The 55,335-nt window shown below is 64.7% G+C and carries 55 protein-coding genes (2 of these 55 only partly in view); 16 read left to right on the forward strand and 39 right to left on the reverse strand.

The window, feature by feature from the left end; translation table 11 throughout:
- Together ACOIX3_RS22935 and ACOIX3_RS22940 are read left to right on the forward strand one after the other, a co-directional pair.
- Positions 1-145, forward strand: the 3' portion of a protein-coding gene (locus ACOIX3_RS22935; protein ID WP_420964390.1) for an MFS transporter. 1,277 nt of this gene lie to the left of the window's left edge; 145 of the gene's 1,422 nt are visible here — the last part of the coding sequence; its start codon lies off the left edge, out of view; it ends in the stop codon at positions 143-145.
- Between the two features lie 112 nt (positions 146-257).
- Complete coding sequence (locus ACOIX3_RS22940) at positions 258-695, forward strand: hypothetical protein (RefSeq protein WP_420964391.1); 438 nt, start codon at positions 258-260, stop codon at positions 693-695.
- A 121-nt stretch (positions 696-816) separates the two neighbouring features.
- Here ACOIX3_RS22940 and clpA read toward each other — a convergent pair whose 3' ends face one another.
- Together clpA and clpS are read right to left on the reverse strand one after the other, a co-directional pair.
- Positions 817-3,225: an ATP-dependent Clp protease ATP-binding subunit ClpA gene (gene clpA / locus ACOIX3_RS22945; protein WP_420964392.1), complete on the reverse strand. Its 2,409-nt coding sequence runs from the start codon at positions 3,223-3,225 to the stop codon at positions 817-819.
- Between the two features lie 260 nt (positions 3,226-3,485).
- Positions 3,486-3,818, reverse strand: a complete 333-nt coding sequence (clpS, locus tag ACOIX3_RS22950; RefSeq protein ID WP_106318898.1) for an ATP-dependent Clp protease adapter ClpS — start codon at positions 3,816-3,818, stop codon at positions 3,486-3,488.
- Between the two features lie 499 nt (positions 3,819-4,317).
- Here clpS and ACOIX3_RS22955 point away from each other — a divergent pair, with 499 nt between their 5' ends.
- On the forward strand, positions 4,318-6,294 hold the full coding sequence (locus ACOIX3_RS22955; RefSeq protein ID WP_420964393.1) for a pilus assembly protein TadG-related protein: 1,977 nt from the start codon (positions 4,318-4,320) through the stop codon (positions 6,292-6,294).
- A gap of 73 nt (positions 6,295-6,367) precedes the next feature.
- Here ACOIX3_RS22955 and ACOIX3_RS22960 read toward each other — a convergent pair whose 3' ends face one another.
- Positions 6,368-6,703 (reverse strand): phasin family protein, encoded by a 336-nt coding sequence (locus ACOIX3_RS22960; RefSeq protein ID WP_092114837.1) that lies wholly within the window; start codon positions 6,701-6,703, stop codon positions 6,368-6,370.
- A 424-nt stretch (positions 6,704-7,127) separates the two neighbouring features.
- On the opposite strand from ACOIX3_RS22960, the gene ACOIX3_RS22965 reads away from it, so the two are divergent.
- On the forward strand, positions 7,128-8,921 hold the full coding sequence (locus ACOIX3_RS22965; RefSeq protein ID WP_420964394.1) for a serine hydrolase: 1,794 nt from the start codon (positions 7,128-7,130) through the stop codon (positions 8,919-8,921).
- Between the two features lie 244 nt (positions 8,922-9,165).
- Here the strand turns inward: ACOIX3_RS22965 and ACOIX3_RS22970 are convergent, their stop codons facing one another.
- Positions 9,166-9,885: a DnaJ domain-containing protein gene (locus ACOIX3_RS22970; protein WP_342728623.1), complete on the reverse strand. Its 720-nt coding sequence runs from the start codon at positions 9,883-9,885 to the stop codon at positions 9,166-9,168.
- A 230-nt stretch (positions 9,886-10,115) separates the two neighbouring features.
- Here ACOIX3_RS22970 and ACOIX3_RS22975 point away from each other — a divergent pair, with 230 nt between their 5' ends.
- On the forward strand, positions 10,116-10,523 hold the full coding sequence (locus tag ACOIX3_RS22975) for a DUF302 domain-containing protein (protein ID WP_420964395.1): 408 nt from the start codon (positions 10,116-10,118) through the stop codon (positions 10,521-10,523).
- 13 nt (positions 10,524-10,536) lie between these two features.
- On the opposite strand, the gene ACOIX3_RS22980 is transcribed toward ACOIX3_RS22975, so the two are convergent.
- From ACOIX3_RS22980 to ACOIX3_RS22990, 3 genes are all read right to left on the reverse strand, one after another.
- Positions 10,537-11,277, reverse strand: a complete 741-nt coding sequence (locus ACOIX3_RS22980) for a VWA domain-containing protein (protein WP_420964396.1) — start codon at positions 11,275-11,277, stop codon at positions 10,537-10,539.
- 99 nt (positions 11,278-11,376) lie between these two features.
- Positions 11,377-12,318: an alpha/beta hydrolase family protein gene (locus ACOIX3_RS22985; protein WP_420964397.1), complete on the reverse strand. Its 942-nt coding sequence runs from the start codon at positions 12,316-12,318 to the stop codon at positions 11,377-11,379.
- Positions 12,319-12,659: 341 nt separating this feature from the next.
- Entirely contained in the window at positions 12,660-13,436 is a 777-nt protein-coding gene (locus ACOIX3_RS22990) for a helix-turn-helix transcriptional regulator (RefSeq protein ID WP_420964398.1), read from the reverse strand.
- A 105-nt stretch (positions 13,437-13,541) separates the two neighbouring features.
- Between ACOIX3_RS22990 and ACOIX3_RS22995 the strand changes: the two genes are divergently transcribed.
- Positions 13,542-14,624 carry an alcohol dehydrogenase catalytic domain-containing protein gene (locus ACOIX3_RS22995; protein ID WP_420964399.1) on the forward strand — a complete coding sequence of 361 codons (1,083 nt, stop codon included), beginning with the start codon at positions 13,542-13,544 and terminating at the stop codon, positions 14,622-14,624.
- A 195-nt stretch (positions 14,625-14,819) separates the two neighbouring features.
- On the opposite strand, the gene ACOIX3_RS23000 is transcribed toward ACOIX3_RS22995, so the two are convergent.
- The gene (locus ACOIX3_RS23000) at positions 14,820-15,743 is read right to left on the reverse strand and encodes a division plane positioning ATPase MipZ (RefSeq protein ID WP_420964400.1); all 924 of its coding nucleotides are present in this window, start codon (positions 15,741-15,743) and stop codon (positions 14,820-14,822) included.
- A gap of 288 nt (positions 15,744-16,031) precedes the next feature.
- Between ACOIX3_RS23000 and panC the strand changes: the two genes are divergently transcribed.
- Complete coding sequence (panC, locus tag ACOIX3_RS23005; protein WP_420964401.1) at positions 16,032-16,883, forward strand: pantoate--beta-alanine ligase; 852 nt, start codon at positions 16,032-16,034, stop codon at positions 16,881-16,883.
- Positions 16,884-17,028: 145 nt separating this feature from the next.
- Positions 17,029-17,775 carry a hypothetical protein gene (locus ACOIX3_RS23010; RefSeq protein WP_420964402.1) on the forward strand — a complete coding sequence of 249 codons (747 nt, stop codon included), beginning with the start codon at positions 17,029-17,031 and terminating at the stop codon, positions 17,773-17,775.
- A 43-nt stretch (positions 17,776-17,818) separates the two neighbouring features.
- Here the strand turns inward: ACOIX3_RS23010 and ACOIX3_RS23015 are convergent, their stop codons facing one another.
- The 5 genes from ACOIX3_RS23015 to ACOIX3_RS23035 form a co-directional block, all read right to left on the reverse strand.
- Positions 17,819-18,259 carry a DUF1489 family protein gene (locus ACOIX3_RS23015; RefSeq protein ID WP_420964403.1) on the reverse strand — a complete coding sequence of 147 codons (441 nt, stop codon included), beginning with the start codon at positions 18,257-18,259 and terminating at the stop codon, positions 17,819-17,821.
- A gap of 119 nt (positions 18,260-18,378) precedes the next feature.
- Positions 18,379-19,329, reverse strand: a complete 951-nt coding sequence (locus tag ACOIX3_RS23020) for a hypothetical protein (protein WP_420964404.1) — start codon at positions 19,327-19,329, stop codon at positions 18,379-18,381.
- A gap of 153 nt (positions 19,330-19,482) precedes the next feature.
- On the reverse strand, positions 19,483-19,686 hold the full coding sequence (locus tag ACOIX3_RS23025; protein WP_092114848.1) for a hypothetical protein: 204 nt from the start codon (positions 19,684-19,686) through the stop codon (positions 19,483-19,485).
- A gap of 216 nt (positions 19,687-19,902) precedes the next feature.
- Complete coding sequence (locus ACOIX3_RS23030) at positions 19,903-20,271, reverse strand: YidB family protein (protein ID WP_420964405.1); 369 nt, start codon at positions 20,269-20,271, stop codon at positions 19,903-19,905.
- 117 nt (positions 20,272-20,388) lie between these two features.
- Entirely contained in the window at positions 20,389-21,042 is a 654-nt protein-coding gene (locus ACOIX3_RS23035) for a glutathione S-transferase family protein (protein ID WP_420964406.1), read from the reverse strand.
- A gap of 121 nt (positions 21,043-21,163) precedes the next feature.
- Between ACOIX3_RS23035 and ACOIX3_RS23040 the strand changes: the two genes are divergently transcribed.
- Positions 21,164-21,841 (forward strand): DUF599 domain-containing protein, encoded by a 678-nt coding sequence (locus ACOIX3_RS23040; RefSeq protein WP_092114851.1) that lies wholly within the window; start codon positions 21,164-21,166, stop codon positions 21,839-21,841.
- 133 nt (positions 21,842-21,974) lie between these two features.
- On the opposite strand, the gene ACOIX3_RS23045 is transcribed toward ACOIX3_RS23040, so the two are convergent.
- The 5 genes from ACOIX3_RS23045 to ACOIX3_RS23065 all read right to left on the reverse strand — a co-directional run bounded on the left by ACOIX3_RS23045 (position 21,975) and on the right by ACOIX3_RS23065 (position 28,090).
- On the reverse strand, positions 21,975-22,895 hold the full coding sequence (locus ACOIX3_RS23045; protein WP_420964407.1) for a hypothetical protein: 921 nt from the start codon (positions 22,893-22,895) through the stop codon (positions 21,975-21,977).
- A 193-nt stretch (positions 22,896-23,088) separates the two neighbouring features.
- Positions 23,089-23,874: an aldo/keto reductase gene (locus tag ACOIX3_RS23050; protein WP_420964408.1), complete on the reverse strand. Its 786-nt coding sequence runs from the start codon at positions 23,872-23,874 to the stop codon at positions 23,089-23,091.
- Positions 23,875-23,946: 72 nt separating this feature from the next.
- Positions 23,947-25,266 carry a cytochrome-c peroxidase gene (locus ACOIX3_RS23055; protein WP_420964409.1) on the reverse strand — a complete coding sequence of 440 codons (1,320 nt, stop codon included), beginning with the start codon at positions 25,264-25,266 and terminating at the stop codon, positions 23,947-23,949.
- 36 nt (positions 25,267-25,302) lie between these two features.
- A complete protein-coding gene (locus ACOIX3_RS23060) occupies positions 25,303-27,003 on the reverse strand; it encodes a phospholipase C (RefSeq protein WP_420964410.1) in 1,701 nt (566 codons plus the stop codon).
- A gap of 181 nt (positions 27,004-27,184) precedes the next feature.
- Positions 27,185-28,090, reverse strand: coding sequence for an AraC family transcriptional regulator (locus ACOIX3_RS23065; RefSeq protein ID WP_420964411.1), 906 nt, complete (start codon positions 28,088-28,090; stop codon positions 27,185-27,187).
- Between the two features lie 98 nt (positions 28,091-28,188).
- Between ACOIX3_RS23065 and ACOIX3_RS23070 the strand changes: the two genes are divergently transcribed.
- Together ACOIX3_RS23070 and ACOIX3_RS23075 are read left to right on the forward strand one after the other, a co-directional pair.
- Positions 28,189-28,938, forward strand: a complete 750-nt coding sequence (locus tag ACOIX3_RS23070; RefSeq protein WP_420964412.1) for an SDR family oxidoreductase — start codon at positions 28,189-28,191, stop codon at positions 28,936-28,938.
- 14 nt (positions 28,939-28,952) lie between these two features.
- Positions 28,953-29,711 carry an SDR family NAD(P)-dependent oxidoreductase gene (locus ACOIX3_RS23075; protein WP_420964413.1) on the forward strand — a complete coding sequence of 253 codons (759 nt, stop codon included), beginning with the start codon at positions 28,953-28,955 and terminating at the stop codon, positions 29,709-29,711.
- Between the two features lie 21 nt (positions 29,712-29,732).
- Here the strand turns inward: ACOIX3_RS23075 and ACOIX3_RS23080 are convergent, their stop codons facing one another.
- The 10 genes from ACOIX3_RS23080 to psrA all read right to left on the reverse strand — a co-directional run bounded on the left by ACOIX3_RS23080 (position 29,733) and on the right by psrA (position 41,463).
- Complete coding sequence (locus ACOIX3_RS23080; RefSeq protein WP_420964414.1) at positions 29,733-30,617, reverse strand: alpha/beta fold hydrolase; 885 nt, start codon at positions 30,615-30,617, stop codon at positions 29,733-29,735.
- Between the two features lie 43 nt (positions 30,618-30,660).
- Entirely contained in the window at positions 30,661-32,073 is a 1,413-nt protein-coding gene (gene hydA / locus ACOIX3_RS23085; RefSeq protein WP_420964415.1) for a dihydropyrimidinase, read from the reverse strand.
- Positions 32,073-32,837, reverse strand: a complete 765-nt coding sequence (locus ACOIX3_RS23090; RefSeq protein ID WP_420964416.1) for an aspartate/glutamate racemase family protein — start codon at positions 32,835-32,837, stop codon at positions 32,073-32,075. Before ACOIX3_RS23090 ends, hydA begins: the two co-directional genes overlap by 1 nt.
- Positions 32,834-33,667 (reverse strand): GntR family transcriptional regulator, encoded by an 834-nt coding sequence (locus ACOIX3_RS23095; RefSeq protein ID WP_420964417.1) that lies wholly within the window; start codon positions 33,665-33,667, stop codon positions 32,834-32,836. Before ACOIX3_RS23095 ends, ACOIX3_RS23090 begins: the two co-directional genes overlap by 4 nt.
- Positions 33,664-34,440: a maleate cis-trans isomerase family protein gene (locus tag ACOIX3_RS23100; RefSeq protein ID WP_420964418.1), complete on the reverse strand. Its 777-nt coding sequence runs from the start codon at positions 34,438-34,440 to the stop codon at positions 33,664-33,666. The genes ACOIX3_RS23095 and ACOIX3_RS23100 overlap by 4 nt, the downstream gene beginning before the upstream one ends.
- Positions 34,441-34,495: 55 nt before the next feature.
- Positions 34,496-35,800, reverse strand: a complete 1,305-nt coding sequence (locus ACOIX3_RS23105; protein WP_420964419.1) for an MFS transporter — start codon at positions 35,798-35,800, stop codon at positions 34,496-34,498.
- A gap of 371 nt (positions 35,801-36,171) precedes the next feature.
- Complete coding sequence (locus tag ACOIX3_RS23110; protein WP_420964420.1) at positions 36,172-37,488, reverse strand: MFS transporter; 1,317 nt, start codon at positions 37,486-37,488, stop codon at positions 36,172-36,174.
- Between the two features lie 98 nt (positions 37,489-37,586).
- Entirely contained in the window at positions 37,587-39,035 is a 1,449-nt protein-coding gene (gene phnY / locus ACOIX3_RS23115; protein ID WP_420964421.1) for a phosphonoacetaldehyde dehydrogenase, read from the reverse strand.
- Between the two features lie 24 nt (positions 39,036-39,059).
- A complete protein-coding gene (gene phnA, locus ACOIX3_RS23120) occupies positions 39,060-40,307 on the reverse strand; it encodes a phosphonoacetate hydrolase (RefSeq protein ID WP_420971781.1) in 1,248 nt (415 codons plus the stop codon).
- 25 nt (positions 40,308-40,332) lie between these two features.
- Entirely contained in the window at positions 40,333-41,463 is a 1,131-nt protein-coding gene (gene psrA / locus ACOIX3_RS23125; RefSeq protein WP_420964422.1) for an iron-containing alcohol dehydrogenase PsrA, read from the reverse strand.
- Between the two features lie 80 nt (positions 41,464-41,543).
- On the opposite strand from psrA, the gene ACOIX3_RS23130 reads away from it, so the two are divergent.
- On the forward strand, positions 41,544-42,452 hold the full coding sequence (locus ACOIX3_RS23130) for a LysR substrate-binding domain-containing protein (RefSeq protein WP_420964423.1): 909 nt from the start codon (positions 41,544-41,546) through the stop codon (positions 42,450-42,452).
- On the opposite strand, the gene ACOIX3_RS23135 is transcribed toward ACOIX3_RS23130, so the two are convergent.
- Genes ACOIX3_RS23135 through ACOIX3_RS23150 form a run of 4 tightly spaced genes read right to left on the reverse strand, consistent with a single transcriptional unit; the run spans position 42,385 to position 45,051 of the window.
- Positions 42,385-43,587 carry an MFS transporter gene (locus ACOIX3_RS23135; protein WP_420964424.1) on the reverse strand — a complete coding sequence of 401 codons (1,203 nt, stop codon included), beginning with the start codon at positions 43,585-43,587 and terminating at the stop codon, positions 42,385-42,387. The genes ACOIX3_RS23130 and ACOIX3_RS23135 overlap by 68 nt on opposite strands.
- On the reverse strand, positions 43,584-44,009 hold the full coding sequence (gene arsC / locus ACOIX3_RS23140; protein ID WP_420964425.1) for an arsenate reductase (glutaredoxin): 426 nt from the start codon (positions 44,007-44,009) through the stop codon (positions 43,584-43,586). The genes ACOIX3_RS23135 and arsC overlap by 4 nt, the downstream gene beginning before the upstream one ends.
- A complete protein-coding gene (locus ACOIX3_RS23145; protein ID WP_420964426.1) occupies positions 44,006-44,692 on the reverse strand; it encodes an aquaporin in 687 nt (228 codons plus the stop codon). Before ACOIX3_RS23145 ends, arsC begins: the two co-directional genes overlap by 4 nt.
- Positions 44,692-45,051, reverse strand: coding sequence for an ArsR/SmtB family transcription factor (locus ACOIX3_RS23150; protein ID WP_420964427.1), 360 nt, complete (start codon positions 45,049-45,051; stop codon positions 44,692-44,694). The genes ACOIX3_RS23145 and ACOIX3_RS23150 overlap by 1 nt, the downstream gene beginning before the upstream one ends.
- Positions 45,052-45,100: 49 nt before the next feature.
- On the opposite strand from ACOIX3_RS23150, the gene ACOIX3_RS23155 reads away from it, so the two are divergent.
- Positions 45,101-45,628, forward strand: a complete 528-nt coding sequence (locus ACOIX3_RS23155) for a DUF6428 family protein (protein ID WP_420964428.1) — start codon at positions 45,101-45,103, stop codon at positions 45,626-45,628.
- A 91-nt stretch (positions 45,629-45,719) separates the two neighbouring features.
- Here ACOIX3_RS23155 and ACOIX3_RS23160 read toward each other — a convergent pair whose 3' ends face one another.
- The 4 genes from ACOIX3_RS23160 to mgtE all read right to left on the reverse strand — a co-directional run bounded on the left by ACOIX3_RS23160 (position 45,720) and on the right by mgtE (position 49,105).
- Positions 45,720-46,148, reverse strand: a complete 429-nt coding sequence (locus tag ACOIX3_RS23160) for a DoxX family protein (protein ID WP_420964429.1) — start codon at positions 46,146-46,148, stop codon at positions 45,720-45,722.
- A 69-nt stretch (positions 46,149-46,217) separates the two neighbouring features.
- On the reverse strand, positions 46,218-46,427 hold the full coding sequence (locus ACOIX3_RS23165) for a hypothetical protein (protein WP_420964430.1): 210 nt from the start codon (positions 46,425-46,427) through the stop codon (positions 46,218-46,220).
- 841 nt (positions 46,428-47,268) lie between these two features.
- A complete protein-coding gene (locus tag ACOIX3_RS23170; RefSeq protein WP_420964431.1) occupies positions 47,269-47,589 on the reverse strand; it encodes a helix-turn-helix domain-containing protein in 321 nt (106 codons plus the stop codon).
- 94 nt (positions 47,590-47,683) lie between these two features.
- Positions 47,684-49,105, reverse strand: a complete 1,422-nt coding sequence (gene mgtE / locus ACOIX3_RS23175) for a magnesium transporter (RefSeq protein ID WP_420964432.1) — start codon at positions 49,103-49,105, stop codon at positions 47,684-47,686.
- An 84-nt stretch (positions 49,106-49,189) separates the two neighbouring features.
- On the opposite strand from mgtE, the gene ACOIX3_RS23180 reads away from it, so the two are divergent.
- Both ACOIX3_RS23180 and ACOIX3_RS23185 read left to right on the forward strand, forming a co-directional pair.
- A complete protein-coding gene (locus tag ACOIX3_RS23180) occupies positions 49,190-50,005 on the forward strand; it encodes a polysaccharide deacetylase family protein (RefSeq protein ID WP_420964433.1) in 816 nt (271 codons plus the stop codon).
- 95 nt (positions 50,006-50,100) lie between these two features.
- Positions 50,101-51,480: a polysaccharide deacetylase family protein gene (locus tag ACOIX3_RS23185; protein ID WP_420964434.1), complete on the forward strand. Its 1,380-nt coding sequence runs from the start codon at positions 50,101-50,103 to the stop codon at positions 51,478-51,480.
- An 8-nt stretch (positions 51,481-51,488) separates the two neighbouring features.
- Here the strand turns inward: ACOIX3_RS23185 and ACOIX3_RS23190 are convergent, their stop codons facing one another.
- From ACOIX3_RS23190 to ACOIX3_RS23200, 3 genes are all read right to left on the reverse strand, one after another.
- Entirely contained in the window at positions 51,489-51,863 is a 375-nt protein-coding gene (locus ACOIX3_RS23190) for a hypothetical protein (protein ID WP_420964435.1), read from the reverse strand.
- A gap of 618 nt (positions 51,864-52,481) precedes the next feature.
- Positions 52,482-52,673 (reverse strand): hypothetical protein, encoded by a 192-nt coding sequence (locus tag ACOIX3_RS23195; RefSeq protein ID WP_420964436.1) that lies wholly within the window; start codon positions 52,671-52,673, stop codon positions 52,482-52,484.
- A 135-nt stretch (positions 52,674-52,808) separates the two neighbouring features.
- Positions 52,809-53,705, reverse strand: coding sequence for a bestrophin family protein (locus tag ACOIX3_RS23200; RefSeq protein ID WP_420964437.1), 897 nt, complete (start codon positions 53,703-53,705; stop codon positions 52,809-52,811).
- Between the two features lie 355 nt (positions 53,706-54,060).
- Here ACOIX3_RS23200 and ACOIX3_RS23205 point away from each other — a divergent pair, with 355 nt between their 5' ends.
- Positions 54,061-55,335 carry the 5' portion of an FdhF/YdeP family oxidoreductase gene (locus tag ACOIX3_RS23205; protein ID WP_420964438.1) on the forward strand. It continues 990 nt past the right edge of the window, so only the first 1,275 of its 2,265 coding nucleotides appear in the window; the start codon lies at positions 54,061-54,063; its stop codon lies off the right edge, out of view.

Here is a 55,335-nt window from a genome sequence, read left to right on the forward strand (position 1 = left end):
CGACGGCACACGATTCTCGCTGATGGTCGGCGTCGGCTTTGCCATGGTGGGCGCCGCGCTGAGCACGCTGCGGCTGTCCTCAGCCGGCAGCCGCGGCGCCGATCAGGTGCGGGTCCACGAGGGCCAGCGGCTGAAGGGCGAGTGACGCCAATCCGGTGAGCGTCGTACTCGACAAATACGCGCCCAGGCCCGACGCTCCCACGGAACAGCCGGCGCCCGCGGGCCGCGCTAGGGAGTGATCGACAAGGTATGCAGCGATGCAGAACTTCAACCGAAGTGAGTATGCGCAACTCAAGAACTTCTTATCGTTCTATGTTCAACGATATATGCCGATGGCGTTCTTACCACCGGAAAAGCAGCCTCTGGCTGCGTTGGAGGCCATGGAAAAGACGAGTCCACGAATGGCCTTCCAGGGTCTCCGTCAAGCGATCAGTGATTGTGTAGAACGTTCTTGGCCCTTCGATCCCGCGGAGGTCGCGAATTTGGATGCCGAGCTCACCGACCGCGGGATCATTACGCTCTCTGAATTGCGCAGGCGGTACTCGCGCGGCTACGCCAAAATTCTGAAACGAGGGCGCATCAAGAACGACACCGAGTTCCATTTGCTTCGGAACATCATCAATGATCCGACTGAAAAATCTCCTGGAGAGCGTGAATTGCTCGCAAAGCTGATATCCGATTATGAGGGAGCTTAGCCGACGCAGAGCATTGGGCTCCGGCTGAACTAGTTGCGGCCGTGCTCCGCTCGCGCCTCGCCGCGCCAAAAAAAAGGCCGGCTGTTCAGCCGGCCTTTTCGTTTCGTTGTTCGCTCGCGTCTCAGGCCTTGACCATCGGACCCTTCGAGGCCGGCCCCTTGGTGCCGCCTCCGCCGCCGTTGTTCGGGCCGCCCTTCGGCGGCTTGCGCTTGCGCGGCGGCAGGTTCTCGGGCTTCGGGGTGACCGGGCCCTCGACATATTCGAAGCCGATCTTGTCCTTGGCGGTCGCCTCGTCCTTGACCAGGACAACGCGGACGTGTCCGCCGCCCTTGAGCTGGCCGAACAGCACCTCATCCGCGAGCGGCTTCTTGATGTGCTCCTGGATGATCCGCGCCATCGGACGCGCGCCCATCTGCTCGTCATAGCCGTGCTCGATCAGCCAGGCCTTGGCGGGCTCGGACAGCTCGATCGTGACGTCGCGGTCGGCGAGTTGCGCCTCGAGCTGCAGCACGAACTTCTCGACCACCATGCCGATCACGTCGGCATTGAGGTGCGCGAAGGAGACGATGGCATCCAGCCGGTTGCGGAACTCGGGCGCGAACTGGCGGTTGATCGCCTCGTGGTCGTCGCCTTCCCGCTTCGAGCGGGTGAAGCCGAAGGCCTGCCGCGCAAGGTCGGCCGCGCCCGCATTCGTGGTCATGATCAGGATCACGTTGCGGAAGTTGACCTGCTTGCCGTTGTGGTCGGTGAGCCGGCCATGATCCATGATCTGCAACAGCACGTTGTACAGATCCGGATGCGCCTTCTCGATTTCGTCGAGCAGCACCACGCAATGCGGATGCTGGTCCACGCCATCGGTGAGCAGGCCGCCCTGGTCGAAGCCGACATAGCCGGGAGGCGCGCCGATCAGGCGCGACACGGTGTGCCGCTCCATGTATTCGGACATGTCAAAGCGGATCAGCTCGACGCCGAGCGAGGCCGCCAGCTGCTTTGCAACCTCGGTCTTGCCGACGCCGGTGGGTCCCGAGAACAGATACGAGCCGATCGGCTTTTCCGGCTCGCGCAAGCCGGCCCGCGACAGCTTGATCGACGCAGCCAGCGCCTCGATCGCCTTGTCCTGGCCGAACACCGTGCGCTTCAGCGTCTGCTCGAGATGTTTCAGCACCTCGGCATCGTCCTTCGACACGCTCTTGGGCGGGATCCGCGCCATGGTGGCGATCGTGGTCTCGATCTCCTTGATGCCGATCGTCTTCTTGCGCTTGCTCTCGGCGACCAGCATCTGCGCCGCGCCGGACTCGTCGATCACGTCGATCGCCTTGTCGGGCAGCTTGCGGTCGTGGATGTAGCGCGACGACAGCTGCACCGCCGCCTCGATCGCCTCATTGGTGTATTTCAGCCGATGGTAGTCCTCGAAATAGGGCTTGAGGCCCTTGAGGATCGCGATCGCGTCTTCCACCGTCGGCTCGTTGACGTCGATCTTCTGGAAGCGCCGCACCAGCGCGCGGTCCTTCTCGAAGTGCTGACGATATTCCTTGTAGGTGGTCGAGCCCATGCAACGGATCGTGCCCGAAGCCAGCGCCGGCTTCAGCAGATTGGACGCATCCATCGCGCCGCCGGAAGTGGCGCCGGCGCCGATCACGGTGTGGATCTCGTCGATGAACAGGATGGCGTTCGGATGCGCCTCCAGTTCCTTCAAGACCTGCTTCAGCCGCTCCTCGAAATCGCCGCGGTAGCGGGTGCCCGCGAGCAGCGTGCCCATGTCGAGCGAGAACACGGTCGCGGCCGCCAGCACTTCCGGCACATCGCTGTCGACGATGCGCTTGGCGAGGCCTTCGGCGATCGCGGTCTTGCCGACGCCGGCTTCGCCGACGAACAGCGGGTTGTTCTTCTGGCGGCGGCACAAGACCTGGATCGCACGGTTGATCTCGGCATTGCGGCCGATCACCGGATCGATCTTGCCGTCGCGCGCCTTCTTGTTGAGGTTGACGCAATAGGTGTCGAGCGCCTCGCCCTTCTTCTTGGCGTCCTCGTTGCCCTTGGTCTCGGTTTCCTCGTCGACGCCGCGCACCGGCCGCGCCTCGGACACGCCGGGCCGCTTGGCGATGCCGTGGCTGATGTAGTTGACGGCGTCGTAGCGCGTCATGTCCTGCTCCTGCAGGAAATACGCGGCATGGCTCTCGCGCTCGGCGAAGATCGCGATCAGGACGTTGGCGCCGGTCACTTCCTCGCGACCGGACGACTGGACGTGAATCACCGCGCGCTGGATCACGCGCTGGAACCCGGCGGTCGGCTTCGCGTCGTCGGCGCCGTCCGTCACCAGGTTTTCGAATTCAGTCTCGAGATAATTGACGAGGCTGGTCCTCAGCTTGTCGAGATCGACGCTGCAGGCCCGCATCACCGCCGCCGCATCCGAGTCATCGATCAGCGACAGCAGAAGGTGTTCGAGCGTCGCGTATTGATGGTGACGCTCGTTCGCGATCGCCAATGCACGATGCAAGGATTGTTCTAGGCTTTGGGAAAAAGTAGGCATTCGCGTCCTCTATGGCCCCCGGCCATCATGATCGCCATTACCGGGTCAGGCAATAACAACCTTCGTGATCGCCATTGATATAGTTACGACGGATCGTGGCGAAAGACCGGTCCCGCGATGATGGTTTTCTTCTAAAATTCAGGCGCCGGAACGTGGCCCGGCCGCGCCCCGTCATCATACGGGAACGCCGTTCGCAGCCGTCAAAATGCGCAATGCAAGACCCGTTCCGCTTCCCGCGGCAGGTCAATCGTTCCCGCGAACTATTTCTTTTCCATCACACATTGCAGTGGATGCTGATGCTTGCGCGCAAAGTCCATGACTTGCGTCACCTTGGTCTCGGCGATCTCATAGGTAAACACGCCGCACTCACCGATCCCGTGATGGTGAACGTGCAGCATGATCTTGGTCGCCGCCTCGGCGTCCTTGTTGAAGAATCGTTCCAGCACGTGAACCACGAACTCCATCGGCGTGTAGTCGTCGTTCAGGATCAGGACGCGATACAGGTTCGGGCGCTTGGTCTTCGGCTTGACCTTGGTGATGACCGAGGTCGACGGGCCGCTGCCCGCTCCATTGCGGTTGTCGTCATTGCTCATTTTCGGCTCCGGCGCGGCGGACACCGCGGGCATGGCCGAAACCGGCTCGGAGATCGGGACTGTCAACGTGTATCGCAGCATGGCTCAGGCGTTCGAATTCCCCAGGGGAAACTGGTTGGCGATTGGAAGGTGGTCGCGATTGCCGCAAGACTGATCGCGGAACCCCCAGCAATGCTTTCCAGATTGCCGCTCCCGGTCCGATCCGGCGGCCGGATCGACCTCCCGAATATGGGCCTCACGACGCCCTGCCGCAAGCGCAGACCCGCCGCAGCCCACCGGTCCGATTCCCGGCGCGGCAACCCCCGGAAGGTTAATCATTTCTGCCTGATTTGACAAAGGAGTCGGGTGTCCAATTTAGCGGGCATTGAGGATAGCGCGTGCTTTTGCCCTGCTTTTGACCGTCTGTGGGGCCCGCCCGCCGGGTTTCCCTTGCCCGATTCACCATCTGTTTAGCCGCGCACGTGGAGATGGCCGCGCAATCCATTTTGACGAGAGTGCCATGCTCGGTTCAGCCATTTCCAATCGCGTTCGCGCGGCTCTCCGCCGGTTTTCCAGGGCAACCGACGGCAATGTCGCGGTGATCTTCACCTTCGCACTCCTGCCGATCCTCGCCTTCGTGGGCGCAGCGGTCGACTATACCCGCGCCAACAACGCCCGCACCGCGATGCAGGCGGCGCTCGATTCCACCGCGCTGATGTTGTCCAAGGATCTGACCATGGGCAACATCACGGCCGCGCAGATCCCGAGCAAGGCGCAGGCCTATTTCAACAGTCTCTTCACCAACAAGGACGGCCAGGGCATTTCCGTCTCGGCCGCCTATACGACCCCGACCGCGAACACCGCCGCGACCATTCTCCTGAGCGGGTCCGGCCACATCAACACCTACTTCATGAAGTTCGCCAATCTGCTGCCGTCCGGCGGCAACTTCCAGACGATGAATTTCGGCACCTCGACGACCACCACTTGGGGCAACGTCAAGATGCGCGTCGCCCTCGCCCTCGACAACACGGGATCGATGGCGGACAACGGCAAGATTACCGCGCTGCGCAACGCGGTGGCGGGATCCGGCGGCCTGATCGATCAGCTCAGCGCGCTGAGCAAGAACAACGGCGACGTCTATATTTCCGTTATCCCCTTCGCCAAGGACGTCAATGTCGGCTCCAGCAACTACGGCCAGAGCTGGATCGACTGGACCGACTGGCTGAATCCGCCGACGACCCAGCCCGCCAACGGACAGAGTGTCGCGACGCTTCCCATCAACTGGCATGCCGTGGGACCCGGTTCGAGGTGCCCGTTCACCAACACCACTGGCAATACGAATGGCACCGCAAACGGTGGCTTCGTTTGTAAAACGGGTCCCACAGCAAGCAACACTTCGACGACGTCAACGATTCCGTCGACGACGGTCACAGTGAACGGCGCATCCGTCCAAAATCCGATTTGCCCGACCGCCGACAACAACACCCAGGCAAAGTACAACGGCTGCTGGAGCAGCGAACCAACGGGCCTCCAGGAGAAATTCTGCAGCGGAAGCTCGAACTGCAGCTGCCCAAAGAACGGCTCTGGTTCCAGCGTCTCGGGTTGCACTTGCACCGGCACCGGCAGCGGCAAGTCCTGTACCGGATGGACCTATGTTCACAACTGGACACAGCCTGGGCCTAACGACCTGACGGACAATTCGAATCAACCCAGAGTTTCCGCCATCGTCGGTTTCAAGGATAACAGCAATACCCCGAACAAGGACCACGTCTGGACCCCCAACGCTGTGGGGGTCGCAAATGACTGGCGCCAGCCTTCCACCAACCCGATCAGCACGTGGACCGGCTGCGTCGCTGACCGCACCCAGCCGAACGATGCGACGGGCGTGCTGCCGGCGTCATCCGACGTGACGACGCTGTTTCCGGCCAACGAGTATTTCGACACCTGGGGTAGCAACTCGTTTTGCAGCAGCAGCGCATCGACACCGCTCGAGCCCGTCATTCCGCTAAGCTACAATTGGAGTGCGCTCAAGACCGCCGTCAATGCGATGCAGCCGACCGGCGGCACCGACCAGTCGATCGGATTGGCCGTGGCGTGGCAGTCCCTCCTGGTGGGCGGCCCGCTGAATACACCGGCGGAGGACTCCAACACCACCTACAACCGGGTCATCATCCTGCTGTCCGACGGTTTGAATACCCAGGACCGCTGGCCCGATTACGGCGACGGCAGTTCGCAGGCCTCAGGCAATCCGATCGACGCAAGGCAGGCCCTGCAGTGCCAGAACCTGCAGAACGCGAGGGATGCCAACGGTGCGCCGATGTACACGATCTACACCATCCAGGTGAACACCAACTCGCCCGCCGATCCGACCTCGACCGTCCTGAAGAACTGCGCCAGCAGCCCCGACAAGTTCTTCATGCTGACCAGCTCGACCCAGATCCTGACGACCTTCAACACGATCGGAACTGCTCTCAGCAAGCTGCGGCTGGCGAAGTAACCGCCCGCTTCAGGCGCAACAAAAAAGCCCGGCCGAAACGGCCGGGCTTTTCGTTTGTCTTGGTCAGTCGCGCTTACTGAGCCGGCGCGAACTTGGAGACCAGGCCCTCGTAGGGCTTGAAGGTCTGCTTGGCGCAGTCGCTGTACAGGCCGGCGATCTTCTGCGATTCCGCGACGAAGGTCTCGTAGGACGAGCGCAGGTACTCGGTCTGCGCCTCGAGCGCCTTGTCCAGCGACTTCACGCCCGACAGCTTCTCGACGAACGACTTGGTGTCCTCAAACGACTTCTTGGCGTAGTCGCCATAGGCGGTGGCGATCGCCTGGACGCCGCTCTGCAGGTTGTTCGCAGACGCAGTGACGGACTCGATATGCTCTTTGCCGTAGTTCTGAATGTCTTCGATCTTGACCATGGATTGGAATTCCTTTTCCCAGACTTGAAGGCGCAAATTCCCATTGCCGGGAAGCTCCCGGCCCCCTGACAACGATCGGAATATCGCATCGCACAATAAAGTCAACAAATATTGTGCGACGCACAACGACATTTGCCCGAATCCTGAGCATTTGCGATAAACCCCGGGGGACTACGCAACGGTTGCTTAATCTTTTGGAAACTCGGTCCGCCTAACCTGATTCCCGGACTTTGTTCGCCTTCCGACGGGCAGCCTTGAAAGCTGTTTGTGAACAACACCTTAGCTAGAAGAGCGACCTGAGCCGCTACGAGGGCCGATGGTTCTGCCCGAAGTGGTCTGTTGCGCAGGCAAGGATCGACGGCCGCCGGGCACAATTTCGCCTCACGAGCCAGTGATCTAGATAGAAATTGGGACGGGGAAGTAGATGCTTCGAACAACCTTGGCCTCCTCGCGGGCGCTGCGAGTTGGCGTTCTTGGGCTCGTTACCGTCACGACGGCGATCCTGATCACCAGTGATAGCGCGGAGGCGCGCCGTCACCGGCGCCACACCGCCCGTCACCATCACAGCGAGGCCGCGCGCGAAAGCTACAGCCCGCAATTCGCGACGATCGTCGTCGACGGCAACACCGGCTCGGTGCTGACGTCGAACAGTCCCGACGGCCTGCGGCACCCCGCCTCGCTCACCAAGATCATGACGCTCTATCTGCTGTTCGAGCGCCTCGATTCCGGAAAGATGAAGCTCGACACCGAGATGCCGGTTTCCGAGCATGCCTCCGAGCAGGACCCGACCAAGCTCGGCCTGCGACCCGGCCAGACCATCAGGGTCGAAGACGCCATCAAGGGTCTCGTCACCCGCTCCGCCAATGACGCTGCGGTCGTGATCGCCGAGGCGATCGGCGGCAGCGAAGACGACTTCGCCCGGATGATGACCCGCAAGGCCCGCGCGCTCGGCATGAGCCGGACCACCTATCGCAACGCCTCGGGCCTGCCGAACGACGAGCAGATCACCACCGCGCGCGATCAGTCGACGCTCGGCCGCGCCATCCAGGATCGCTTCCCGCGCTACTATCGCTACTTCTCGACCACGGCGTTCAATTTCCGCGGCCACACGATCACCGGTCACAATCGCCTGCTCGGCAGCGTCGAAGGCGTCGACGGCATCAAGACCGGCTACACCCGCGCCTCCGGCTTCAACCTCGTGACCTCGATCCACCGCGGCAACCGCTTCCTGGTCGGCGTGGTGCTCGGCGGCCGCAGCGGCGGCTCCCGCGACGCCACCATGCGCAACCTCCTGGCCGAGAACATCGGCAAGGGCGCGACCACCCGCACGGCCGCCGCGATCACCGAGCGCAACCCGGCCGACGCCAATGTCGAGGTTGCCGATGCCGACAACGCCCGTAGCGCGGACACCGCGCCGGTCGCGGCGTCGGAGCCCGCCGCGGCAGCCGTCGCCGTGCAGGCGCCGCGCCCGGCCAGCAAGCCCTCGCTGATGGCGGCCGTCGCCGCCGCGCTGCCGCCGCCCCCGGCGAAGCCCGAGCCGCAGGCCAAGCCGGAGCCGGCCCCGCTGACCTCAGGCGTGATCCAGACCCAGCCGATCGCCGCGATCCCCGGCTCGGCCGAACCGATGAAGCCGGTCAAGGTGAAGACCGTGCAGGTCAAGGCCGGCCAGATCAAGCTTGCCGCCGCGGGCCCGGCGCAGTCCGCGCCCCCGATCACCAGCACCATCCCGTCGCGCGGCGAAGTTCCCGAGACCTCCAATGCGATGATGGCGCGGGCCGCCGAGACCTCGCGGCCCGAGATGCCGCCGCAGCCGGCCAATTTCGGCACCGGCAACGGCATCCTCGGCGTGCTGCCGGCCTCGTCCGTCCATGCACCGGCCGCCGCGGCACCGCAGGCCGTGGCCTCGATCGAACCGACGACCCGCAGCCTGCAGGCCGCACCGCAGACCAGCGTCGTCAAGCCAGGCGCCGCGCATTCCGGCTGGATCATTCAGGTTGGCGCGCTCGAGTCCGAAGGCGAGGCCAACAAGCGCATCGACCTCGCGCGCAGCTCGGCCCGCGGCCTCCTCAGCAAGGCGGACCCGTTCACCGAGGTCGTGGCCAAGGACAATCGCAAGCTCTACCGCGCCCGCTTTGCCGGCCTCGAGCGCGATCAGGCGGAAGCTGCGTGCAAGACGCTGAAGCGCGCCGAGATCTCCTGCATCACCGTTCGCAACTGATCGTCGCGATCGTCTGATTTCAAAGGGCCGGCGCCGCAAGCGCCGGCCCTTTTGCTTTGCAGGCCGCCGCGCGAACGACCGGCCTTTCGGCGCGCGGCGCGACCATGAGAACTTCTCGTCAATATTTTACGGTTAAGTTTTCCCGAAAGAACGATCGGCCACGCCGGACAGCGGCGGGCCATACGGGGCATCAATCAGAAGCGGAAGGCAGCTCTCGGCTGTGGCGTCAGTGGCGTAGCCGGAGTTAGAGATGCGTGCGAAGCAGAGTATCCTTGGCCTCGTTCACACGGGCAGCGAGATACGTCGAGCCCCCCTGGTCGGGATGGAGTTTCTTCATCAGGGTGCGGTGAGCCCGGCCGATGTCGTCGCGCGACGCTCCCGGCTGCAGGCCAAGGATCTGATAGGCCTCCTCGTTCGTCATTTTGCCACTCGTCGCCGCGCGGCCCTGCCCCCCTGTCCGGTCGCCCTGTGCGTCCTGACGCCAGGCGGGAAAGCGGCGGTCCAGATAGCTTTCAAGTAGCGCGACGCTTTCGGCGTCGAAGCTCGGGACCATCGCCAGCAGCTGCGACAGGTCGAACTCGTCGAGCATATGGCCGGCCTGCGGTCCCGCCACGATCTGGCCCTTGAGCACGCCGCTGTCGTGATCGAGGCTCATGTCGAGATATTGCGAGCGCACCCGCGAGCTTTGTCCCTGATTGCGCGAACCGCCGAACATGCCGCCGAAATTGGGAAAGCCGGTGCTCCCGAACGGCGACCAGCCGAGCAATCCGGCGCCGAAGATGCCGAGCGGGATTGCGACCGCCAGTTCGCCCCGCACGCCGGTGAAGGCCGCAACGGCAAGCGCGAGCACCCCGCCACCGATCTTGATCGCACGCGCAAGCACGGCAGGATTGGCCGCACGAAACATCTGCAGCGCGGAGTAAAGGATGACAATTGCGACGACGCCGGCGATCAGGGTTGGCATGCGCGGAATATAGGCGGCCCGGCGACAAAAAGCATGCGAAGCTTCGTCTCACTGGAGCGTGAAGCGCCCTAAAGCGCGATGAGATCCGGTAGACTCGTCATCGCGCTTTAGCTCCTTGTTTGAGCATGATCTTTTCGGAAAACCACTTCGCACTTTTCCGGATCATGCTTTGGCGTGGCGCCGCCCCCTGCGATTGAGTAGCTTGCGGCAACCGCGCTGGAGGATGCTCGATGGCGATTGACGGACTGATCAGCCTTCGCAGCCAAGTCGGGCCGAAGCAAACCGCCGACCGGCTCAAGGCCGAATTGCAGGCGCGCGGGCTGACCTTGTTCGCGCAGATCGATCATGCCGCGGGCGCCGCCGGCGCCGGTCTTGCACTCCGTCCGACCGAGCTGTTCGTGTTTGGCAACGCGAAGGGCGGCACGCCGTTGATGCAGGCTGCGCAGACCATGGGGATCGATCTGCCGCTCAAGGCGCTGGTCTGGCAGGGCGAGGCCGGCGACTGCTGGCTCTCCTACAACGATCCGGCCTGGCTCGCTGAGCGGCACGGCGTCGCGGAAGCGACCGGACAGGTCACAGGCAACATGTCGGCGCTGCTCGCCGCAATTGCCAAAGCCGTGACGTCGGGCGGAGCCTGACGCGCCAGGCGGCCTATTTCATCTGGCCGATCAGCCTGGCCGCGCCGCTCGTCGTCTTCGCCAGTTGCAGCAGCGCCTCGCGGCCGCCGGCAGCATAGGCCGCGGCGGCGCGCAGCAGCTCGCGGAGCTGTGCCGCTGCACCGGGATCGAACCTGCACCATGCGCCGCCGGTCAGCCGCGCGATCTCGCGAAACGTCTGCTCGGCAGTTGCGTCCGCGCCCTCCTGGAACATGAAGACCGGCACCTTGAGCAGGCCGAGCTCACCGGCGCTTGCGCACAGCGCGTCGGCGTTCTCCTCCATCGCGTCGCCCACGAACACGAGCGCACGCACGCCTGCCGCAACCGCCTCGCGGCGCGTCTCCGACAGCACCTTGCCGATCTGCGTATTGCCGCCCTGGCAGTCGATCTTGCTCATCAGCCGCGCGAGCTGCGCGCTGTCGGAGATCCAGCCCGACGCGCGGCACTCGTTGAAGCCGCGATAGTAGACGAGGCGGATATCGAGGCTGCCGAGCGAGCCGGCCTCGCGGAACATGTCCGCTTGCAGCGTGCAGGCCATGTCCCATGTCGGCTGCCGGCTCATGGTGGCATCGAGCGCGAACACCAGCCTGCCGCGTGCGCCGGCGCGGTGCGGCGACATCGCGCGCGCCTTCGCCACGAACGCGGCGATGTCATTGGCGCTCGACGCCGGCACGCCAGGCGCATCGGCCGGGCGCACGTCCCTTCCCGATGTTGGTTTGATCGTCTTGCCAGCCATCAGCGCTTGCCTCGTACAGCAAACACTTATGTGGGCCGCGGCATCGGATTGGTCAACGTGACGCGCCCGCCGGCCCGGATCGAATCCCGGGCGGCCCTGTCAGTTCGTGACCGACGGATCCTTCTTGGACTCGGTCTTGGTGAACGAGAGCGACTTCTTGACCTTCTCGCCAAACGTCTGCGGCTTCTCGACCGGCACGTAGAGTGAGACGGGACCCGGCTCCAGAATCTTCAGCGGCGCATTCCTGGTATCGACCGCCGCAACATCGCTGTCGGTGTCGGCCAGGAATTTATCGAGCATCGCCTGGATCGAGTCCTTGGCCTTCTCGGGTCCGGTGTCGCGCATGTCGTTGTGCTGGAAGTTGGTGTTCACAACGGTGATACCGGCCTTCTCACACTCCTCCTCGTCCGGCACCACGCCGGGATCGGGCTTGAAGTGCTGATCATGCGAACGGAACGAGAGGATCTTGAACTTGCCGTCGGTCATGAACGGCACGCGCAGATTGTCCAGCGTGACGACCTTCTTGATCTCGTCCGGATACTGCTTGGCGAAATACATCGCGATGTCGCCGCCATTGGAATGGCCGACCATCGTCAGCTTGCTGTAGTCCGCGTTCGGCTGACGCTTCTTCATCTCCTCGATCGCGAATTTGATGTTGGTGATGCCGCGCTGATACTGCGGCAGGCGCCCGACATAGAGCTCGCCGACCTTGGTCACCATCGGTCCATCCGACGGCAGGTCGTTCTGAATGCTGACGGTCAGATAGCCGCGTGCCGCGAACACATTCGCGAGGAAGGAATATTCGGTAAATTTGACGGTATTGCCATGATTGAGGATCGCAACCGGGAGCTTGATCATGCCGGCGTCGGCCTGCATCTCCTTGTCGAAGCGCACGGCAACGTCGACCGCGACCGGCCGCTCATCGCGGGTCGGATCCTTGAACATGAGGGTTTCGTGACGGATCGCCCACTTGCTCGCGGTGAAATACGCACCCGTGATCACTACGGAGAGCGAAAGCAGAACGAGAATTCCACGCTTCATGACGTCCTCGAGGTGCCCGCCTTTACAGGGCGATTTTGGCCGGAGGCTCTTCGGCCTCCTTTTGAGAATATATGTCACAGCGCCGTGACAGGAAGTCCAAATATTGTGGCTTCGGTGGCATAACGTTGTGCGCCGCACCTATAGTTTGTGCAGTTGCACACGCCTCACCGCGACGGCTCGTGCTCTCCTCTCCCCTTCGACGTGAGTTCCCAAGGTTGCGTTCGAACCCTGGATCGCTCTTGGATCGCTCTTGGATCGACGTTGAGGAGAAACTGGATTTCGGTTGCTTTGTTCCGGCTTTTTGGCCGTGGTGTGGCCGAAATCACCGGAAAACCACGGATTCAACCGATTTCGGTGTAAATAATCAGCTTTAGGCCGGGATCGTCGTTGGCCTGGAAGCTGGCGTACTCAAAATTGAGACGGCCGCGCCTGGGGTGGCTCAGCACCTTCCGCCCGGCGACGCTGCTGCTGACGTCATGGGTTCCCCACCAGGCCTCGAACTCGGGACAGCCCTGGCGGAGCCGCGCCAGCAGGTCGACGAAGGCGGGATCGCCGGCCCAGAGGTCGTGAGTCCTGCGGAACTGCGTCACCATCCTGCGCGCCTCCTCGGCCCAGCCTGCGGCAAACAGCCGGCGGGTCTCGGGATTGGTCAGCATGCAGATCAGAGTATTGCGCTCGTTCTCGGGAAGGCGGCCGAAGGCGAAGACGTCTTCGGCAGCCGCATTCCACGCCAGCACGTCCCATCGCCGTCCGGTGACATAGGCCGGCTGGTTGAGGCTTTTGACCGCGCGCCGGATCTCGGGCGGCACCGTCTCCGGCACGAACAGCCGCCGGTCGCCCTCCTTGGCGAGCGCGCGCAAATGGGTGTGCTCGGCCTTGCTCAGCCGCAGCGCCCGCGCCAGCGCGTCGATCGTCGCGGCCGACGGGCTCACCGAGCGGCCCTGCTCGAGGCGCACATACCAATCGACCCCGATGCCGGCGAGGTCGGCCACCTCCTCGCGGCGCAGGCCGGGCGTGCGACGGCGCCGCCCGGCCGGGATGCCGACCAGTTTTGGCGTGAGCTTCTCGCGCCGCGATCGCAGGAAGTCTCCGAGCTCGCCTTGCCGCGGACTGGCCATCGCCGGACCTCGTGAGTGGGTTCAACAGTCCTAGGATAATACCAGGTCTTGTTGGCTGCAACGCACCCGCCGATCATGCCGGTCTCAAACCAAGGGCAAGAGCAGATGAAAGCAGCAATCCTGAAATCGTTCGGCTCGCCGCTCGCGATCGAGGAGATCCCGGCACCCGTGATGGGAACGGGCGAAGTCCTCGTCGACGTCGCCGCGACGCGCGTGCTGTCCTACGCCAACGAGGTCTTCAGCGGCGCGCGCAGCTACCTGCTCGAGCTGCCTGCCGTTCCAGGCCCAGGCGCGATCGGACGGGTGCGCGCCGTCGGGCCGGACGCAACCCACCTCGCCGCCGGCGACTGGGTGTACTGCGATCCGACCTTCCGCTCGCGCGACGACAGCATCTCGCCCGACATCACCTTGCAGGGCTGGAGCGCACGCGGTGAAGGCGGGCTGCGCCTGCAGCGCCACTTCCGCCACGGCTCGTTTGCCGAGCAGACGCTGGTGCCGACCGAGAACGTCAAGCGGATCGGCACGATCGATCCGGCCGACGCGCCATCATGGTGCGCGCTCGGCACCTGCCTCGTGCCCTATGGCGGCTTGCTGGCGGCGCGGCTGCAGCCGGGCGAGACCGTGCTGGTGAGCGGCGCGACCGGCAATTTCGGCAGCGCCGCGGTCGCCGTCGCGCTCGCGATGGGCGCAGCCTGCGTCGTCGCGCCGGGCCGCAATGAAAAGGTGCTGGCCGATCTGGTCCGCAGGTTCGGCCCGCGCGTGCGCCCGGTCAGACTCAGCGGCAACGAGGACGACGATCGAGAGCGCATGCGGCGCGCCGCGCCCGGTCCGATCGACTGCGTGCTCGACCTTATGCCGCCTTCGGTGACGACACCAACTGTGCGCGCCGCGATCATGACGGTGCGTCCCTATGGCCGGATCGCGCTGATGGGCGGCGTCGGAATGCAGGGCGGACCGGGGCTCGACCTGCCCTACCCCTGGATCATGCGCGAATGCATCAGCATTCACGGCGCCTGGATGTATCCGCCGGAGGCGACGTTCGGCCTCGTCAATCTCGCCCGCGCCGGGCTGTTGCGGCTCGACCAATTCGAGGTCACGACCTTCGATCTCGATCACGTCAACGATGCCGTTGCGCATGCCGCCGCCAATGGCGGGCCGTTCAAGATGACGGTGCTGAAGCCGAACTAGGCCGGAGGCGAGATCCCTTGCAGGACGTCCCTGAAGACGCCGTACTGCAATTGAAACGCTTGCGGGCTGTAGTCCAGGGACATGAACCGGCGCCGTTCCATTCGATCCCCCGTTCATCGCCTTGCGACCGCCCAAACCAATCGTCTGGCGAATCTGTCCGACGCTGGGCCGCCACCGGGATTGCCGGCACGCGGCCTAGCTGCCGATGATGTCGTCGACTTCCAGCGGCTTGTCGACCTGGCTGAACCATTCGGCCCGGTTGGCGGCGCGGCGGCGGCCGCGCTCGTCGAGCGGCAGCTTGAGCTGGCGCAGCAGGCCCATCACCTCCTCGCGGGCGGTGACGTGCCCGAGGCTCGGGCGGGTGCCGAGCGTCGCCTCGTCGATGTCGTCGAGCGCTGTCAGCCCGCGCGGGAAGAATTCGCGGTAGACCACCCGTTCGGCAAAGCCGTCGACCGCACGGAACCCGAGCCGCAGCGACAGCTGCTTCAAGCCGTCGGCGACCAGCTGCTTGTTGCGCGAGCCGAGCATCGACAGCCGGTTGCGCACCACGATCCAGTCGGTCGAGGCGCCGTCGAGCTGGCGCCGCTTGCGTCTGGTGTCGCGCACCATCTCCGCGTAATGGCTCTCGCCGATCACCGCATAGGTCGCGGGATCGACGGTGCCCAGCACGTCGAAATCGAGGAAGCTGTCGTTGATCGGCGTCACCAGGGTGTCGGCCATCGAATGCGCGAGCCGCATCAGGTAGCTGTCCGAGCCCGGGGTATCGATGACGATGAAATCATAGGCACGTTCCACCGCGCTCACCGCGGTCATGAACTGCTGGAATTCGGTGTTCTCGTTCTCCTCGATCTGCATCGTCTCGCCGTACTTGATGCAATAATGCGCGGGGAGTTCGAGATCGAGCCCAGAGCGTCGCGCCCAGGCCTGGCGATTGCTGATGTAGCGGGTGAAACTCTGCTGGCGACAGTCGAGATCGATGCTGGCAACGCGCTGTCCGGCCTTCAGGAGCGCAACGGCGATATGCAGCGCGGTGGTCGACTTGCCCGAACCGCCCTTCTCGTTCCCCAGCACCACGACGTGTGCGGAGCCGGATTGACCCTGACTAGCCTGCACCAACATGATTCAATCCCCGCAGTGATCTTCAAATCGCGCACGGCTGCGGTCAAGTGAAATGCATCACTGCGCAAGGAAATCAATTGCAGCCGCGCTTAACGATGAATCGAACGCGCATGCCGGCTGCGTCGATCGGCGGCACGCGGCCTGCGATCCATGCGCGTGCGAGATCGGGTAATGCTTGCGCGGCGGTTTGCCGATAACGGTTCGGACTTGGTAAGCTCCGCCACCTGCCGAACGCCAAACGTTCCACCTGGATTCCCCCACCCAGCTTGCCCCACGAGTCGAGACCAGATGCCGAGAAATCCCACCGTCGTCCGTACCGTCCCCGCCCTTCGTCGCGCCGTCGACACCCTGCGCGCCAAGAAGGCGACCGTCGCGCTGGTCCCGACCATGGGTGCGCTCCATGACGGCCATGTGTCGCTGGTGCGGCTCGCCAAGCGCCGCGCCAAGCGGGTCGTCGTCTCGATCTTCGTCAATCCGACCCAGTTCGCGCCGACCGAAGATTTCGGTTCGTATCCGCGCACCTGGAAGGAAGACGTCGCCAAGCTCGCCGCCGAAGGCGTCGACCTGATCTGGCACCCCGAGGTGAAGGCGATGTACCCCGACGGCTTCGCCACAAGAATCGTGCCCGAGGGACCGGCCACCGCCGGTTTAGAGGATCGCTTCCGGCCGCATTTCTTCGGCGGCGTCGCCACGGTGGTCGGCAAGCTGTTCACCCAAGTCCGGCCCGATGTTGCGATCTTCGGCGAGAAGGACTTTCAGCAGCTTCGGGTCGTGACCCAGATGGCCGCCGACCTCGACCTCGGCGTCAAGGTGATCGGGTCGAAGACGGTGCGCGAACGCGACGGCCTCGCGATGTCCTCGCGCAACGTCTACCTCTCGGCGGAGGAACGGCGCGCGGCCCCCGAGCTCAACCGTGTGATGAAAGAAGCGGCGGGCCGCCTGCGCGCCGGCGAGGACGCCGCGACTACAATGGCCGCCGGCGCCGCTGCGATCACCAAGGCCGGCTTCGTGCTGGATTATCTCGAGGTCCGCCACGCCGCCTCACTGGCGCCGATCGGGTCGCTGAGGGACGGCCCGATGCGGATGCTGGTGGCGGCCAGGATCGGCGGCACACGCCTGATCGATAACATCGCGGTCTAAGGCCACATCCGAAAAAGTGTGATGCGGTTCATGCGCAAACGAGATGCAGACCTGTAATGAGGGCCCGGCCTCATCCGTGCGGCCGGGTCGTGCTTGCACCCCGCCCGTGACGCAGGGATGATCGCCCCTTTCAGAGGCGATCGGGATGATCAAACGTTTCAGGCAAGGCATTCTCCTCGGCATCGCGCTGCTGGCCACCGGCGCGGCGCAGGCGCAGACCCGGCCGCCGGTCGGCGGGGTCATCTCCGCCCCCGGCGCGATGATCTTCTACGTCGCGCATGGTGCGCCCGATGCCTGCGGTCCAGGCTGCTCGGACTGGATCGCCGCCGAGGGCTCGGTGCAATGGGACACCTACAAGCGCCTGCTGGCGATCCTGGACCGCCAGGCCGGACGCAAGCTCCCGGTGGTGATCAACATCAAGGGCGATTCCAACCTCAACGTCGCCTCCAGCCTCGGCCGGATCTTGCGCGACCGCGGGGTGGATACCGCGGTCGCGGCGACCGAGGTCGAGGCCTGCAACGGGAAGTCCGACGAGGAATGCTTTGCGCTCAAGCGGCCCGGCGGCCCGCTGGACGCCAAGGAGAAGCCGTCCAGCATTGCCTGCGATCTTGCCTGCGTGCTGGTGCTGTCGGGCGGCGTGCATCGCAGCCTGCCGGCGGGCAGCCGCGTGGTGCTGAGCGGCATGGCGATCCACAACCGGCTCGCGCCCAACGTCTCGGCCGAGCATCGCGAAAGCCTGACCTCGATCTTCACCGACCAGTTCCGGCGCTATCTCGGCGAGATGGGGATCGATCACGAACTGCTCGACGTTGCGGTCAGCAACGCAGGCGGCGGCCGCTATGTCGAGATTCCGGCGTCCGAATGGGGCCGGCTGCATCTCGTGACGCAGTGATCCGCGCCAGCCGTAATCGGATTGCTCACAGCAATCCGATGGCTCACAACAATCCGAGGTCGCGCAACTCGCGGCGCATCGGTTCCGGCATCGACGCCACGCTGGCTGCGCTCGACTTGGTGAGATCTGCGGGCGCGGAGTCCGCGGTCAGGTAGCGCCAGCCCTGGAACGGCCGCATCGGCCGCGGCGAGACGGCGATCACCTTGGGCTGCATCACCAGCCGGCAGCGTCCGATGCCGTCCTTGTCGCGGAACGGCTCGATCGCGATGATCTTCTCGCGCGCTGCGATCTCGCCACGGATCACCCAATACAGCGAACCGCCGGCGAGGATCTCCTCCTCGCGCTTCGGCGTCATCCGCGTGATGTGGATGTGACGGAGCGGCAGGCCTTTTTTCTTCGCGGTCGCCATCCGTTCGGCGACCCAGCCCTTGAGTTCCTTGACCGAGTCGCAACCGACGGCAAGCTTGATGAGATGAAGCGGCATGCGCCGGATGTAGCGGCCGGCGCGCGCTTTGGAAAGGGAGCGATATCAGCGGCAGTGGATATCGGGATTTACTACCCGGAATGGTGCGATGACGACGGCTCAAGCCGCCGTCGCCACACTCATTCCTGGTTCGCGGCCGCCGGAGCACTCGCCGCGGCAGGTGGCGGCGCTGGCGCTGGCGCCGCAGCCGGCGCGATCTGGACCGGACGCTTCGCTGCGGGTGGGCGCTTCGGGGCGGCGGGCGGCGCGGCGGCGGCGCGCGCGGCAGGTGGCTGGGCCGCTGCGGCCGGCTTCGCCGGTTCGGGCGTCATGATGCTGACCGGCGGCGTCGACGACGCGCTCGGAAACTCCGCATTGGTCGGCTTGCCCGTGGGCAACGACTGCGGCAGCGCCGCGACCAGGCCGGAGGCGGCCGACGCCTGCGCGCCGCCCGGCGCGTTCCAGGACGCCGCGTAGCGCGTGACCAGGTTCTCGTAGGTCCGCTCGTTCATGTTGTTGATGATCTGATGGTTGTCGCCCAGCGAGCGGAACGCGGGACACGCGGTCGGCGTGCAGTGGTCTCGCGCCATCAGCGCGTAGGCCACCAGACCGTAGCGATCGTGCTCGATGGCGCGGCGCAGCGCCTGCAACTCGGTGGTCGAATTGCGCTCCGCGGTTGCGAGGTCGCCGAGCGCGGTCAGGCGCGAAATCTGCGCCGCCGCATAGCTGACCGCCGCCGCGGCTGTATCAGACGAACCGAACAACACCTTCTCGCAGGCGTTGAGAACGGCATCTCCGGCGAGGTCGTCGACGCAGGCCAGCGCCGGCGCGGTCTGGCTGGTGAATTGCGCCGTCCGTGTCTCGGCGGGTGCCGCCTGCCCGCCCGGCCCGAAGCCGCGGATCGTGGCGGCGACCGCAACCGCGATCGACAGCAGCGTGATGACGGTCAGCGCGCCGTTGGCGACGGACTTTTCCGCGCGCAGCAGCGTGACCAGAACGACGATCCCAAAGAAGCCCGCCGCGGCCAGCGTCAGCCACATCGGGAAGGTCGGTGAGCGCCAGATCTGATCCAGCGAGGAAGCCCAATTCATGCGCGATGTCCCTCAACACAGCGTAAGCACAGCCGGCGACGGCGAACGCCGCCATCCCGACGTCCAACCTTCAGCACAATGGGTCTGCGAACAGGGCCTTTTGACGGCGACGGCGCGGAACCCGCTCCAGCCACCGGCTTGCGCACAACGCGTTCAGGACAGCGCGAGCTGGCTCTCCTTGGCCACCCGTTCGAAAGCTTCAGTCGAGCTCTTGATGCGATACTGGCAATCGTCACCATCGGTCGGCAGCAGGCGGATCACCTCATAGGTGCCGCTCGCAGCGGGGCGCGCCACGTTGCTGGCCGTGAAATAGACGATCTCGCCAATCGAGTACTTATGCTTCAACGCCCTCTCCATTTTCTTAGAGATTGCTGGCCGAGCTGACAGTCCCGATAGCTCAAGCCGGCATTTTGAGAACCCTGCGGCAACCTAGCACATCGCGCCGCCCCAAATCCAGCAAGATTGGGGCATGGCGAAGGTGCGATTTTGCAGGTTTTTCAGGGCGATAGGCAGCAATTTACGTGCCAGCCGGAAATTGCCCGCCGACCTCGGCCGGAACCCGGTTCCACAGCCTCAGGCGGTATGCGGCAACTTTCCGTTGGGGCTCGCGCCGTCAACCGCAGCCGGAAGTTGCTGGGCCAGCACCTTGGACAGCTGGTCGACCGGAATGTTGAACTTGGCTGCGAGTTGCTTGACGGTGTCGCTGCCCAGCACCTCCTGGAGCTGCTCGGCGGTGATCGGCAGGTTCTGGCCGGTGCCGATCCAGGATTTGACCTGTTCGCCGAGGCCACCCTGCTCGAGCTTGGCCACGATCGCCGACAAGCCGCCCTGCCCGCCATTGCCCATCACCTGGCCCAGCACGACGGGGATGACGGCCGCCCCGAGCTGGCCAAGCATGCCTTTCAGCTCCGGTGAATTCTCCAGGGAATCGAGAATGCCCATGGTCTAAGTCCTTTCACGACTTGCAAAACCGGTCTTTTGGATTCGACGCCTTAGGCCCCGCGGCGTCAAGCCGCGATCTTTGTCGCCGCTGTCACAATTCGGCAGCGCAGGGACCGGTCAGGCGTCCTCGAATCGGTCGATCAGCAGCGTCTCGGCGAGGCCGTCGCGGGTCCACTCCTGGAATGCCGGAAGGGACATCATGGCATCGACATAATGCTGCGCCTCGGCCTTCACCGGGATCGCGTAGGTGCGGAAGCGATGCACCACGGGCGCGTACATCGCATCCGCCCCGGAGAATGCCCCGAACAGGAACGGGCCCTGGCTGCCATAGCGCGCGTGGCAATCGGCCCAGATCTGCTCAATCCGCGCCACATTGGCCCGCGCATCGTCCGACAGCGCGACGGCGCGGATCGGCCGGTGCAGGTTCATGCCGCATTCGCTGCGCAGCGGCACGAAGCCGGAGTGCATCTCCGCCGAGATCGCGCGGGCATGCGCGCGCGCGGCGCGATCCGACGGCCAGAGCTTCGCCTCGGGAAATTTCTCGGCGAGATATTCGATGATCGCCAGCGAATCCCACACCGTGACGTCGCCATCGATCAGCGTCGGCACCTTGCCGGCCTTGCTGAAAGAGAGGATGCGGTCCTTGTCGGCCTGGTCGGTGTAGAGCGGAACGAAGATTTCCTCGAACGGGATGTCGTTGGCGCGCAGCGCCAGCCAGGGCCGCATCGACCATGACGAATAGTTCTTGTTGCCGATGACGAGCTTGAGCATGCCTGTGAATCCTGTTGCCACATCAGTTTGCCATAGTGCATTGCACGCGTTCAACCTGTACATGACGCGGGATGCAGCGCGGCGCGGACCGGCCGCCGCGCATTGACGAAGGAAGGCACCAATGACGGGCTATTGGGTCGACATCCTGGCCGTCGGCTTCTTTGCGCTGGAATGGCTGGTCTACGCCATCACGCTGGAGCACACCGCCTACGGACGCGACAGCCTGTCGGCGCGGATGCATGTCTATCGCGAGATCTGGGTGCGGAATCTGCTCAACCGCGACGCGCGGATGGTCGACATGCAGATCATGGCCAGCCTGCAGAATGGCACCGCGTTCTTTGCCTCCACCAGCCTGATCGCAATCGGCGGCGCGCTGGCGCTGCTGCGCGCGACCAGTGACGCGCTCGCGGTGCTCGGCGCGCTGCCGGTCAACCTGACGCCCTCGCCCGCGCTGTGGGAGATCAAGTGCATCGGGCTGATCCTGATCTTCATCTACACGTTTTTCAAATTCGCCTGGGCCTATCGCCTGTTCAACTATGTTGCGATCCTGTTCGGCGCGATGCCGCCGGCCGGCCAGCGCGATACGCCAGAGGCCGAGGCCCATGTGATCCGCACCACGCGGCTGTTCGAGACCGCGGGCCGGCACTTCAACCGCGGCCAGCGCGCGTTCTTCTTCGCGCTCGGCTATCTCGGCTGGTTCCTCAGCCCCTGGGTGCTGTTCGCCACCACTGCCGCGGTGGTCATCGTGATCTGGCGCCGGCAGTTCGCCTCGAACGCCTGGCAGGCGATGGGAAGCTGAAGGAGCCGCCCGTCATTGCGAGGAGCTCGCGACAAAATTGCAAGGCAATTTTGCGCTGAAGCGACGAAGCAATCCATCTATCCGTTTCGCGGAGGCATGGATTGCTTCGCTTCGCTCGCAATGACGCCCTGCCCTACGACGCGAAGTCGCGCGGCGTGAAGTCGAGGTCGAGCACCTTCCATTCGCCGTAGCGATCCCGCGGCAGCATCGCATAGGGCTGGCAGGCCTGCAGCGCCTCGGTCGCGCTCTTGAGCAGCAGCGGCCCCTTCTCCGATGCGGTGGCCTCGATCAGCAACGGCGATGCGCCGAGCTTGCCGTCCGGCTTCATGAACACCCGGAGCTTGATCCTGACGTCATCGCCGGTGCTCAGCGTCGCCGGGAGCTTCATGCAGCTCTTCAGATGACGGCGGAATTCGGCGACCACGCTGGAGCCGACGTCGGCCTGCTCGGTTGCCGCGGCGTCGAAATTGTCCTTGCCGGGACCGGGGCCGTGCGGCGCTTCGGCCGGCGGCTTGATCGGGATGTCGGGCGGCAAGCCAAGCAGGACATTGTATTTGACGGACAGGTCAGGCTCGGGCTGCGCATAGGCCGGTTGCGACGGCGGCGGCGCTTGCTGCGCCATCGGCTGGGGCATCGGTGGCGTCTGCGGTGCCGGCGTCTGCGGTGCCGGCGGCTCGACCGCGGCATGCTGCGGAGCCGGGCTGGGTTTGGGCTCCGGCGGCGTCGCCTGCTTCTGCGGCGGTTGCTGCTGGGCCTGTTGCGGCTGAGGTGCCGGCGCTTGCGCCGGTGGTTCGGACTTGGCGGTGTCCACCGGCTTGTCGAGCGACGGCAACTGGAACTCGGGCGTCGGCGACGGGCTCGGCACCGGATCGGGCTTGACCTCGCTCTTGATCTCGCTCCTGGCGACCTCCTGCGGCGTCACGATCTCGACCGGCACCGTGTCAGCGGCGACGGGATCGAACTGGTGCACCTCCGAATACAGGAAAATCAGCGCGAGCAGCATCAGGTGCACGAACACCGATGCCATCAGATCCGCGTTTGGCCGAAACTTCATCCCGCTCGATCACATCAGTGCCGTCTCCCCGCCGGTCACAATACCGGGTGGAACCCGCCTGCCTCAATCCCCATTCGGTCCAAAACCGCAATCGGCCAGCGCAATAGCATGATCCGGACCGCTGCCCAGCCATTTTCCGCGCGGCGATTCACAGGCAAGGACCCAATGCGCCATGGACCATCAGATGGGACCGTCAGCGCGCGGCTGCGCTCCCGATCGCCGAAATCTCGCGCATGTCCTCATCCGACAACTCGAAGTCGAAGATGTCGAGATTTTCCTGGAGCCGCTCGAGCTTCGAGGTGCGCGGGATCGCCGAGACATTCTGCTGCACCAGCCAGCGCAGGCAGACCTGGGCGGCCGTCTTGCGATAACGGTCACCGATCCGCGCCAGCGCGCGGTCGCCCTTGACGCGTCCCTTCGCGATCGGGCTGTAGGCGACGAATGCCATGCCATGGCGTGCACATGCCTCGATCACGTCGGCCTGCCCCAGGTAGGGATGGTACTCGACCTGATCGCAGGCGAGCGGCTCGGGGCACGCCGCCACCGCCTCCTCGATCAGCGCCGCGTTGAAGTTCGAGACCCCGATATGCCGCGCCAGTCCTGCCTGCTTGACCCGCGCCAGCGCGCCGAGCGTCTCGGCAAGCGGCACGTGCGGATGCGGCCAGTGCAGCAGCAACAGGTCGACCTCGGTCAGACGCAGCCGCGCCAGGCTCTCTTTGGCGGAACGTTCGAGATCCTTCGCCATGAAATGCGTAGTCCAGATCTTGGTGGTCAGGAACACATCGTCGCGCTTGACGCCGGAGGCGCGCAGCCCCTCGCCGACCTCGCGCTCATTGTCATAGATCTGGGCGGTGTCGATGTGCCGGTAACCGAGCCGCAGCGCCTGCTCGACGATGCGGGCGCAGGTCCGCCCGCGCAGCTCCCAGGTGCCGAGCCCGATCACGGGGATTCTGGCACCGTTGCCTTCGACGACATTCATGCGTCCAGTATGCGCGCATGACGAAGTCCTGCCAACTCACGTATCAGTTCCGCGCTGACCCGTCGCGACCGCTCACCGCTCCGGCTGGTAACCGTCGGTCAATGTCTTCAGGAAGGCGATGATGTCGGCTTCATCCTGCGCGGTCATCGCGGGCGTCTCACCGAGATGGCGCTCGAACGGCGGATCGCTGACGTCGACATTGCCATGATGCTTCTCCGGCAGGTCGTCGTATTTGCGCACCGTACCGTCCGCCGCGCGCGGGTAGACCTTCTCCGGGTTGGTATCGCGGAAGTTATAGAAATCGAGCACCTGCTCGAGGCTCGTGAAGACGCCGTTGTGGAAGAACACGCGGCGGGTTGCGGTGTTGCGCAAGGTCGGCGTCAGAAACATCCCGCAATATTGCGTCTGCTCGGCAATGTCGGTGCGATACGGGCCGCAGACCCCGAGATCGAAATAGTTGGGATCGCGGTTGCCGGCGAGCGCGGCATTGCGCGGCGCGCCGAGCGCCTCATACTGGTGGTCGGTGAATAACGGCGGCAGGCCGTCGCGGGTCGGCGCCGAGGTATGGCAGCCGCCGCAGTTGGCTTTCTCCGGATCATTGAACAATTGCAGGCCGCGCAACTCGCTCTCGCTCAGCCGCGCCTTGCCTTCCAGCCAGTAGTCGAACTTGCTGCTGTAGGGATGGAAGCTCGGCTCCTCGACCTGATAGCGCGCGACCGCGAACATCGCCTCCGCGACCAGCAACCGCGTATTGTCGAAAACCTGAGCGCCGAACAGTTCGGCAAAGCGCGGGGCGTAGCTCGCCTGGCGCAGCTTCTGCGCCACCACCTCGATGCTGCCGCCGTCCATCTCATTGGGATCGAGCAGCGGGAAGATCGCCTGGTCCTGCAGCGTATCGGCGCGGCCGTCCCAGAACAGTCCGCCCTGCGGCACGATGTTCACCGCCGACGCCGCGGTCCCGGTCGCGACCTTTTTCGCACGCGCGGCCTGCTGGCCCGCCGCGGCCAGCTGCGCGAAGTCGACGAGATTGTCGTCCTCGTCCTTCTCGGGTCCGATGCTGAAATTCGGCTGGCGTTCCAGATAGGTCAGGCCGGGCACGGCGCGCGTCCCCTGCCGCGATTGCGCGGGCCCGCCGAACATCACCGCCGCATCATTGGGCGGACCGTAGGCGTGATCCGGACTGTGACAGGAGGCGCAGGACAATGCGCCCGACGACGACAGCGACGCGTCGAAGAAGATCTTCTGGCCGAGCTGCGCCATGCCGGACAGCGGGGCGACCGGCGGACGCCTGAGCTGCACCGGGTTCGGATTTGTCCCCGGAAGCCCTTGGGTCTCGACTGCCGCAACGGCGCCGGCCATGCAGAGCAGGCCGGCGCCGAGAAGCCACAACATGCGGCCGTTCATATGACGTCCAGTGATCCCAGAGCGTTAGCCATGGTGATGATCGTCAGACGGACTGACGATGACCGTGCCGGCCGTCGGATCGAGGAACAGCTTCTGCTGATCGTCGCCGTCATGATCGTGATCGTGGCCATGATCGAAGTCGAACATGTCCGTGATCGATTCGACGCTGTCGTCGAACGAGCCGCCGCCGAGACGCTGGCCGTGCAGCCAGTTGTCTTCGATGAAGCGCACGACCGACGCCTGCGAGATGCGGGTGTGGCTGACGAAGTTCTTCTTGGCGTAAGGCGAGATCACAATGAACGGGGTCCGCGTGCCGGGACCGCAGCGGCCGTTCACCGGCTGGCCGTTCAGGCCATTCGGCTGCGTCTGCTTGCCGATGCCGCGGCCGCACTGGCCGGGACCGTTGACCTGGTCGGCGGTCGGATCATACGAGGCACTGATCGGCGCCGTGTACTGGTGGTCGTACCAGCCGTCGGAGTCGTCATAGGTGATGATGACCGCGGTGTCGCGCCACTCCTTCTGCGTCTGCAGGAAGTTGATCAGCTCGACATTGCCCACCTGCTCGTCGAGCGGATCGGAGTTGCCGGGATGACCGTCCTGATAGGCCGGCATCTTGATGTAGGAGACCGCCGGGAAGTTGCCGGCCTTCACCGAAGCGTAGAAATCCTCGAGATCGTAGGCGTGGTTGGCCGGATCGAGCGTCTTGCTGCCGGGGACATAGGTGTGGCCGACCGCATCGACCGAGCTCGGCCGCGCATGGGTCGGGTTGGCGGTCGACTTGTAGTACTGGAACCAGGCGTGGTGCGGGATGTAGTCGACGATGCTGCCGTTGACGTTGCTCGAGAAGGTGCTGCGGGCGCAGTTGGTGGTGCCGTTGCTGTTCTTGAGCGTCAGGTCGAAGCCGCCCATGAAGCTGCCCCAGCTGATGTGCTCGGCATTGAGCAGGTCGCCGATGTTCTTGCTGGTCATCAGGACCTGGCTGGTCGTGCTCGAGCAGGAATCGTAGGCAGGATCGGTATCACCGATCAGCGTCAGGCCGCCCTGGCCGTCGGCGATCGACGATGAGGTGCCGACGATGTTCTGCGCACCGTTGGTCTGGCCGGAAATCACCTCGAGCGCGCCGGGCGTCGACGGACCGAAGGTATCGGTCCAGTTGTTGTCGCTCATCGCGAAGTTCTGCGCGTAGTTCCAGAACGCTGTGACGGTGTTGCCGTCGAAATAGCCCATCACCTGTCCGTTTGTGCCGAAGGCGCCGACACCGCCGGCAGTGCCGCGACCGGTGAATTTCGGAAACAGGTCTTCCTTGCCGTTGTCGACCGCCTGCTGCTCGGGCGTATAGGCGTGGTTCTGCGAGCGCGTGTTGGCCTGGGTGCGGTCGAGGCGGAACGGATTGGTCGCGCCGGTGCCGTTGGCCGGATTCGTGTTCGGGTTGTTGGTCAACAGATTGGCGGTGACGAGGTTGTTGACCTTCGGCGTATGCGGCTTCGCCGTGAACGGAATCGAGCCGGTCGGATTGGCCGCATTCGGGTAGGTTGCGAAATAGTGATCGAACGAGCGGTTCTCGTTGAAGATCACGACGAGATGCTTGATCGGCGTTGCGGTGTGGATGTCGTGCGGATGACGATGATCGTGATCTCTATCATCATCGTGAGCGGCGGCGCTGCACACAACTGCAGCAGCAGCAACCAGGCAGACTCCGACCGTCGAAAGGAATTTCGCCTTCACTTCTTGCCCCATTTTTTAAGGATTTATGACGTCGACATGCGACAAGTTATCCATCGCCGATGACAGCGCTGTGTAAGTTTCATCACAGCGTTTCATCATCGCGCGTCCGATTCACGCGTCGGTTGCGGCGCTTGCGAAGGATGTTGGATTGATCTCTATCTCGATGATGCCGGCACGCGCGTCACGGCGCGATCTGCTCCCGCGCATATTGCGTCGGCGACAATCCGACATGGCGAGTGAACGCGACGCTGAACGCGCTTGCTGAACCGTAGCCGACGCGTTCTGCGATTTCGGCGATGCCGCTTTCATTCTGCCGGAGCATGTTCTTGGCCATCGCCATGCGCCAGGCCAGCAGATACTCCATCGGTGCGACGCCGACGGCGCGGCTGAACCGGTCGAAGAATGCCGAGCGCGACAGCGCCGCCTCCTTCGCCAGTTGCGCGACCGTCCACGCCCGCGTCGGGCTCTCATGCATCCGGCGGATCGCGACAGCGAGACGCTCGTCGGCGAGCCCGCGCACGAGACCCGGCGACGCCGCGGTGCCCGCCGTGGAGCGCAACGCTTCGATCAGGAGAACCTCGAGCAGACGCGCCAAGATCACATCGCGCGCCGGGCGCCGTTCGCGGAATTCGTCTCGGACGAACTGCATCAGGGTGGCGAGCCGCGGTTCGCCGCGCACATGCACCAGTTGGGGAAGTAGCGACACCAGCAGGTTCGCGTCCTCCGAGCCGAAGCTGCAATGGCCGATCAGCATCCGCAGATCAGTTGGACCGTCCTGGTCTCCGATCCTGAACTCTCCGGTGGCGAGCGCGACGGGACGTGTTTCGGCGCCGGGCCCAGGAAACGGCGCGAGGCTCGACATCGCGACGTCATGCGCCGCGGGGACCAGAATGAAGTCGCCCGCCCCCAACTCGATCGCTTGGTGATCGTCGACCTCAAGCCGGCACCCGCCCTCGAGGACCACGCAATAGAACGGCTGTCCGGCATCGGAGCGGCGGACATGCCACGCCCCGGCGCCGAGCACGGCCTTCGAGAACCGGGCACTTGGCTGCAGCAGCGTGACGACCTCCGCTAGCGGGTCGATCATGTCCGGACTCCTGCAAATGACTCTTGGACTTTGAAACATAGAGAGTCCGGCCACTGACACCTATCGTCTGTGTCAGTCAAATCACTTCCAAGGGCCCCATGAACACCATCTTGATCACCGGATGCTCGTCCGGCTTCGGACTTGAAACCGCGAAATACTTTCTCGACCGCGACTGGAAGGTCGTCGCGACGATGCGCACGCCGCGCGAGGATGTGCTGCCGCGTTCTCCGCATCTGCGCGTGCTCGCGCTCGACGTCACCGATCCCGACAGCATCCATCGCGCCGTCGAGGCCGCGGGACCGATCGATGCCCTCGTCAACAATGCAGGCTTCGGCGCGGCGTCGCCATTCGAAGCCACGCCGATGGCGACGATCCGCGAGCTGTTCGAGACCAACACGTTCGGCGCGATGGCCCTCACGCAGGCCGTGCTGCCGCAGTTCAGGCAACGCAGGGCCGGCGTTGTCGTCAACGTCACCTCGAGCGTGACGTTGAGATCGATCCCTTTGATCGCGTCCTACACCGCGACCAAGGCGGCGGTGAACGCATTCACCGAATCGATGGCGCTGGAGCTTGCGCAGTTCGGCGTACGCGCGCGCCTGGTGCTGCCGGGCCGTTCGCCGGAGACCCGCTTCGGCGATACTGCGCGCGCCCACGCGCAGGGCCTCGACCACGCGGCCTATGCCGAGCTGGTGCAGAGCGTCTTCGCAAGATTCGGTGAACCGGGGCCAGTCACCACCGCGCAGGACGTCGCCGAAGCGGTGTGGCGCGCGGTGACCGATCCGTCGAGCCCGATGCGCATCCCCGCCGGCGCCGACGCCGTGAGCTGGGCCGCGGAGAGCCGAAGCTAGGACAAGAGGTCAACATGCAAGACAAGCGCGTCGCCCTGGTCACCGGGGCCAATCAGGGAATCGGGCTCCAGATCGCAAAGGATCTCGTTTCACACGGGCTCACCGTGCTGGTCGGGTCGCGCAACTTCGCGCGCGGCGTTGCCGCAGCCGGCGAGATCGGCGCGGACGCCCACCCGCTCCAGCTTGACGTCACCGATCCGGCTTCGATCGCCGCCGCCGCCGAGCACATCGGCAAGGAATTTGGCCGCCTCGACATCCTGATCCAGAACGCCGCGATCTCGAATACGCGAAAGCGGCCGGACCAGTCCGTCGAGGATTACGCAGCGACCACCCGGCCGAGCAACGTGTCGCTCGATGAAATGCGCGCGGTCTGGGAGACCAACGTGTTCGGCGTCCTTGCCGTCTATCAGGCGATGCTGCCGCTGCTGCGCAAGGCACCGGGCGGGCGCATCGTCAACGTGTCGAGCGGCGCCGGCTCGCTGACGCGCAACGCGGACCCGGCCAATCCGCATCGTCCGATCTTCGGCCCGGTCTACCCCGCGTCCAAGACCGCGCTCAACGCAATCACGCTCGCGATGGCGATCGAGCTTGAGGCAGAGGGGATCAAGGTCAATGCCGTGTCCCCCGGCTTCACCCGAACGAACCTGAACGGCTATGCAGGCACCGAGACCGTGGCGGAAGGCGCCCGCGAGGCGGTGCGTGTTGCCCTGCTGGGTGAGGACAGCCCGACCGGCACTTTCACGCACGCCACGCTCGGGACGATCCCCTGGTAGTCGCGCGGGCGAGGATGCCGTCTAATCCTTCATCCCGGTGATCGAGGCACTCACCGCTCCGGGATCGCGCTGCGGCCAGCGGCCGCTTTCGACCTGCGCCAGGAAATCGCCGACGATCCGGTTGTATTCGTCGGGCTCCTCGATGTTGATGGCGTGGCCGCAGTTCGGCATGACGGCGAGCGCGGCGGACGGGATGCTCTGCTTCATCAGGACGCCCGGCAGCAAACACGGCCAATCCTCGTCGCCGGTGATGATCAGCGTCGGCACCGTGATGCGCTTCATCTCGTCGACCAGCGTGTAGAGCGAAGGACGCTCCTTCTGGACACCCTGCTGGGTGTTCGCCGAACCCACCGCCGAGTGCTCGGCCAGCATCGCCTTGAACTCGGCGTGGCCGCGCGGATCCTTGTTTTCATACTGCACGCGCGTCGGCCCGTAGGCGTAGCGCTCGGCGAACGCCGGCATGCCGTCCTTGCGGATCATGGCCGCGATCACGTCGGCCTCGGCGCGAAACGTCTCGCGCTTGTCGAGCTCGGCGCCATAGCCGCAGCCGCCGATGCAGAGCGACAATGCGCGCGCCGGATGCCGGATGCCGAAATGCAGCGTTGCAAAACCGCCCATCGAGAGGCCGATGATATGCGCCTTCGACGCGCCGATGTGATCGAGCACCGCCAGGATGTCGTCGGCGGCGCGCGCCTGCGAATAGGACGCGATCTGCTCGGGCACGTCAGACGGCGGAAAGCCGCGCGCATTGTAGGCGATGGTCCGGAAACGCTTGCCGAAATGCCGCATCTGCGGCTCGTAACTGCGCAAGTCGCCGGCGAATTCGTGGACCAGGATCACCGGATGACCGGATCCGGTCTCCTCGAAATAGAGCCGCACGCCGTCATCTGTTGTCGCGTAGGGCATGGTGGTCTCCTGCCTTCTTGCTTTGCGAGCTACTTGCTTAGCGCTACGGGATGGTCGCCCCCGTCGGAGGTTTGGCACGCGGCAAGTATGTGCCGTGCGCCTTGCTGCCGACAAGGGTGCCGTCGTCGACGACCACCTTGCCGCGCACCATGGTCAGCACCGGCCAGCCCGTGACCTCGAGCCCTTCATAGGGCGTGTAGTCCGAGCCGTCATGAATCAGGTCGTGGCGGATCGTCACCTTGCGCTTGGGGTCCCACAGCGCGATGTCGGCATCCGAGCCGACCGCGATCGTGCCCTTGCGCGGATAGAGGCCGTAGATCTTGGCATGATTGGTGGCGCTGAAGGCGACGAAGCTGTTGAGGTCGATACGGCCCTTCACGACGCCTTCGGAGAACAGGATCGGCAGCCGCGTCGCCACCCCGGGAATGCCGTTCGGCACCCAGCGGAAGCTGGTGCGCCCCTTCGGCGCGAGCTTGCCTTGCGGGTCGTCGTAGCGGAACGGGCAATGGTCCGACGAGAACACCGAGAACACTTTCTGCTGCAGGCCCTCCCAGCAGGCTTGCTGGCTCGCAACGTCGCGCGGCGGCGGCGAGCAGACGTATTTCGCACCCTCCATGTTGAGCTGATCGAGATCCTTCTCGGTCAGGACAAGGTATTGCGGACAGGTTTCGCCCATCACCCGCAAGCCCCGCTGCTGCGCGCGCCGGATTTCGTCCATCGCCTCGCGGTTCGAGACATGCACGATCATGATCGGCACATCGACGAGCTCGGACAGCGAGATCGCGCGGTGCGTCGCCTCGCGCTCGACCGGGATGGGCCGCGAGGTGGCGTGGAAGCGCGGCGCGGTGTTGCCGGCGCGTTCCAGCCGATCGGTCAGGAAGCGGATGGCGTCGAAGTTTTCCGCATGCACCATCAGCATTGCGCCGGTCTCGCGCGCGACCGACATGGTCTCCAGCAGTTCGCGATCCGACAGCGCCAGCCCCTCATAGGTCATGAAGACTTTTAGCGAGGTGTAGCCATCCTCGACCAGCGCCGGCAGCTCCTGGCCCAGCACATGCTCGGTCGGATCGGTGACGATCAGATGGAAGGCGACGTCGACATGGCATTCGCCTTCGGCCAACGAATGATAGTGCTTGAGCGCCTCGCGCAGCGTCTGGCCCTTCTCCTGCAGGCAGAACGGCAGCACGGTGGTGTTGCCGCCGAACGCTGCCGAGCGGGTGCCGCTGGCAAAGCCGTCGGCCATCACGATGCCGTCGCCTGACGGCTGGGCGAAATGGACGTGGCTGTCGATGCCGCCGGGCAGCACCAGCCGGTCGGTGGCGTCGATGATCTCGGCCGCATCGCCGAGATCGTGACCGAGCGCGGTGATCTTGCCGTCGCGGATTCCGACGTCGCAGGCAAAGGTGTCAGCAGCGGTCACGACGGTGCCGCCGCGGATGATGGTGTCAAAGGACATCAGTCCGTCCCCTCTTTCGGTGAGCGATGTTCGATGATGGCGGCAAGCGGCTCGGCCAGCCCGATCGTCGGCTTCGGATCAGGCCGCCGGAAGGTGCCGGCGACCGCCTTGCGCGGCTTGAGCAGGGCAAGCGTCTCCGCCTGGCGCACGGCGGCCGCAACCGGATCGACCACGGGCACCGGAATGCGGTCGCGGACCTTTGCGGCAAGGCCTGCGAGCGGCGCGCCCGACAGGATGACGACGTCGGCGCCGTCCTGTTCGACCGCCCGGTTGGCGAGCGCGACCAGCAGCTCTTCCTTCTCCGCCTGCACGTCGGAGATCGACTGGAAGCTCCCGTCGAGCGTGCGGATGCCGGCGCAGCGCGAACTCAGCCCGTGCATGGCGACGCACTCCTCGTACCAGGGCGCCAGCGCGCCGGCGAAGGTCACGATGGAAAACCGCCGGCCGAGCATGCAGGCGGTGAGCATCGCGGCCTCGGCCAGTCCCACGACCGGAAACGCGAACAGCTCACGCGCGCCGAACAGGCCGGGATCGCCGAAGGCGGCGAGGATGGCGGCATCGATGCCCGGGCCGGCCTCGGCCAACATCTCCAGCGCGATCGCACCGCCGATCTGCGCCTCGGCGCGAGTCGCAATATAAGGCACGCCGCGCGAGGCGGTGACCGGCGCGAGCTCGGTGCCGGCGGAGACCACCTTGCTGCCGGCGGCATGGAGCAGATCCGTCACCGCCGCGGTCGTGTTGGGATTGAGCAGCAGGATCTTCATGGCGTAACTTTCCTCGTCTTGCGGCCGCGCGGCTTTGCAGGAGCGTCCGGCACCGCGGCGTCCTCCGTCTCGTTGTTCGGCGCCTTATCGTTCATTCCCTTGCCATCCAGCGTCTCGGCGACGATCTCGCCGGTACGGCGCACGTGGTGGGCCAGTATCTGCCCGGCCCGCGCCGCATCGCGGCGCCTCAGCGCGGCCAGGATATCCTGGTGCTCGCGCACCGATTCATCCCAGCGCCCAAGCACCGAGAGCGCGAAGAACCGCGCCCGCTCGGCTCGCGCCAGCAACGCCTCATGCGTCGCCTTCAGCACCGCGTTGCGCGCGAAGCCGACGATCGCCGAATGGATCTGCTGATTGGCTTGAAAATAGTCGCGCAGCTCGCCGCGGCCGTGATGCCACTCGATCTTGTCCTGCAACGCGTCGAGCCGTTCGAAGTCGGCGTCCTCCATGCGCAGCGCGGCGAGCTCGGCGGCGCAGCGCTCGATGCCGCTGACGGCCTCGAACAATTCGGTCAGCTCGGCGCGGCGGAACGGCGCCACCACGGCACTGTGGTTGAGCCTGAGTTCGACCAGGCCTTCGTTCGCCAATTGCTTCAGCGCCTCGCGCAGCGGGGTCCGCGAAATGCCGAGCGCATCCGACAAGTCCGCCTCTCCCAGCGATTGACCCGGCGCCAGCTCGCCGCGCACGATCATGGTGCGCAGCCGCGCCGCCGCCTGCTCGTGCAATCCGACCCGCGGCACGCGCAGCCGGCGCCGTTGCTGCGCCGTGATCGCGCGCTTGGGTTCCTTGCTACGTCTGCTCGCCTTGGCTTCAGTCTTGGCTTCAGTCACCGCACGCCTTCATTGTCATGATCGGGGATCGCGGTCGCTGCGCGCAGATCGGGGTTCGTGAACAGGCTGCCCCAGCCGTGCACGCGCGACGGATCGCAGCCCACAGCTGTGAGACACGCCCACAGCGTCACCGCGATCGAATCCAGCACCGGCACGCCAAATCCGCGCTCCAGCCGTTCGGCGGCACCCGCTCCGCGCATGTTGGTGCAGAGCACGACGGCGGCATCGCAGCCCTCGTGCACGACTTCCTCGATCAGGCCCGCGACCTCGGCCTCGCTGACCTCGGCAAAGGAGAAATTGTCCTGCAGCGACAGGTGTCGCTCGGCGAAGCAATGCAGCCCCGCCGAATTCCAGTTGGCGATGATCCGCTCCTGCACATCCTTGCGATACGGCGTCACCAGCCCGATGCGTTTGGCGCCGATCCGTCGCAGCAGGTCGCGATAGGCCAGCACCGTGGTGCAGGCCTTGATCCCGGTCGCGGCGGTAATCTGCTCGCACAGGCTCTCGTCACGGTCGAAGCCGAGCCAGCTTGCCGAGGTGCCGTTCCAGGCGATGACGTCGACCTTGGCATGCGCCAGCAACTCTGCCGCGCGAAGAATCTCGCTGGCGTCGAACTGGCGCAGCGCCTGTTCCGACAGCGCGATCTCCGTCACCTTGAAGCGCGAGAAATGCGCCGAGACGTCGTCGACGCCTGCCAGCATCGCGCAGGTGATCGGCTCGAGTGCGGTATTCGACGACGGCGTCAGCATGCCGAGCCTGATAGGACGTGTCATTCGCGAGGCCTCATCAACCGGCCGAACCCTTGGGCAGGATTCGGCCGTCTTCGTTTCAGACTGGGAGCTTGCGGCTGTAATCGATCAGGGTCGAGCAGATCAACAGCGCAATGCCCGCGGCGGCGAAATACATCAGCGCGAGGAAGTAGGAGCCGGTGGCCTGCACGATGAAGCCGACGATCAGGGGCGTCGTGATGCCGGCGATGTTGCCGCCGAGATTCATGCAGCCGCCGAGGAATCCGGACTTGCCACGGCCCGCCAGCGCCGACGGGATCGCCCAGTACATGCCGCACCAGCGCAGGAAGAACAGCGTCGTCGACAGCAGCACCACGACCACGACCGCGTTGGTGACGTAGGCGACCAGGAAGATCGACACCGTCGCCATGATCGCCGCGATCCCGAATAGGGTGCGGAACACGGTGTTGGGTGCCCCGCCCCGCGCCCGCCAGCCGTCGCCGATCCAGCCGCCGACCAGTTCGCCGACGAAGCCCGCAAAGAAGATGATGAAGGAGGCGCCGCCGAGCGCCTTGATGTCGAAGCCGTGCACCTTGAACAAATAGGTCGGCATCCAGGTCAGAAGGCCATAGAAGGTGGTGTTGAAGAACATCCAGCCCAGGCACATGCACCAGACCGAGCGAAAGCGGAAATAGGCCAAGCCGCTTGCGCCCGACGACGGCGGCGTCGCGGCGTCCTCGATCGCATGCGCCTCCTCGAGATAGCGCGCCTCCGCTTCATTGACCGACGGATGCTCGCGCGGCGCGTTGCGGATGTAGTACCAGGCCCACAGGCCGCACAGCATGGTGCCGATGCCCGCGACGACGAAGGCGACGCGCCAGGAGCTGAACGCCGCCATCAGCCAGGCGATCACGATCGAGCCGAGCGCAGCGCCGAGCGGCGCGCCGCCGTCGAGCAGAGTGGCGCCGCGGCCGCGTTCGGTCTGCGTCATCCAGATCGCGTTGAGCTTGCCGCCGGCTGGATAGATCGGCGCTTCCGACGCGCCGAGCCCGAGCCGGGTCAGCAGCAACAGCATCCAGCTGGTGGACAGCGCCGCCAGCGCCTGGAAGAAGCCCCAGAACAGCGTTGCGAGGGCGATCACGATCCGCGGCTTGAAGCGATCGGCGAGCATGCCGCCCGGCACCTGCATCAGCGCGTAGGTCCAGAAGAACGAGCTCAGGATCAGGCCCTGCATCGCCGGATCGATGTCGAACTCCTTGGCGATGACGGGCATTGCGACCGAGAGCGAGGCGCGATCGATATAGTTGATCGAGATCAGGAACAGCATCAGCAGGAAGATCTTCCAGCGCACGCCGGAAGGCTTCGCCGTATCTGCCATTGCGATGGTGGACACCTGATCGCTCATTGCTCGCTCCTCTGCCGGCAGATTTTTTTGCCCCGCGCGACCCGCGTCATCGAAGGTCTTTGGCCTCTCCTGCCCCACGCAAAGTCTGCTTCAAGCCGCGTGCGGCCACAAGCACATTTTGCATTCTGCATGCAACGTTATATATAGTATTGATATTACTCGATATTATCGTACGCCAGCCTTGTTATTGATCAACCGTGGTGAGGAATTGGGCGTCAACTGATGTGCCCGCGTGAGCGATTTCAGGGAATTGGCCCGGCGTTGCGGCTCCAGCGATCGCGCGCAACGGTGTTCTACTCATTCCAAAAAAATAGTCCGCGCTTCCCGTGGGAGCGCGGACCTGTCGTGAGCCGCTTAATGCGGATCGCGCGTCAGCGGCGGATGAAGGCTGCCACCACCGCGCTGGAGGTCGCGCAGACCGCGACGACGAGGAACACCAGCGAGGTCTGGTTATGCTTGTCCATGAAGTGGCCGATGATCGGCTCGCCGAGACCTGCGAACAGATAGGCGAAGGAGTTCATCACCCCGGTCGCGGTCCCTGCCCGCTTGTGGCCGACCAGATCCGGGCACAGCGCCCAGAACGAGGATTGCGGGCCATAGGTGAAGAAGCCGCACAGGAACAGCACCGTCATGCCGAGATAGACCTCGGTGGTCGGGATCGCGTACATGCACAGCGCGGTGACCGCGGCGAGCACCATGTAGAGCACGATGGCGAGGTAGCGGCGCGAGCCGAACACCCTGTCCGAGACCCAGCCGTTGCTGAAGGCGCCCACCGCCATGCCGACCGGCAGCGCGATGCTGATCCAGCGCGGATCGATCGCCGAGGTGGCGCCGGCCTTGGCCCAGTTGCTGCCGAGGAAGTGCACGGGCACCCACACCAAAAGGCCGTAGCGCGCCGCGTTCTGGAATCCGATCGAGACGCCGGCGACCAAAAGGCGCCAGTTCGACAGCACCGCCTTGTAGCGCGCGAGCGAGCCTTCGTTGGCATCGACCGCGGCCTCGGTTGCGGTGACGTCGTCGGCCTCGTCATGCGGCGAGGCAAAGCCCATGTCCTCGGGCTTCTCGCGCGCGATCAGATAGAACGCGATGCCGCCGAGCAGCAGCAGCACCACCGGAATGCGGAAGATCCAGCGCCAGTCGAGCTGGAAATAGCCGACCACGACCAGCGAGGTGACGAACGACAGCACCGAGGCGAGCCCGGCCGCGAAGGTGTAGAGCCCGTAGACCGTGCCGCGCTCGTGGCGGCCCCACCAGTTCGACAGCAGGCGGCTGCCTGGCGCCCACCCCATCGACTGGAAATAGCCGTTGATGCCCCAGAACGCGGTGAGGCTGACGATGCCGGTCGAGAGGCTGGTGGCCCAGTTCATGATGAAGGAGAGGATCGCGCCCGCGCTCATCACGCGGCGGCCGCCGAACTTGTCGCCGAGATTGCCGTTGATGGCCTGCCCGACCGCGTAGCACCACAATAGTGCCGCGCTGGCCCAGCCCAGCGCTTCCTTGCTGACGCCGAACTCGGCCTGGATGCCGGGAATGGCGAAGCCGAAGGTCTGCCGCCCGGTGTAGAAGAACAAATAGCAGAACATCGCCGCGAACAGCATCCGCCACTGCGCGCGGCGGAACGATGTCGCAAGCTCCGGATTTTGGACTCCGACCGAGCCGACGCTCGCCGGACTGAACGTGATCGACATTGCAGCCTCCCCTGATGATTGTTTTGTTGTTCACCCTCGGGCCGCCGCGCCGTTCTTGTTGCGCGCGTGCGGCCCTCCCTTCGGATCGACGCGCGTCCCTAGACCGGCCAGGGCAGCGAATAGGTCTTGACGTTGGTGAAGCTCTTGATCGCCTCCTGCACGCCTTCCTTGTAACCAAGGCCGGAGTCCTTGATCCCGCCGAACGGCGACATCTCGATCCGGTAGCCCGGCACTTCCCAGACGTTGACGGTGCCGACGTCGAGCTCGTTGACGAACCGCGTGACGTAGTCGAGCCGGTTGGTGCAGACGCCGGACGACAGGCCGAACGCGGTCGCGTTCGATATCCGGATCACGCTCTCGATGTCGTTGGGCACGCGGATGATCGGGATCACCGGACCGAAGGTCTCCTGCATCACCAGCTCACTGGTGTAGGGAATCCGGTCGACCACGGTCGGCGGATACAGCGCGCCCTTGCGGTCGTTGCCGTGCAGGAGCTCGGCGCCGTCGGCGACCGCGGCGTTGACCCTGCGCTCGAATTCCTTCGCTGCGCCCTCATGGATCACAGTGCCGACATCGACCGTCGGGTCCATCGGATCGCCGCACTTCAGGGTGCGTGCCTTCTTCAGCACAAGGGCGGCGAAGTCGTCGGCAACCGCCTCGACGCAGAGGATGCGCTTCACCGCCGTGCAGCGCTGGCCGGAATTCTTGGTCGCGCCGGTGACCGCGAGCTCGGCCGCCTTCTCGAGGTCGGCGTCCTCCATCACGATCAGGGGATCGTTGCCGCCGAGCTCGAGCACCAGACGCTTGTAGCCGGCCTTGTCGGCGATGTGCTTGCCGACCCTGACCGAGCCGGTGAACGTCACGAGATCGGCGTCCGGATCGGTGATCATGGCGTCACCCATCGAATGCGGATTGCCCGTGACCACCGACAGCATCTCCGGCGGCAACCCGGCTTCATAGAGCACGTCGGCGAGCGCGAGCGCGGTCAGCGGCGTCAGCTCGGTCGGCTTCAGCACAACGCGGTTGTTGGTCGCGATCGCCGGCGCGATCTTGTGGCTCACCATGTTGAGCGGATGGTTGAACGGCGTGATCGCCGAGATCGCGCCGAGCAGCGGCGTCCGCGTCGTGAAGATCTTGCGCGCCTTGCCCTGCGGGCTGATGTCGCAGGAGAACGTCTCGCCGTCGTCCTTGATCGCAAGCTGGCCGGCAAAGGAATAGACGTCGTAGGCGCGGCCGGCCTCGTAGAGCGAGTCCTTCCAGCACAGGCCGGACTCGGCCGTGATCAACCGCGCGAATTCCTCCTTGCGGCCGGCCAAAATCTCGGCGGTGCGCAGCAGGATACGCTGGCGCTCGTAACGCGTCAGCTTCGGCTTGAACGCCGCCGCTTTGGCGAACGCGCTGCGCACATGCTCCGGGCGCGCCGCCGGGACCGTGCCGACGACCTTGTTGGTATAAGGATTGAAGATCTCGACATGCTCGTCGGTGTCAATGAGGCTGCCTGCGATGCGCATCTGCTCGTGGCGAACGGCCGGGCTCTGGATGTTCATGGTGGTATCCTTAAGGTCCGGATGTCACTGGAAGCGGTTAAGCGCAACGTCGAAGGCGTCGAAGTTGCGCAAGGCGTGACCGGCCGGCAGCGCGATCTTGCGGTTGGCGATCAGCGGCACCCGCTGCTCGGTCAGCCCGCCATGCGAACGCAGCGGCTCGGTCAGCCCGGACAGATCGTGGCGAGACTCGCTGGTGCCGAGCACCTTGTGCCTGGTCGAGATCACGACGATGTCGCCGATCCGGTCGGGCGGCAGCTCGAACCGGGCGCAGGCATCCTTGCGCGGCAGCGCCACCTCGACGCCCTTGATGTCGCGCAGCCGCATCAGCAGCGTGTCGACGTCGGCGCCATCGGGCGTATAGATCGTCGCGAACGAGCCGAGCGAGCCGTGATGGGCGACATAGGGATCGGTAATCGGCAGGATCACCCGCGCGGCACCCGTCCCCATCCAGTCGTCCATAACGTCCTGGAGGTAGATCACGTCAGGCTTGCCGTCGGGCAAGAACTTGTCGTTCATGCCGTGGTCGGCGGTCGCGACGATGTTGCAGCCGAGCGCATCGAGCTTGGCCAGATAGCCGTCGATCATCGCGTAAAAGTCGTTGGCGACCTTGGTACCGGGCCCGACCTTGTGCTGGACGTAGTCGGTGGTCGACAGGTACATCAGGTCCGGACGATAGCGCTCGACCAGCTTGACGCCGGCCGCGAACACGAAGCGCGACAGATCGGCCGAATAGACCTCGGGCAGCGGCAGGCCGACGAAGTCGAGCACATTGTCGATGCCGTTGGCCGCCCTGGTGGCCTGGTCGGCTTTCTCCGACGAGAACGCGATGGCGCGGCCGCTCGCATAGTCGAGCCCGTAGGCGAGCAAGGTGCGCAGCTTGTCCTTGGCGGTGACGGCGGCGACCTTGTAGCCTGCGTCATGGACACCGGCCAGGATGGTCGGCGCGCGCAGGAATTTCGGATCGTTCATCATGACTTCGACGTCGTTCGCCGTGTCGTAGAAGTAATTGCCGGCGATGCCGTGCACTGCGGGCGGCCGTCCAGTGATGATCGAGAGGTTGTTGGGATTGGTGAAGCTCGGGATCACGCTGGCGGCATGCACATGCGCGCCCTCCTTCATGAAGCGCGCGAAGGTCGGCGCAACGCCGGCCTCGATCGCTTGCTCGATATAGCCGGGCTCCGAGCCGTCGAGGCAGATCACGACCGTCGGCCGCGTCGGCGCGTCGTATTGCCGTCCATTGACAGTGATGGTCTTGCGATTGTCCTGCATGATATCTCTCCGTATCACTGGGCCGTCGTCACGCGCTCGCCGCGCTCGGCATCCGCAGCGTCTGCGATGCCTCGATCAGCCGTTCCTTCGAGCCCAGGAAGTTGCGGCCGCGCTCGCCCTCGAGCGAATCGGCGATCAGCGCGTGCCACTCGCTGCGCTCGATCCTGTAGGCGCCCGGATCGCAGGAGATGCCGAGCCGCGCCATGAAATCCTCGAGATCGTCGGCCGCACGCGCCAGATCGGCGCCAAAAATCTGCCGGAGGCTGTCCTCGCAAAGCCCGCCCGCCCCCTTGACGCTGCGCAACACCATCGGCAGCGAGAACGAGCAAGCAATGCCGTGCTGCACGCCGTGCCGCAGCGTGATCGGATAGGACAGCGAATGCGCGATCGCGGTCTTGGTGTTGGAGAACGCGAGGCCAGCGAACAGCGCCGCCTGGGCCATGCGGCTGCGCAGCTCGAGATTGCCGAGGTCATTGGCGAGCCTCGGCAGCACGTCGAGGACACCGCGTGCCGCAGCCACCGCATGGTTGGCCGACACCGGGTTGTTGTTGACGTTCCAGATGCTCTCCAGCGCGTGCGACAGCGCATCGAGCCCGGTGCTGATGGTGAGAAGCTGCGGCTTGCCGAGCATCAGGCGCGGATCGATCACCGCATGGGTCGGATAGAGCGACGGACGCGCCAGCGAGTATTTCTTGCCGTTGGCCTCGTCCCACACCGTGCCCCAGCACGTCACCTCGCTACCGGTGCCCGCGGTGGTCGGCACCGCGATGATCGGAATGGCGGACAAGCGATCGGCGCCCTGCTGCGTCTCCAGATAGGTTTTGACGGTCGCGAAATCGCCGCCGGCAGCCGCGAATACCTTTGCGGAATCGATCACCGAGCCGCCACCGAGCGCGACGATCACTTCGGGCTGCCTGGCAAGCGCGGCAAAGCGCGCGGTCTGCTCGGTGAGCAGGCGGTAGTCCGGATTCGGCGCGACGTCGCGAATGGTCAGGACCGAAGGACCCGCCGCAGCGCGCAGCCGCCGCTCGAGCTCGGCGAAGACCGGCTCGCCATAGGTCACCAGCGCATAGTCGCGCTTGCCGATCAGTGCCGGCAGCTTGTCGAAGCTGTCGGCTCCGAATTCGACTCTTACCGGGTTGGAATAGCTCCAGTCCATTCGCGCGTCCTCCATTTGGCGCGAACGTACGGCGCCGGCTGGTATTGACAAATTCATTCTTCGGATGCGTTCTATTGATTATGTCAATAGTATTCAGCCAGCTTCGCGCCTTCCATGCAGTCGCCGCGCATGGCGGCTTCACCGCGGCGTCACGCGTGCTCAACGTCGGGCAGCCGACGCTGACCATTCAGGTCAAGGAGCTGGAAGAGACCTACGGCGTCGAGCTTCTGGTCCGCAAGCCGCGGCACACCGAGCTCACCGAAGCAGGCAGCGCGCTGTTCGAGATCACCCGCGGCATCATGACGTTCTGCGACGAGGCGCACGAGCTGTTGGCCGCGCACGGCAAGGCGACCAAGGGGCATCTAAGGGTCGCGACCGTCGGGCCGTTTCATGCCACCGAGATCATTGCCGCGTTCAAGCGCGATCACCCCGAGGTGCAGATCTCGACCCTACTCGGCAACTCCGAACGCACCCTCCGCCACATCGTCAATTTCGAAGCCGACGTCGCGATCCTGGCGGAGGTCCCGGAGGATCCGCGCGTCACCATGATCCCCTACCGCACCCACCGCGTGATCGTGTTCGTCAACCGCGATCATCCCTGGTTCAAGCGGAAATCGGTCAAGCTGCGCGAGCTCGCCGACCAGCCCATCGTGCTGCGCGAGCGGGGCTCCACCACCCGGCGCGCCTTCGAGGCGACAATGCAGGCCGAGGGCATCAGGATCGAGCCGGTGTTCGAGATCGAAAGCCGCGAAGGCGTGTGGAAGGCGGTCGAGCGCGGGCTCGGCATCAGCGTGGTCGCCGACTTCGAATTCGTGCCGCACCCGAACCTGCGTGCGCTCGAGATCAGCGACCGCACCATCAAGACCCAATACAGCATCGCCCATCACAGCGGCCGCGGCCACTCGCCGATCATCAAGGCCTTCATCGAGACGGTTCGGCGGATGAAGGGTCGCGACGCGACTGCGAGGGGATCTTCGGCTCGGCCTTGAGTGCGAACAATGCCAGCAGCGCAGCCAGACTGAGGGCCGATGTGACCGCGAACGTATAGCCGCCGAGCGGTGCGATCAGGAATCCGAACGCCAGCGGCGCGATCGCTTGCGACAGTCGCGATGGCGCGCCGAGCAGCCCCAAGCGGTAGCCGTAATCCTTCGGACCGAAGATCGCGAGCGGCAGCGTGCCGCGCGCGATCGTCAGGATGCCGTTTCCGGCGCCGTGCAGCAGCGCGAAGATCCCAGCGAAGCCCCCGCCGAACAGGCCGATGACGCAGGCGCCCAAGGGGTGCGTGATGCAGGCCAATCGCGCCGACCAGAGTGGATGGAAGCGCTTCAGCAGGCTCGCTTCGACAATCCGTGCCGCCACCTGCGCCGGGCCGATCAATGCGCCTGCCGCGATCGCCTGGGTTTGCGTCGCGCCCAACGCCTCCAGAATTCGCGGCAAATGCACCGCCATCGCCGACGTGACGCTCCAGGCGGCGGCGAAGGCAAAGGCGAGCAGCAGCATCGCGCGGTCGATCGGTATATGCGGCTTTGGCGTGTCGGCTGCGATCCGATGCTCGCTCTTCAGTTTGGGGATCAGGAAGGCGTTGAGCGGCAGGCAGATCAGAAGGTGCGCTGCCGCCCAACCGAAGCAGGTCCAGCGCCAGCCGATGGTCGCAAGGCCCCACGCGCTGAGCGGCCAGCCGATCGTGCTGGCAAACCCGGCGATCAAGGTGATGCCGGTGATGGAGCGGCGGGCGGAGTTGCCATAGATGCGCCCGAGCGCCGCGAAGGCTGCGTCATACAGGCCAAGGCCCATGCCGACGCCGAGCAACAGCCAGCTTGCGGCCATCAGAACCATACCCTGCGAGAGCCCGAGCAGGATGAGGCCGGACGCCAGGATCAGGTTGGACGCACAGAGAACTTCGCGCCCGCCCATGCGGTCGATCTGACGGCCGACGCGCGGACCGAGCAGTCCTGAGATCACGAGCGCCATCGAGAATGCGGCGAACAGCCAGTTCGTGGATATGCCGAGGTCCCGCGCAATCGGGTCCGCGAGAATGGCCGGCAGATAGTAGCTCGACGCCCAGGCCAAGGTTTGCGTCGTGCCGAGCGCGACGATCAGAACATTATCTGCACGGCGGCTCATTCAGCGCGCGCACCCGGCGTCCTCGGCGGAATCACTTCGCCGTCTTCCTTTACGAACCGGCCGATGTCGGCAACGGCGAGGAGATCGAGGACGGCCTCAGACGGCCGGCACAACTTCACGCCTTTCGGCGAGACGACGATGGGCCGATTGATCAAGATCGGATGCGCCATCATGAAATCGATCAATTCGTCGTCGCTCCATTTCGGATTGGCAAGGTCGAGCGCGGCATAGGGCGTGCCTTTCTCGCGGAGCAGCGCGCGCGGCGTCATGCCCATGGCAGCGATCAGCGCAATCAGCGTGTCGCGCGAGGGAGGCGTCTTGAGATATTCGACGATCTCGGGCTCCTCCCCGCTCTGGCGGATCATTGCCAGGGTGTTGCGCGACGTCCCGCAATCGGGATTGTGGTAGATCGTGATCGTCATCGGACTGCTTCCTCGGTGGCTTCGGCGCCCCGCACGAGCCAGCTCATGAATGCCGCCGCGACCATGGCCCCCAAAACCTCGGCGACGATGAATCCCGGCAGATCCTGCGCGCGGATGCCGGAAAACGTATCGGTGAACGATCGCGCGATGGCAACGGCCGGATTGGCGAACGACGTGGATGCGGTGAACCAGTACGCGGCCGTGATGTAAAGCCCGACCAGCCATGGAATTGCGGCCTCACGAAACCGGAGGCCACCGATGATCGTTGCGACCAGTCCGAACGCGGCGATGAATTCCGCAAACCATTGCGGAAATCCCGTCCTTGCCTTGGCCGAGAACTCCAGGAGCGGCAGGCCGAACATGGCATGCGCGACCATGGCACCGAGGATTCCCCCCAGCACCTGCGCCGCGATGTATTGCGCGGCATGGGGTGGGCGGAGTTCGCCCTTGAGCATGAAGACCAGCGTGACCGCCGGATTGAAATGCGCGCCGGATATTGGTCCGAGGATCGTGATCAGCACCACCAGGATGGCGCCGGTCGGAAGGGTGTTACCGAGCAGCGCCAACGCCACGTCCTTGGTCAACGTCTCGGCCATGATGCCGGAGCCGACGACGGTTGCGACCAGAAGCAAGGTGCCGAGGCCCTCGGCAACAAGACGCCGTGGCAGGTCGAAGGCGCGCATCAGGCACGCGCCTTCTTCTTGGCCGACGCAGGTCTGCACTCGGCATCGGCGAGCGACGGCGCGCAGATTTCCGGGTGGCCCGCACAGCAATCCTTCATCAGGAAGGCGATGAGATCGCGGAGGCCAGTGTAATCCGCCGAGTAGATGATCGAACGCGCCTCGCGACGCGGCACGATCATGCCGGCATGCTCGAGGTCCTTCAGATGGAAGGACACGTTGGATGGCGATACTGCGAACGCCTCGGCAATCGCCCCTGCTGCCATGCCATCCGGACCGGCCTGCACCAGCAGCCGCACGATCCGCAGCCGCGTTTCCTGCGACAGCGCGGCGAAGGCGGTTCGGGCTTGACGCTCCTCCATCTTTCGATAATCCTACAATTAAAGAATCATTGAAATGAGGATAGCAGCCATGACCACGCTTGCCAATACCCGATCGACCGTCGGCGCCCTGCTCGCGGTGGAAGAGCTTTCATCTGCCGCCCTCCTCGCCAGCCTCGAGGCGCATAAGGAGAAGCCGCTGATCTTCAGTTACGACGGCCGGGATGTCCGCCCCAGCTACCACGTGACCGAAGTCAAAACCGGCTCATTCAGAGGGCTCGATTGCGGCGCCAACCCCGAGAGCTGGAGCGAGACCTTCATTCAGCTCTGGGACATCGAAGAGGAAAACCGGGGCCACATGCCGGCCGGGAAGTTTCTCGCGATCATCCGCAAGGTCGACGAGGCCGTCGGTTTCGATCCGCAAGCCAAGCTGACCTTTGAAGTCAGCGATGGCGTCCGGCCGATGCAAATCTATCGCGCGGAACGCATGGCTACCGGCGACGCCGCGATCCGCGTCTATCTCTCGGCGCGTCCATCGAGCTGCAAACCGCGCGACCGGTGGCTGCAGGAACAGCAGTCGTGCTGCGCGCCCAAAGCCAAGCAGCCTTGCTGCGGTTGATGGAGTTTTGGCAAATGCCCGTCCCGCGAAAATGTCACGATATCGCGGGCACGGGTTGATCACGCAAGCGCGGGGGCTGATTGCGAAACCATCAGGCAGCCGTCGGTTGAAGCCGACGCTCCCAGGGCAGCTTGGGGACCTTTAACGCGAACGCCCCATCACCCAGCAACGCCTGGACGGCCAGCATGATCGCCCACACCAACGGCATCTCCCAGCCCGCTTCCGTGAACCAGTAGCCCTTTCGAAGCATCCAGAAGTGGGTTGCGCCAAGCATCATGGGGATCGTGTAGATGCTCACCCAGCGCGTATAGATGCCGAGCAGCAGCAGAAGCGCCGATCCGAATTCGGCGCTTAAGGCATAGGCAAGAACCCATTCGGGATAACCGAGTTTGGAAAGGCCGTTCCACCACAGGCTAATCGGCTTGAGCACGCATTTGCCGTAGAGATGGGCAATGAAAAGTCCAGCAAGCGTAACGCGCAGCAAAAGGGCAGCATAAGGCGCAGTTCTCTGATCGATCATGCGTACCTCCCAAATAGAAGTCTGTCGCAATCGCAGAACAACGATGACCAGCAGCGCCCCGGTCGCGAGCTATCCGTCCCCATCGAAGCGAGCCAATGCTCCCTCGATGAGCTCGATCTCCTCGGAGAGAGTCTCATTCACGACTGATGGCTTGAAACCGGGAACGCTGTGCGTTCGAACATCGTCCAATAGTTGTTGGCGATGGTCTCTGAGCTGTTCCAGCGCCTGACGATTCTTCAGCGACACGTAGCCGGCAATGATCTGCTCGATGGCCTTCATGGGGAAATCCACGCTTTAAATAAGAACGTATTTGCAATCCTTCGATTAAAGCGGCCAAACCGCCTTGCTGGCAAGCCCCATGAGATTGGGCCGGGAGCGAAGGCCCCGTTGCGACCGGCCCGCACAGAAATTGCCAATCACTGAGTTGCCCGACGGCGCAAGGCCCCGCGATGAAAATATTTCGCTTTATCCGAAGTGAAACTCAGGGTATGGTTCGCCCGTCTCGCCCGATCGAGGGGCGCTTCGCGATCGTCACGAACGCGGGTCGAGATGCGGTGGACGTTGATGCCACGACTGACGAGTGTGGCTGAAGCGGACGGTGAAGTCGTGTGGTCCTGACGCCCTAGCGGCAGGTGTCCTCTCGCAAGACGCGCAAGCGTTTTGCGAAGGCGGTGACAAGCAAGCCCAGTCTCGCCGGGGAGAGCACGAAGTAAGCCGTAACCCATCGCGCAGGGAAAGCCGGAGTTCCCGGTTACACCTGTGGTCCTACCCCCGTGCTTTCTACCTTTTGCACGGGGCCCATGGGTGCGATCGGCACCCGGCTTTCCCTGCGCCCTCTTCAAGAGCGAGGGCGGAACGAGAAACCAAAGCTCGGGCAAATCATGTCGCGAGAATGCCGAAGTTTGACTCGCAGATCCTGCAACACACTCGCTGTCGTCCCTGCGAAAGCAGGGACCCATAACCACCAATGGCTATTGTTGCACGATGGTGGAACGACGAATCCTGTTCACAACACGGGCCGCGGCGTATGGGTCCCTGCTTTCGCAGGGACGACACCGGTGTTGTGGCCTGCAAGCGTGATCCATTGGACGACAATGAGCGTCGCACGCTGTGTACCCGCTCAGGCCGGCGTCGGCTCGCTCGACAGCGCGGCGAACACCGTCTCCGGCGAATGGGCGATCACCGCGAGCAGCGCGCGGGCGGGTCCCCGCGGGGCGCGCTTGCCCTGCTCCCAGTTGCGGATGGTTTCCACCGGCACGCCGAGCTTGGCGGCGAATTCGAGCTGGGTGAGCTGGGCCCGGCGGCGCAGATCGCGCACGGCCGGTTGCGAGGCCGTAGGCTGCATCGCCGCCTCGGCGGGATGCGCGGGCGCGAGCGGGATTTCCTGCCCATCGCGCAATTCGACGATCCGTCCGTCCGCCTTGAGCCGCAAGCGCTGCATGATGGCCCCCGTGATGGCCCCCTTGAAGATAGGACCATCATCCGCCAACCCCGTTAAGGCGCGATTAACGATAAGCCCGCCCGCAGGCGCCGACCTAGTTCAATCCGAACCACAGCGTGGCGATGCCGAGGAACGAGAAGAAGCCGACCACGTCGGTGACGGTCGTGACGAAGGTGCCGGAGGCAACCGCGGGATCGGCGCGCACCCGTTCCAGCACCATCGGAATCAGGATGCCGCCGAGCGCACCGGCGACCAGGTTGCAGATGATCGCAAGCCCGATCACGATGCCGAGGCCGGGGATCTTGAACCAGGCCACCGTGGCGATGCCGGTGATGACGGCAAAGGCGAGGCCGTTGACGAGCCCGACCATGGTCTCGCGGAGCACCACGCGCGTCGCGTTGAACGCGCCGAGCTCGCGGGTGGCGAGCGCGCGCACCGCGACCGTCATGGTCTGGGTCGCGGCATTGCCGCCCTGGCTCGCCACGATCGGCGCCAGCACCGCGAGCGCCACCATCTTCTCGAGCTGGCCCTCGAACAGGCCGAGCACCGAGGAGGCCAGGAACGCGGTGGCGAGATTGACCAGCAGCCAGTTGAAGCGGCCGCGGGCAATGGTCCAGACGGTGTCGGACAGCTCTTCAGGATGGGTGACGCCGCCCAGCGCCTTGAGGTCCTCGTCGGCCTCCTCCTCGATCACGTCGACGACGTCGTCGATGGTGATCACGCCGACCAGCCGCTCGGTGGTGTCGACCACAGGAGCCGCGACCAGATTGTACTTGCCGAACATCCGCGCGACCTCTTCCTGGTCCTCCAGCGCGGAGACCCGGCGACGGTCCTCGTCGATCAGGTCCTTGACTGGAACCGGGCGGCGGGTGCGCAGCAGCACGTCGAGCGGCACGGCGCCCAGCAAGTGCTTGTCGGCGTCGACCACATAGATCTCGTAGAAGCGGTCCGGCAGATCGGGCGTGTCGCGCATGTAGTCGATCGCCTGCCCGACGTTCCAATCCGGCGGCACCGCGATGAACTCGGTCTGCATCCGCCGGCCGGCGGAATTCTCCGGATACAGCAGGCTGCGCTCGATGTCCTCGCGCTCGGCCGCCGGCAGCTTCTCCAGGATCTCTTCCTGGTCCTCCTCGTCGAGGCTTTCCAGCAGCTCGACGGCGTCGTCGGATTCGAGCTCGCGGACACCCTCGGCAACGGTCTCCGGCTCGAGTTCCTCGAGGATCTCCTCGCGGACGGTCTCGTCGACCTCGTTGAGCGCCGAGAAGTCGAAGTCCGTGCCGGTGATCTCGACCAGGGTGACGCGGTCGTCCGGCTCCAGCGCCTCGATCAGGTCGCCGAGATCGGCCTCATGCAGTTCCGCCACCACCTCGCACAGCAAGGGCCGGTCGGCGGCGTGAATGGCCCGGGTGATGCCAGCGACGAATTCGGGGCGGAGCTGGCCCTCCTCGTCCCGCATCGGCATCCGGGCGAGCGGGTCGGTGTCGGCGGGTTCGGCAACGTCGATATTCTCGGCCATGCCGTGTTTCGCCGGTTTGACAGGAGGGGAAAAACTGCTCTGATGAGTGCGGAACGGATTACCTAATCGGTGGGGCCCTGTGCAATGAGAAAGATGTCGAGCGCACCGCGACCGATCCTGAACATTGTCGCGGCGCTGATCGCGCTCGCACCTATCGCGCTGATTAGTTCGGCGAAGGCCGCCGAATGCCCGCGCAAGGACGCACTCGGCACCTCGCGCGTGCTCGAGGTCGACCCTGCGACCTATCCGCGCGTCGGGCAGAAGAGCTTTCCGCAGACCCTGCCGCTGCGGGATGGCGAAGTCGTGCTGACCTTCGACGACGGGCCGACACCTGGCGTCACTGACAAGGTGCTGACGGCACTGGCAACCGAATGCGTGCAGGCCACTTTCTTCTTGGTCGGCCGCAATGCGGCCGATCATCCCGACATGGTCCGCAAGATCGCGCGGCTCGGCCACAGCATCGGCTATCACAGCTGGGACCATCCGCATCTCAACAAGATGCCGACGGATCAGGCCGAGGCGAACATCAATCGGGGGATCGAAGCGGTCCAGACGGCCCTGCGCGGAACCGCGAGCACGGTCCCGAGCACGCCGTTCTTTCGGTTCCCCTATTTCGAGTCGACGCCCGCCCTGCTCGATCGCATGGAAAAGCGCGGTATCGCGGTGTTCGGCGCCGATTTCTGGGCCAGCGACTGGAACAAGATGACCCCCGAGGAGGAACTCAAGCTGCTCACCGGGCGGCTCGAGGGCCATCGCAAGGGAATTATCCTGCTGCATGACCCGCAGATGCGAACAGCCGAGATGCTGCCCGCCTTCCTAAGGTACCTGCAGGAGCATAATTATCACGTCGTCCACATCGTCCCCGCGGCGATGAAGACCGTGTCTGACCGGACACATTGAACCCGGCACCCAAGGTGGATTACAGACCGTTAAGGCGGCATTCATGAGGCCGCACCTAAGGATTCGTCAGTGCGTTTGGAATGCGGCCGAGATCCATGATTGCAGACGTCCTGGTGATGACCCGGAAGCGGTCGCGGACCGTAATCGGCGCGGCGCTGCTGGGCTGCTGCTTCATGACGCCGCAGGCCGCCCTCGCCGCGGATTGCCCGGGCAACCCCAACGCACTCGGCACTTCGCGGACCATCGTCGTGGATCCCACGGAGCATCCGCGGATCGGCACCATGCAGTATCCGGAGACGCTGCCGCTCGCCGATCACGAGGTGGTGCTGACCTTCGACGACGGGCCGCTGCCGAAATACAGCAACCAGGTGCTGGCCATCCTCGCCAGCCAGTGCGTCAAGGCGACCTTCTTCACCATCGGCTCCCAGGCCCGGTTCAATCCGGAGGGTGTGCGCAAGCTGGTCGCCGCCGGGCATACCGTCGGCACCCACAGCCAGAACCATCCGTTGACGATGAACAAGATGCCGCTCGAGCGGGTGCGGCAGGAAGTCGACGACGGCATCGCCTCGACGCTCGCCGCGCTCAACGGCGACAAGAGCAAGCTCGCGCCGTTCTTCCGGATTCCCGGCCTGATGCGCGCCGAGATCCCCGAAGCCTATCTGGCATCACAGGGCATCCAGGTCTGGAGCGCCGACTTCCCGGCCGACGACTGGCGCCACATCTCACCGCAGCGGGTCTACGATCTCGCGATCCAGCGGATCGAGGCCAAGCACAAGGGCATCCTGCTGCTGCACGACATCCAGCCGCGCACCGTCGCGGCGCTGCCGCGCATCCTCAACACGCTGAAGGAGCGCGGCTACCGGATCGTCCATGTCGTGCCCGCGACAGCGGACCGCCCGGCGACGCCGACCGAGCCGCAGCAATGGTTCATGCGTCCGCCGACCGAGACGGTCGCGATCACGCGCTGGCCCAAAATTCCGAACTTCGTCTTCACCGCGACACGGACGCTGCCGGCCCCGGTGTTTGCCGATATGGATTGGCGCGATGCCGACGTCCTCGATCACGCGCAGCGCGCGCGCGTCGGCGCATCCGTCCGCACGCTGTGGCCGCAGCCGCAGCTTACCCAGACCGCGTCGGTCTCGACATTGCCGATCCCGGCGGCTGACGTGTTTCGCGTTCCCGAAGCGCTGGACCTGACCCTGCTCGCGGCCCGCTCGGCGGCCGATCGCCGTCTCGCACAGCGCGCGACGGCTGCTGCCCCCGGCGTCGGCGCACCGCGCGCACAGGCGATCTCGGCGCGCCAGGCCAGGCACCCGAAGCAGGCCGCGCATCAGATCCCCGCTGCGGCTCACGGTCGGCTTCACGGCGCGCCCTTGCGTGTCGCGCCGCCAGCCGCGAGCAATGCGTCGGTCCACGTCGCCAAGCGCACCCCGCGCGCCGAGGCCTCGGCGGCCAGCAAGCGCGTGCCTGACTAGAGCGCGATCTAGCTGACGACGATCTTGGCGACGCAGAGCAGGATCACCAGCGCCAGGAAGAAGATGTCGATATAGGATTTGATCTCGCCGGCATGCCTGAGCGCGGTGACATCGGCGACGATCTGCTTGCGCGAGGCCATGGCATTGGGCCCCTCGCCGGCCGCAGCGGCGAGCCGCCGCGTCTCGCCTTCAAGGCGCTCGATACGCTGGAAGAAATAGAACGAGCGCAGGCCCGAGAGGGCATGCATCGTTGCATAGACCAAGACGAGGATCGCGACCGTCGCGCGCTGCTCGTATTTCTCCAGCAGGTTCAGCGTGAAATAGACCAGTCCCAGGAACACGAAGTTGGAGAGGACACGGTAGGCGTAGCTGGCAAAAATCATCGAGGTCTCCGGGTGGGGCAGGCTTGCGGCCGCGCGATCGGGGGAGGCTGCCGCCTCCGGTCGGCAGCGCCAAACCAGCAAGGCCACGCATCCGCGAATCTACCCGACCGCTGTTACAGGACCGCATCGACCGGCGCTCCACGTCACCCGCCGGCACCCGTTGGACCTGCCCCGTGCGCGGGGTAGGCACGGCCAGCGAGCTGGCTATGGCTCGAAAAGTCCAGCGATTTCAAGGATCAGCTGAGGTGTGGTGCGCTCGGAGGGCGGTCGCATTTATTGCGATATCAAAGAGTTACCAAGGTTTGCCAAACCATAAGGTGCATTCCGAGCCTAAAAAGTTTCGTTCAGAAGGCGCCACGATGCCTCTCCCCAAAAGGCCCCTCCGCGCCTGCAAACCGGTCCGAGGCTCCCCGGCTCATACCAAGCATCCGGCTGATGATGGCTGTAGCGGACGCTCTTTGGCCGGCCCTGAGCGCCTGTTCAGGATCTCGCAAGCAGCAACAAGTGCGTCGCGCGCAATGCCGAGCTCGATGCTGCTATCGCCCACTGGACGCCCCGCGCAACGCTTTTGTGAGGCACGCGCTCGGCATCTTCATTGCGAATGAAGCTGTCCCGAGCCTAATCGGCGTCGTCGAGAGGCGGTCGGCTCGCATGAAAGCCGTGCGCGTCCGCGAACCGTAGCGCCTCGACGATCATCGTCTTCATTGCCTCGGGTCCGTCATCGTGCGTGATCTCATACTCCAGGAGGAACGAGGCAAACGCATCTTCATCGATCTTTTCGAGCGCGTCGGCGAGTTCATTCATCGTCATAGGAGACCTCCTGGACCTCGATCCCACTCGGATAGGCTCATCCAGTATATGCTCACGGCAACCATCGTATGAAGGTCGAGGCGTTGCGCGATCGAAGGGAATCTCGCGGTGACCTGCCTGGGTCGGAGGTTCCGCCTACTTCAGCACATTGTCGCGCGCCTCGATCGGCGCGGGTAGATCCCGCTCGCCAAGCAGGAACAGCATTTCGCGCTCGATCATGCGCCGCATCGCATCCAGCGGGAGAGCGTTAGGCTCCAGTCCGAACGGATCCTCGAGTTGATGGCCGAGCGCGTCGAGGCCGAAGAAGGTGTAAGCGACCAGCAAGACCGGCAGCAGCGTCCACCAGTCCAGCGATCCGGCAAGCGCGAACGGCAGCGTCACGCAGAAGATCAGGGCGGTTCGGTGCAGCAGCAGGGAATAGGCGAACGGCACGGGCGTGGACGCGATGCGTTCGCATCCGCCTTGCACGTCGGAGAGCGCGCTCAGCTGCCCCTCGAGGACGGAATAGTGGATCGGCTCAATCCGGTCCCGCTTCATCAATGTCAGGCACTGTGTTCCGATCTGGTTGAGCACGATATTGGTCGGGTTGGGCCCGCCTGACGCGGCATCGATCTCGCGCCAATGCCTGATCGCCGCCAGTTCGTCCTCGCCGCGCAAGCGGGCTGCCAGTCCGGCGCAGAAGCCGCACAGGTCGCGGAGGAGCACGCGCCGCTCGTCATCCTCGAGGGTGGAGGTCTGACGTGCGAACGAGCGACAGGCGATGATCAGCTTGCCCCAAAGCTCCCGGCCTTCCCACCAGCGCTCATAACAGGCGCTGTTGCGGAAGCTCATGAAGACCGACAGCGCGATGCCGATCAGCGTAAAGGGAACGGCGCTGATCCGCGCAAAGATGCCCGGATGCTCCATTGCGGCGAGCACTGCCAGCACGCTGATCAGGGCAATCGCGACCAGATGCGGCGCGATCCGCGGCAGGATCGAGCCGTTGACCGCAAACACGATGTCCCTGAAGCCGGGCTTGGAGCGCACAATCATGTCGACCTCCGCGGCACGCAGGAGCCCTCCTCGAGATTGCAGCTCGAGCCCGGCGCCGCGCGCGTGTCGTCACCGGCGATGCCGAGCACATCGGTCGCCACGATCAAGTTTGGACATCGTCGGAAGCGACCTTCCGACATGGACGATTGGTGGTTCACGCAGTCTCCCCGATTCAACGGGGCGTACTGAAGCAACCTCCGCGCCAATTTCGGAATGAAGTCCGCTCAGTCACTTAGAGCGCGATGCGCTTTCGATGTCGGACATTTTGTCCGCGCAAAAGGACAAAATGTCCATAGAAATCAATATGATAGCATGATCTACTTCTGGCATCGCGGATGACTGGGGAGTGCTTGCAATGACCGACCACAAGCCTCGTTACAAGGCCTATCATCATCCTGCGGGCGGCTGGGGCGCAGCCGGCGCAACCGCCAAGGTGCTGCTCGAGCAGAGCGTCGTCACCAAAGGATCTCGCGCGTTGCTGGCGATGAACCAGCCGGGCGGCTTCAAATGTCCGAGCTGCGCTTTCCCCGACCCTGACTGCAAGAAGACGCTGGAGTTCTGCGAGAACGGCGCCAAGGCGCTGGCGTTCGAAGCAACCAAACGCAGGGTCACGCGGGAGTTCTTTGCAAGCCACACCGTGTCCGAACTCATGGAGAAGTCGGACTACTGGCTTGAGATGCAGGGCCGCCTGACCGAGCCGATGCGCTATGACGCAGCTTCCGATCGCTATGTGCCATGCGAGTGGGACGAAGCCTTCACGATGATCGGAGATCACTTGCGTGCGCTGGAGAGCCCGCACCACGCCGAATTCTACACCTCGGGACGCACCCCCAATGAGGCAGCCTTCCTGTACTCAATCTTCGTCCGCGCGTTCGGCACCAACAACTTCCCCGATTGCTCGAACATGTGCCACGAGCCGACCAGCCGCGGCCTGCCTCCCGCGATCGGCGTCGGCAAGGGCACCGTGGTGATGGAGGACTTCGAGCACGCCGAAGCCATCTTCGTGATCGGGCAGAACACCGGCACCAACTCGCCGCGCATGATGACCAATCTGGTCGAGGCGCGAAAGCGCGGCGTGCCGATCGTGGCCGTCAACCCGATGCCGGAGCGCGCACTGATCCGCTTCACCGAGCCGCAGGATGTCATTCAGATGGCGACCTTCGGATCGACCCCGATCGCCAGCGAGTTCGTTCACATCAAGATCGGCGGCGATCTTGCCCTGTTCAAGGGCATGATGAAGGTGATGTTCGAGCGCGAAGCACAGGGCGAGAAAGTCCTCGATCACGACTTCATTCGCGAGCAGACCGTCGGATTCGATCTGGTCCGGAAGGATGTTCTGGCCCAGTCGTGGCCCGAGATTGTCGAAATTTCCGGCATCGAGGAGGCACAGATCCGCCGTTGCGCCGAGATTTACATGCGTTCCAGGGCGACAATGATCTGCTACGGGATGGGACTGACCCAGCACCAGGAGGGATCGCGGCTGCTTCAGCAAGTCGTGAATCTGCTGCTGATCAAGGGCAATTTCGGCAAGCCCGGCGCCGGCATCGCGCCGATCCGCGGCCATTCCAACGTCCAGGGCGACCGCACCGTCGGCATCGACGAGAAGCCGACCAACGACTATCTCGACCGC

It is taken from the genome of Bradyrhizobium sp. B120, from assembly GCF_049075665.1.
Lineage (GTDB): Bacteria > Pseudomonadota > Alphaproteobacteria > Rhizobiales > Xanthobacteraceae > Bradyrhizobium.

Bases quoted from the DNA above. Each gene is read 5' to 3' on its own strand.
- ACOIX3_RS22940 (WP_420964391.1), top strand. From the start codon at position 258: ATGCAGAACTTCAACCGAAGTGAGTATGCGCAACTCAAGAACTTCTTA.
- clpA (WP_420964392.1), bottom strand. From the start codon at position 3,225: ATGCCTACTTTTTCCCAAAGCCTAGAACAATCCTTGCATCGTGCATTG.
- clpS (WP_106318898.1), bottom strand. From the start codon at position 3,818: ATGAGCAATGACGACAACCGCAATGGAGCGGGCAGCGGCCCGTCGACC.
- ACOIX3_RS22955 (WP_420964393.1), top strand. From the start codon at position 4,318: ATGCTCGGTTCAGCCATTTCCAATCGCGTTCGCGCGGCTCTCCGCCGG.
- ACOIX3_RS22960 (WP_092114837.1), bottom strand. From the start codon at position 6,703: ATGGTCAAGATCGAAGACATTCAGAACTACGGCAAAGAGCATATCGAG.
- ACOIX3_RS22965 (WP_420964394.1), top strand. From the start codon at position 7,128: ATGCTTCGAACAACCTTGGCCTCCTCGCGGGCGCTGCGAGTTGGCGTT.
- ACOIX3_RS22970 (WP_342728623.1), bottom strand. From the start codon at position 9,885: ATGCCAACCCTGATCGCCGGCGTCGTCGCAATTGTCATCCTTTACTCC.
- ACOIX3_RS22975 (WP_420964395.1), top strand. From the start codon at position 10,116: ATGGCGATTGACGGACTGATCAGCCTTCGCAGCCAAGTCGGGCCGAAG.
- ACOIX3_RS22980 (WP_420964396.1), bottom strand. From the start codon at position 11,277: ATGGCTGGCAAGACGATCAAACCAACATCGGGAAGGGACGTGCGCCCG.
- ACOIX3_RS22985 (WP_420964397.1), bottom strand. From the start codon at position 12,318: ATGAAGCGTGGAATTCTCGTTCTGCTTTCGCTCTCCGTAGTGATCACG.
- ACOIX3_RS22990 (WP_420964398.1), bottom strand. From the start codon at position 13,436: ATGGCCAGTCCGCGGCAAGGCGAGCTCGGAGACTTCCTGCGATCGCGG.
- ACOIX3_RS22995 (WP_420964399.1), top strand. From the start codon at position 13,542: ATGAAAGCAGCAATCCTGAAATCGTTCGGCTCGCCGCTCGCGATCGAG.
- ACOIX3_RS23000 (WP_420964400.1), bottom strand. From the start codon at position 15,743: ATGTTGGTGCAGGCTAGTCAGGGTCAATCCGGCTCCGCACACGTCGTG.
- panC (WP_420964401.1), top strand. From the start codon at position 16,032: ATGCCGAGAAATCCCACCGTCGTCCGTACCGTCCCCGCCCTTCGTCGC.
- ACOIX3_RS23010 (WP_420964402.1), top strand. From the start codon at position 17,029: ATGATCAAACGTTTCAGGCAAGGCATTCTCCTCGGCATCGCGCTGCTG.
- ACOIX3_RS23015 (WP_420964403.1), bottom strand. From the start codon at position 18,259: ATGCCGCTTCATCTCATCAAGCTTGCCGTCGGTTGCGACTCGGTCAAG.
- ACOIX3_RS23020 (WP_420964404.1), bottom strand. From the start codon at position 19,329: ATGAATTGGGCTTCCTCGCTGGATCAGATCTGGCGCTCACCGACCTTC.
- ACOIX3_RS23025 (WP_092114848.1), bottom strand. From the start codon at position 19,686: ATGGAGAGGGCGTTGAAGCATAAGTACTCGATTGGCGAGATCGTCTAT.
- ACOIX3_RS23030 (WP_420964405.1), bottom strand. From the start codon at position 20,271: ATGGGCATTCTCGATTCCCTGGAGAATTCACCGGAGCTGAAAGGCATG.
- ACOIX3_RS23035 (WP_420964406.1), bottom strand. From the start codon at position 21,042: ATGCTCAAGCTCGTCATCGGCAACAAGAACTATTCGTCATGGTCGATG.
- ACOIX3_RS23040 (WP_092114851.1), top strand. From the start codon at position 21,164: ATGACGGGCTATTGGGTCGACATCCTGGCCGTCGGCTTCTTTGCGCTG.
- ACOIX3_RS23045 (WP_420964407.1), bottom strand. From the start codon at position 22,895: ATGAAGTTTCGGCCAAACGCGGATCTGATGGCATCGGTGTTCGTGCAC.
- ACOIX3_RS23050 (WP_420964408.1), bottom strand. From the start codon at position 23,874: ATGAATGTCGTCGAAGGCAACGGTGCCAGAATCCCCGTGATCGGGCTC.
- ACOIX3_RS23055 (WP_420964409.1), bottom strand. From the start codon at position 25,266: ATGTTGTGGCTTCTCGGCGCCGGCCTGCTCTGCATGGCCGGCGCCGTT.
- ACOIX3_RS23065 (WP_420964411.1), bottom strand. From the start codon at position 28,090: ATGATCGACCCGCTAGCGGAGGTCGTCACGCTGCTGCAGCCAAGTGCC.
- ACOIX3_RS23070 (WP_420964412.1), top strand. From the start codon at position 28,189: ATGAACACCATCTTGATCACCGGATGCTCGTCCGGCTTCGGACTTGAA.
- ACOIX3_RS23075 (WP_420964413.1), top strand. From the start codon at position 28,953: ATGCAAGACAAGCGCGTCGCCCTGGTCACCGGGGCCAATCAGGGAATC.
- ACOIX3_RS23080 (WP_420964414.1), bottom strand. From the start codon at position 30,617: ATGCCCTACGCGACAACAGATGACGGCGTGCGGCTCTATTTCGAGGAG.
- hydA (WP_420964415.1), bottom strand. From the start codon at position 32,073: ATGTCCTTTGACACCATCATCCGCGGCGGCACCGTCGTGACCGCTGCT.
- ACOIX3_RS23090 (WP_420964416.1), bottom strand. From the start codon at position 32,837: ATGAAGATCCTGCTGCTCAATCCCAACACGACCGCGGCGGTGACGGAT.
- ACOIX3_RS23100 (WP_420964418.1), bottom strand. From the start codon at position 34,440: ATGACACGTCCTATCAGGCTCGGCATGCTGACGCCGTCGTCGAATACC.
- ACOIX3_RS23105 (WP_420964419.1), bottom strand. From the start codon at position 35,800: ATGAGCGATCAGGTGTCCACCATCGCAATGGCAGATACGGCGAAGCCT.
- ACOIX3_RS23110 (WP_420964420.1), bottom strand. From the start codon at position 37,488: ATGTCGATCACGTTCAGTCCGGCGAGCGTCGGCTCGGTCGGAGTCCAA.
- phnY (WP_420964421.1), bottom strand. From the start codon at position 39,035: ATGAACATCCAGAGCCCGGCCGTTCGCCACGAGCAGATGCGCATCGCA.
- psrA (WP_420964422.1), bottom strand. From the start codon at position 41,463: ATGGACTGGAGCTATTCCAACCCGGTAAGAGTCGAATTCGGAGCCGAC.
- ACOIX3_RS23130 (WP_420964423.1), top strand. From the start codon at position 41,544: ATGTCAATAGTATTCAGCCAGCTTCGCGCCTTCCATGCAGTCGCCGCG.
- ACOIX3_RS23135 (WP_420964424.1), bottom strand. From the start codon at position 43,587: ATGAGCCGCCGTGCAGATAATGTTCTGATCGTCGCGCTCGGCACGACG.
- arsC (WP_420964425.1), bottom strand. From the start codon at position 44,009: ATGACGATCACGATCTACCACAATCCCGATTGCGGGACGTCGCGCAAC.
- ACOIX3_RS23145 (WP_420964426.1), bottom strand. From the start codon at position 44,692: ATGCGCGCCTTCGACCTGCCACGGCGTCTTGTTGCCGAGGGCCTCGGC.
- ACOIX3_RS23150 (WP_420964427.1), bottom strand. From the start codon at position 45,051: ATGGAGGAGCGTCAAGCCCGAACCGCCTTCGCCGCGCTGTCGCAGGAA.
- ACOIX3_RS23155 (WP_420964428.1), top strand. From the start codon at position 45,101: ATGACCACGCTTGCCAATACCCGATCGACCGTCGGCGCCCTGCTCGCG.
- ACOIX3_RS23160 (WP_420964429.1), bottom strand. From the start codon at position 46,148: ATGATCGATCAGAGAACTGCGCCTTATGCTGCCCTTTTGCTGCGCGTT.
- ACOIX3_RS23165 (WP_420964430.1), bottom strand. From the start codon at position 46,427: ATGAAGGCCATCGAGCAGATCATTGCCGGCTACGTGTCGCTGAAGAAT.
- ACOIX3_RS23170 (WP_420964431.1), bottom strand. From the start codon at position 47,589: ATGCAGCGCTTGCGGCTCAAGGCGGACGGACGGATCGTCGAATTGCGC.
- mgtE (WP_420964432.1), bottom strand. From the start codon at position 49,105: ATGGCCGAGAATATCGACGTTGCCGAACCCGCCGACACCGACCCGCTC.
- ACOIX3_RS23180 (WP_420964433.1), top strand. From the start codon at position 49,190: ATGAGAAAGATGTCGAGCGCACCGCGACCGATCCTGAACATTGTCGCG.
- ACOIX3_RS23185 (WP_420964434.1), top strand. From the start codon at position 50,101: ATGATTGCAGACGTCCTGGTGATGACCCGGAAGCGGTCGCGGACCGTA.
- ACOIX3_RS23190 (WP_420964435.1), bottom strand. From the start codon at position 51,863: ATGATTTTTGCCAGCTACGCCTACCGTGTCCTCTCCAACTTCGTGTTC.
- ACOIX3_RS23195 (WP_420964436.1), bottom strand. From the start codon at position 52,673: ATGACGATGAATGAACTCGCCGACGCGCTCGAAAAGATCGATGAAGAT.
- ACOIX3_RS23200 (WP_420964437.1), bottom strand. From the start codon at position 53,705: ATGATTGTGCGCTCCAAGCCCGGCTTCAGGGACATCGTGTTTGCGGTC.